Raw genomic sequence first — 57671 nt, 5'->3', positions numbered from 1 at the left:
CGGCAGCACGGCGGCCTCGATCTCGGCACGGCTTGCACCGGCCAGTTCGAGCGGCAGCGCGACGTTGTCGAACACCGTGCGCGACGACAGCAGGTTGAAGTGCTGGAAGATCATGCCGATCTCGCGGCGCGCCTCGCGCAGCGCGCCAGCCGGCAGCAGCGTGAGATCGCGCCCGCCGACGACGACATTGCCTTCGGTCGGCCGCGTGAGCAGGTTGATGGTGCGCACGAGCGTGCTCTTGCCGGCGCCGCTTCGGCCGATGATGCCGAACACCTCACCCTGCGGGATCGTCAGGTTGATGTTGCGCAGCGCCTCGACCCAGCCACCCGGCCCGGGAAATCGCTGCGAAAGATTGCGTAATTCGATCATGTAAACAAAACGGCGGCCCGGCTGGCGAGTTGGCCCGCCAGTCGGCCGCCGATGCATCTGGAGTAGCCGTCGATTTTACCGCAAACCCCTCATTCCCCTTAATAATCGATTTCGATCTTTTCATAACCACACGAAATTAGAGGAGCACCGCTGGCGCGCCGCGACGGTGCCGCGACTATGATCCGGAACACACATGCCAACCGACAGGGGACACGCCAGATGACCGCCACCACTACGCCGGCCGCCGCACCCGCCACCGCAGGACCGGGCCCTGCGTCGTCGCCCGCGCCGACCATGGGCCGCCTGCGTACCGCGGACGGGCTCGAACTGGCGTCGTACCGGTGGTCTGCCGGCAACGGCACCGCGCCGCCGCGCGCGACGATCGCGCTCGTTCACGGTCTTGCGGAACACGCGGGCCGCTACGCCGCACTCGCGGGCCGGCTGAATGCGGCCGGCATCGACGTGCTCGCGATCGACCTGCGCGGGCACGGCCAGTCACCCGGCAAGCGCGCGTGGGTCGAGCACTTCGACGGCTACCTGAACGATGCGGATGCGCTTGTCGCCGAAGCCGCGCGCGGCAATTCGCCGCTGTTCCTGATGGGGCACAGCATGGGCGGCGCGGTCGCGGCGCTCTACGCGATCGAACGCGCGCCGACGCGCGGCCACGCGCTGACCGGCCTCGTGCTGTCGAGCCCGGCGCTCGCGCCGGGGCGCGACGTGCCGCGCTGGATGCTCGCGGTGAGCCGCGTCATCAGCCGCGTCTGGCCGACCTTCCCTGCCATCAAGATCGATGCAGCACTGCTGTCGCGCGATCCGGCCATCGTCGCGGCCAATCGTGCCGACCCGCTCGTGCATCACGGCGCGGTGCCCGCACGCACCGGTGCGGAGATTCTCGACGCGATGGCGCGCATCGAGAGCGGCCGCGGTGGGCTTCGCGTTCCGGTGCTCGTCTACCACGGTACCGAGGACAAGCTGACCGAGCCCGACGGCAGCCGGGCGTTCGGTGCGCATGTCGGCTCGCCCGATCGCACGCTGACGCTATACGAAGGCGGCTTTCACGAAACGATGAACGATCTCGAACGCGACCGCGTGATCGACGCGCTGATCGCGTGGATTCACGCCCGCGCACCGGCGCGCTGAGCACGCACGACACAGCCCCGGTCAATCGATAATCAGATACCGGCCAGCACGCGCAGGTGCGCGACGACGCTGCGCCCGAGCGCAGACAGGTTGTAGCCGCCTTCGAGGCAGCTCACGATGCGGCCCTGCGCATGCCGGCGCGCCACGTCGACGATCTGCGCGGTCAGCCATTCGAAGTCGGCTTCGACGAGGCCGAGGTTGCCGATGTCGTCCTCGCGATGCGCATCGAAACCCGCCGACACGAACAGCATCTGCGGCTTGAACGCATCGAGGCGCGGCAGCCAGAACATGTCGACGGCCTCGCGGATCGCCATCCCGTTGCTGCGCGCGGGCATCGGCAGGTTGACCATGTTCGGCGCCTGGTGATCGACGCCCGAGAACGGGTACAGCGGATGCTGGAAGAAGCTGCACATCAGCACGCGCTCGTCATTCGCGAATGCGGCCTCGGTGCCGTTGCCGTGATGCACGTCGAAATCGATGATCGCCACGCGCTCCAGACCGTGTACGTCGAGCGCGTGCCGCGCGGCGATCGCGACGTTGTTGAAGAAGCAGAAACCCATCGCGCGCGCAGGTTCCGCATGGTGGCCAGGCGGGCGCACGCCGCAGAACGCATTCGCATAGCGGCCTTCGATCACCGCGTCGGTCGCCGCGATCGCGGCACCGGCCGCGCGCAGCGCCGCACGCCACGTATCGCGGTTCATCAGCGTATCGGGATCGATCTCGACATAGCCGTCGACCGGCGTCATGCTCCGGATGTAATCGATGTGCGCCTGCGTATGCACCCGGCCCAGCGCCACCTCGCTCGCGAACGGCGCGGTTTCATGCACGATCAGGTCGTCGATGCGGCTCGCGATCAGTTGATCCTGGATCGCCGACAGGCGCGCCGGGCATTCCGGATGCCATTCCCCCATCTCGTGCAGCATGCAGTCGGGGTGCGTATAGAAAGCGGTTGCCATAAGCTGTCATCCGCGGCGCGCGGTGCGCCGCAGGTCTCCATCAATGATGTCCATCGTCTGCCGCGAATTCGCCGCTAACTTACCACAACGGGGGGCCGCCACGCCCCGGCGCGCCGGATCCGTCGGGTATACTGCGCCGAACCCAATCGCCTTGTCCGCCCGCTTCGACATGAATCCCAGCAAGCCTGCCGCCCTTCTCTCCGCGCTGTTCCGTGCTCGCGCGCCGCTCGTTGCGGCCGCCGTGGTCGCGGCTCTCGGCACCACGCCTGCCGGCGCGCAGACGCAACCCGCGAAGTCGGCGGGCAAGCTCGTCGCACAGGCCCAGCCACAGCAGCCGACACCACAAGGCCAGACCTTCGAAGAGGAAATTGTTCCGCAGCGTTACGCGAACAACGCGAAGGTCGATGCATTCATCGACGAGATGGTAAGCCGCAACGGCTTCGACTCCACCAGCCTGCACGCGCTGTTCTCGCGCATCAGCTACTCGGCGACGGCCGTCAAGCTCGTGAAGCCGGCCCCGTCGCCGACGGTCAAGAACTGGCGCGTCTATCGCTCGCGCTTCATCGAACCGATCCGCATCAACGCGGGCGTGAAATTCTGGAAGGCGAACCAGGCAACGCTGCAGCGCGCATCCGAGCAGTTCGGCGTGCCGCCCGAGGTGATCGTCGGCATCATCGGCGTCGAGACGATCTACGGCCGCTACATGGGCAATTTCCGCGTGCTCGACGCGCTGACGACGCTCACGTTCGACTATCCGGACACACCGAATCGCGACAGCCGCCAGGCAACGTTCCGCAAGAACCTCGAGGATTTCCTGGTCTGGACGCGCGACAACCAGCTCGACCCGACCACCGTGCTCGGCTCGTATACGGGCGCGATCGGGATCCCGCAGTTCCTGCCGAGCAGCATTCGCGAATATGCGGTCGACTTCGACGGCACGGGCCATGTCGACCTGCGCAGCAGTCCTGTCGATGCGATCGGCAGCGTTGCGAACTACCTGAAGCAGCACGGCTGGGAAACCGACCGCCCGGTGGTCTGGCAGATCACGCCCGATACGGGCAGCCTGGGGATCGCCCAGGCCGCCGCCGACGGCCAGCCCGAGCCGCACTGGGCACTGTCGCAACTGCTGCGCGCGGGCATGACGCTGAACGAGCCGACGGTCAACATTACGACCGAAGGCGGCACCCCTGTGACGGTGGTCGACCTGCCGTCGCCGGGGCGTGCGACCGAGTACATGCTCGGTCTCAAGAATTTCTATGTGCTGACGCGCTACAACCGCAGCTTCTTCTACGCGCTCACCGTGTACCAGCTTGGCGAGGCGGTGAAGGCGCAGATGGAAGCGAGCGGCGCACTTCAGCCGGCCACCGCCGACACCGAGTCGCAATAAGCGCCAACCGCTCAAAGAAAAAGCGCCGCAGTAGCGGCGCTTTTTTATCGCACGCGCACGGCGCGCACCTGCCTGCGTTCAGGCGGGAAACACGCCCGTGGACAGGTAGCGGTCGCCGCGATCGCAGATGATGAAGACGATCGTCGCATTTTCGACCTGACGCGCGATGCGCATTGCGACGTCACATGCGCCGCCCGACGAAATGCCCGCGAAGATGCCTTCGACCGACGCGAGCCGGCGCGCCATCGTTTCCGCCGCGGCCTGGCTCACGCTCTCGACGCGGTCGACGCGGCTACGATCGAAGATGGTCGGCATGTACGCTTCGGGCCACTTGCGGATGCCCGGAATGCGCGAACCGTCTTCCGGCTGCGCACCCACGATCTCGATCGCCGGATTCTGTTCCTTCAGATAGTGCGACGTGCCCATGATCGTGCCCGTCGTGCCCATGGCCGACACGAAATGCGTGATGCGCCCCTCGGTATCGCGCCAGATTTCCGGGCCCGTCGCTTCGTAATGCGCAATCGGATTGTCGGGGTTCGCGAACTGGTCGAGGATCACACCCTTGCCTTCGCGCTGCATCTGGTCCGCGAGATCACGCGCCAGCTCCATCCCGCCCTTCACCGGGGTCAGGATGATTTCGGCCCCGTAGGCGGCCATGCTCTGGCGGCGCTCGACCGACAGGTCCTCCGGCATGATCAGCACCATCTTGTAGCCGCGGATCGCCGCGGCCATCGCAAGTGCGATACCCGTGTTGCCGCTCGTCGCCTCGATCAGCGTATCGCCCGGCTTGATGCGCCCGCGCGCCTCGGCCTTGCTGATCATCGACAGTGCCGGACGATCCTTCACGGAACCAGCCGGATTGTTGCCTTCGAGCTTCGCGAGCAGCACGTTGTTGCGCGCGCGAATTTCATCGTCCGGCAAGCGGACCAGTTGGACGAGCGGCGTATTGCCGATCGTATCTTCGATAGTTTTGTAAGCCATGGATATACCGTGAGTACGAGGCCAATCAATCGATCGATTGTAAACCAGCACCGCTGCTCGCGCCGGCAACCCCATTACGACGATGGAATACACGTGCCGTGCAACGCACGGTCGCCATATGCCGTGCCCACGCAAAAAACCCGCGGCATGCCGCGGGAAGCCGTCGCAACGACGGCGACTGAAGGAGCTCGTTGTCGGTCGCGCGCGACGCGTTACTTCTGTGCTGTGCGGGCGGGTGGTGCTGCTGCTGGCTTGCCGGGCGGTTTGCCCGGCGCCGGCGGCGTAGCACCCGTGCCGGCCGCGCCTATCGTCAGGCCTTCCTGCTGAAGCCGCTCGACGGTATGGCCGCCCATGCCTTTCACGCGCGCTGCGAGATCTTCCGCATTCTTGAACGGACCGCGTGCGCCGCGTTCGTCGAGAATCGCCTTCGCTCGTGCCGGGCCGATGCCCTTGATGCCGACGAGCGCATCCTCGTTCGCGGTGTTGACGTCAACGGCCGCCCAGGCCGACGCGATCGTGCCGAGCATTGCCGCTGCGGCCAACCATTTCCTGATCATGTGCTGGATCTCCGATGAAAAACGGCCGGCGGCTGCCGACCGTGAGACCCAGTCTATCGATGCAACGCTTCCGCTTAAACCTGGCCAGATAGCCAACGCACATAGCGGTCGACGCCTTCTTGCACGGTCAGGAACGGTGCGTCGTAACCGGCCGCACGCAGCTTCGTCTGATCGGCCTGCGTGAAGCACTGGTACTTGCCGCGCAGTGCATCGGGGAACGGCACGTATTCGATCAGCCCTTGCTCGACCTGCTGCGCGAGTGTCAGCGGCGGCTGGTTGTCGAGTGCACGCAGCGTATTCACGACCGTCGATGCGATATCGTTGAACGGCTGCGCACGGCCCGTGCCGAGGTTGAAGATGCCCGACTTCTCCGGATGATCGAAGAAGAACAGATTCACCTTCGTCACGTCCTCGACCGACACGAAGTCGCGCGTCTGCTCGCCCGGTGCATAGCCGTTGTACTCGCCGAACAGCTTCACCTTGCCTTCTGCACGGAACTGGTTGAAGTTGTGGAACGCGACCGACGCCATGCGCCCCTTGTGCGTCTCGCGCGGGCCGTACACGTTGAAATAGCGGAAGCCGGCGATCTGGCTCTTCGCGGTCGGCAGCACGCGACGGATCACCTGGTCGAACAGGAACTTCGAATAGCCGTAGATGTTCAGCGGCGCCTCCACCTCGCGCTCCTCGACGAAGCGCGTCGACCCGCCGTAGGTCGCGGCAGACGATGCGTACAGGAACTGCGTACCCTGCGCGAGGCAGGCGTCGAGCACCGCGCGGCTGTAGCGGAAGTTGTTGTCCATCATGTAGCGGCCGTCGGTTTCCATCGTGTCCGAACAGGCGCCTTCATGGAAAATCGCGCGTACCTTGCCGAAATCGCCGCGGGCGAAACGTTCGACGAATTCCGTCTTGTCCAGATAGTCGTCGATCTCGCAATCGACGAGATTCCGGAACTTGTCCGCGCGCGTCAGGTTGTCGACCGCGATGATGCGCGTTTCGCCGCGCTCGTTGAGCGCCTTGACGATGTTCGCGCCGATAAAACCGGCTGCGCCGGTGACGATGAGGGTCATGATCGTCCTGCCTGAAAAGTGCGAGCCATGCGTGCGGCGCGCTCGTCGCGCCACCGCATGCGCTCAGTGAAACAGTTCGTCGTAATCCACCGTGGCCGTGCCGAGCTTGCCGACCACGATGCCTGCCGCGCGATTCGCGAGCACGACGGCGTCGACGAGCGGCACGCCCGCGCCGAGCATCGTCGCGACCGTTGCAATCACGGTATCGCCCGCGCCCGACACGTCGAACACCTCGCGCGCGAGCGCCGGCGCGTGCAGTTCGCCGGTGGCGGAAAACAGCGTCATCCCTTCTTCCGAACGCGTGAGCAGCAGCGCGTCGATGCCGAGCTCCGCACGCAGCTTCGCGACGCGCGCGCGCAGATCGTCTTCCGACTTCCACTGCCCGACCACTTCGCGCAGTTCCGCACGATTCGGCGTAATCAGCGACGCGCCGCGATAGCGTGCCCAGTCGTCGCCCTTCGGGTCGACGAGGACGGACTTGCCGGCCGCACGCGCCTTCTCGATCATCGTCGTGACGTGCGTCAGGCCGCCTTTCGCGTAATCCGACATCAGCACGACGTCGTGCTGCGGCAGCAGCGCATCGAAGCGCGCAAGCCCCGCGAGCAGCACCTCGTGCGTCGGCATGGCCTCGAAGTCGACGCGCAGCAGTTGCTGCTGGCGCGCGAGCACGCGCAGCTTGATCGTGGTCGGCAGCGCCGGGTCGCGCTCGAGATGCGGCGTCACGCCGCTGCTGCCGAGCAGTTCGACGATCCGCTCGCCGGGTTCGTCGCAACCGACGACGCACAGCAATCCGGCCTGGCCGCCGAGCGTCACGGCGTTGCGCGCAACGTTGGCCGCACCGCCGAGGCGCTCTTCCTGACGCTGCACATGCACGACCGGCACCGGCGCTTCAGGCGAAATGCGATCGACGTTGCCGAACCAGTAACGGTCGAGCATCACGTCGCCGACGACAAGCACGCGCGAGCGCGCGAGCTGCTCGCGCGGCACCGGAACGACTTCGCGGAGAGTATTCATCGTGTGGTCAGCCACGGGTGGACGACTGGGGATCGACATACGGCCGGCCGATCGCGTAGTAGTCGATGCCCAGTTCGGCCATCGCATCCGGCTCATAGAGGTTGCGGCCGTCGAAGATCACCGGCGCCTTCAGTTCGGCCTTCAGGCGCGTGAAATCGGGACTCCGGAACTCCTTCCACTCGGTCACGATCACGAGCGCGTCCGCGCCCGTCACGGCGATGTCCTGCGTCTCGACGAGATGCAGCCGCGCCAGCGCGTCCGCATCGGCGCCGAAATCGAGCGCAAACACGCGCCGCGCCTCGTCGACCGCGACCGGATCGTACGCACGTACGGTCGCGCCGCGTTCGAGCAGCGCGGCGATCAGGCGGCGGCTCGGCGCCTCGCGCATGTCGTCGGTGTTCGGCTTGAACGCCAGGCCCCAGACCGCGAACTCGCGGCCGGTCAGGTCGGCGCCGAAGCGCTGCTCGATCTTGCTGATCAGCACGTCCTTCTGCGCATGATTGGCCGCCTCGACGGCCTCCAGGATGCGCAGCGGCTGGCCATTCTCACTGGCCGTGCGAATCAGCGCCTGGACGTCCTTCGGGAAGCACGAGCCGCCGTAGCCGACGCCGGCGTACAGGAAGTGGTAGCCGATGCGCGGATCGGAGCCGATCCCGCGGCGCACGGCCTCGATGTCGGCGCCGACCTTGTCGGCCAGATTCGACATCTCGTTCATGAACGAGATGCGCGTTGCGAGCATCGCGTTCGCCGCGTATTTCGCGAATTCGGCCGAACGCACGTCCATGTAGATCGTGCGCTCGTGGTTGCGATTGAACGGCGCGTAAAGCTTCTTCATCTTCTCGCGCGCGATCGTGCCCGTCTCGTCGCCGTCGACGCCGATGATGATCCGGTCCGGACGCATGAAGTCTTCGACCGCGGCGCCTTCCTTCAGGAACTCCGGATTCGACACGACCGAGAAGCGATGCGCGACGCTGCCTGCCAGACCGCGGGCGGCAAGCGCCTCGTCGACCACGCCGCGCACGCGCTGCGCGGTGCCGACCGGCACGGTCGACTTGTCGACGATCACCTTGAAGCTCGTCATGTGGCGGCCGATGTTGCGTGCGGCTTCGAGCACATACTGCAGGTCGGCCGAGCCGTCCTCGTCAGGCGGCGTGCCGACGGCGATGAACTGGATCTCGCCGTGCGCGACGCTCGCCTCGATATCGGTCGAGAAGCGCAGGCGCCCTGCCGCGCGGTTGCGCGCGATGATGTCCAGCAGCCCCGGTTCGTGAATCGGCATCCCGCCGTTGTTCAGGATGTCGATCTTGCGCTGATCGACGTCGAGACAGAAGACGTCGTGACCGATCTCCGCGAGGCAGGCGCCCGTGACGAGACCGACATAGCCGGTGCCGATGATGGTGATTTTCATAGATGTTCCGGTACTTCCCGGTAATTGACTAACTTGACCGCCGGGACGAGCCCGGCGGCAACCGCAGCGCGTTGGCTCCGCGTGCCGGGATCAGCCCGGCATCGCAGGTTCGACGCGGCGCGGCGCATAGGTTTCCCAACCGCTGCATCCTGGGCACTGCCAATAGAAGAGCCGTGCCCGGAAACCGCAATTCTGGCACGTATACCGTGGCAGATTCTTCGTGCGCTGCTTGATCAGCGCACGCATCATTTCAAGTTCCTTACGACGCAGTTCGTCGGCCGCCGCAATTTGCGCATCGAGCAGATGCAGCATCCCCGACAGGTTCGGCGACTTCTCCATCTGCGTGCGCGCGAGCGTGTGCGCCGCGTCCTGGCCGCGCAATCCCGCGATGTGCTGGTACGCGATGTCGAGCAGGTCGTTCGACGGATAGCGGTCGATATACCCCATCAGCAGCTCGGCGCCTTCGACATTCTTGCCGAGCGCGACATACGCCTTCATCAGCTTGTCGGCGACGAGCGGCAGATACGCCGGATTCTGCGCTTCGACGCGCTTCCAGTACTCGATCGCGGCCGCGTGGTTGCCCTCGGCTTCCGCCGCGTCGCCGGACAGCACCGTCGCGCGAACGTTCTGCGGGTTCACGGTCAGCGCCAGGCGCAGCTGTTCGGCGGCCGCTGCCGCGTTCTTGCGCTGCAGCGCGTCCTGTGCGAGTTCGCAGTGGAACTGGGCAATTTCGACGCCGAGCGGCTTGTCGCTCATCGACTCGATGCGCTTTGCCGTATCGATCGACTTGTTCCAGTCCTTCTCGATCTCGTAGATCGTCAGCAGCGCCCGCTGCGCACCGAGCGCGTAATCGCCGTCGGCGAGCTTGTGAAACGCCTCTTCGGCACGATCCAGCAACCCGGCCTTCAGGAAGTCCTGGCCGAGCTCGTACAGCGCGTGATCGCGCTCGTTGACCGGCAGGTCCGTGCGGCTCAGCAGGTTCTGGTGCACGCGGATCGCGCGATCGGTCTCGCCCCGGCGGCGAAACAGGTTGCCGAGCGCGAAGTGCAGCTCGACCGTCTCGGGATCGAGCTTGGCGACCTCGATGAACGCATCGATCGCCTTGTCGGGTTGTTCGTTCAACAGAAAATTCAGGCCGCGAAAATACGATCGCGGCAGGTTGGCACTCTCCGACAGGAGATTCTTCAGGTCATAGCGTGACGCCGCCCAACCAAGCGCGAACGCGACCGGAATCGCGAGCAACCACCAGAAATCCAGATCCATGCGAAATATCGAAGCAGAGACGAAAACCGCGCGATGATCGCGCGGCGTCCGTGTTAAATGACGGGCGGCATCGGCGGCTGGTCGATGACGGCCGGCGTTTCGCGCGCCGCACGCAGATCGCGCTTCAGGCGCCCGTTCTCGAGACGCAGGCGAAAGATCGAAGGCAGCGCGGACAGCAAGCCGGCCAGCAGCCCCACGGCGAAGAACGCCAGGCCGATCAGGATCAGCGGCGCTTGCCATGAATAGCCGGCAACGAAATTCAGCGTCGCGGTTTGCGTATTGGCCAGCGCAAGCACCAGCAGCAGTACGAACACCAATACCCGGATCAGCCAGACGATAAACTTCATGAAGCCCTCTCTTTGTTGAGGTTTGCCGCGGCGCGCGACTCCCCTTCGTCGCGCCGAATCGACCCGTATTGTAAAGGATGCGTTTCCGCGGCTGCGCAGATCCTGCGCCCACCCGTTGCGCGGCGATCGCCGGAAATGAAAAAAGCGCCCGCAAGGGGCGCTTTTCTTTTCAGCCTTCGCCGGATGGGTTCCGGGCAAACCGGATGACGCTTAACGCTCGTCGTCCGGATCATCAGCCTTCAGCGGCTCACCGGCGCGGCCGTCGACGCGTTCGCGCAATTCCTTGCCAGGCTTGAAGTGCGGCACGAACTTCTCGGGCACCTGCACTTTCTCTCCTGACTTCGGGTTGCGTCCGACGCGCGCCGGGCGACGGTTGAGGCCAAAGCTGCCGAAACCCCGAATTTCAATGCGATGCCCTTTCGCCAGGGCGTCAGACATCGCATCGAGCATCGTTTTCACCGCGAAATCCGCATCCTTGAGGACAAGTTGCGGAAATCGCGATGCCAGCTGCGCGACCAACTCGGATTTGGTCATACTTCAGCAGACCTCGTGAGGCTTACTGGTTCTGGCCGTCGAGCTTCGCCTTCAGCAGCGCGCCGAGGTTGGTCGTACCGGTCGCAGCAGCGCTGGAGTCCGACTGCAGGCCGCGGATCGCTTCCTGTTGTTCGGCCGAATCCTTCGCCTTGATCGACAGGTTGATGCCGCGCGACTTGCGATCGATGTTGATCACCATCGCGTTGACCTTGTCGCCTTCCTTCAGCACGTTGCGTGCGTCTTCGACGCGATCCTGCGAGATTTCCGATGCACGCAGGTAGCCTTCGATGTCGCCCGTCAGCGTAACGACCGCACCCTTCGCATCGACCGTCTTCACGACGCCGTCGACGATCGAGCCCTTGTCGTTCATTGCAACGTAGTTGCTGAACGGGTCGCCTTCGAGCTGCTTGATGCCGAGCGAAATACGTTCCTTCTCGACGTCGATACCGAGCACGATCGCTTCGACTTCGTCGCCCTTCTTGTACTTGCGAACAGCCTCTTCGCCAGCTTCGCTCCACGACAGGTCCGACAGGTGGACCAGGCCGTCGATGCCGCCCGGCAGACCGATGAACACGCCGAAGTCGGTGATCGACTTGATTGCGCCCGTGATCTTGTCGCCCTTCTTGAAGTTGCGGCTGAAGTCATCCCACGGATTCGGCTTGCACTGCTTCATACCGAGGCTGATACGACGGCGGTCTTCGTCGATCTCGAGGACCATGACTTCGACTTCGTCGCCCAGCTGGACAACCTTCGACGGAGCAACGTTCTTGTTGGTCCAGTCCATTTCCGACACGTGGACGAGGCCTTCGATGCCCGATTCCACTTCGACGAATGCGCCGTAGTCGGTGATGTTCGTGACCTTGCCGAACAGGCGCGTGCCCGACGGGTAACGGCGCGAGATGCCTTCCCACGGATCGTCGCCCAGTTGCTTGATGCCCAGCGAGACGCGGTTCTTCTCCTGGTCGAACTTGAGGATCTTCGCGGTGACTTCCTGGCCAACCGACAGGACTTCGCTCGGGTGACGCACACGACGCCATGCGATGTCGGTGATGTGCAGCAGGCCGTCGATGCCGCCGAGGTCGACGAACGCGCCGTAGTCGGTGATGTTCTTGACCACGCCGTTGACGATCGCGCCTTCCTTCAGCGTCTCGAGCAGCTTCGCGCGCTCTTCGCCTTGGGTTGCTTCGATCACTGCACGACGCGACAGCACGACGTTGTTACGCTTGCGATCGAGCTTGATCACGCGGAACTCGAGCGTCTTGCCTTCGTACGGGGTCGTGTCCTTGACCGGACGCGTGTCGACCAGCGAACCCGGCAGGAACGCGCGGATGCCGTTGACCATCACGGTCATGCCGCCCTTCACCTTGCCGGTGATCGTGCCGGTGACGAGCTCGTTGTTGTCGAGCGCCTTTTCCAGCGACAGCCACGATGCAAGGCGCTTCGCCTTGTCGCGCGACAGGATCGTGTCGCCGTAGCCGTTTTCGAGTGCGTCGATTGCGACGGACACGAAATCGCCCGACTGCACCTCAACCTCGCCCTGATCGTTCAGGAATTCCTCGATCGGAATGTAAGCCTCGGACTTCAGGCCTGCATTGACGACCACGAAGTTGTGGTCGACGCGCACGACTTCGGCGGAAATCACTTCGCCGGCGCGCATGTCTTGGCGGGTCAGCGACTCTTCGAACAGAGCCGCGAAAGATTCAGTATTCGGGGTAGAGGTTTGCAGGTCGGACATAAAAATCTGATTGTGCATGGATCGCTGTGCCACGCCGGCCGGAATGGCAGGCTGAAAGGGCCAGATCGAAGTCCACACGGGGTTAAGGGTTCGAAACACGCTTCGCACTTACGCGCGGAGCACCTACCGCTGCCCGCCTTCTCAGGCGGGCTGGCCGAGCGCCCGGTACCACTGCAGCACCTGGTCGACGGCTTCATCGACCGAAAGCGCCGACGTATCGAGCAGCTTGGCATCTGCCGCCGGCTTCAGCGGCGCGGCCGCGCGATTGCTGTCGCGCGCATCACGTTCACGAAGATCCCGGAGCAAGTCATCTATATTAGCAGAAAAACCTTTTTGCATCAATTGCTTATGCCGCCTGGTCGCGCGCGCCTCGGCGCTGGCCGTCAGGAACACCTTCAGCACGGCGTCCGGGAAGATCACGGTACCCATGTCGCGCCCGTCTGCAACGAGGCCCGGCGTCTTGCGGAACGCGCGCTGGCGCGCGACGAGCGCGGTGCGCACCGGCCCGTGCACGGCAATCGCCGATGCGCGGTTGCCGACCGCCTCGGCGCGGATGTCGTTCGACACATCGACGCCGTCGAGCTGCGCGCAGCCTTCGCGGAACGTGATGTGGAGATCGTCGATCAGCTTCACCAGCGCGTCGATGTCCTCCGCCTCGATGCCGTAGCGCACGCTCGCGAGCGCGGCGAGCCGGTACAGCGCGCCGCTGTCGAGCAAGTGGAAGCCAAGATGCGCGGCGACGAGCGCGGCGACGGTGCCCTTGCCGGAAGCAGTCGGGCCGTCGATCGTGATGACGGGGGTCGGGTGAAAGGGGCGGGTCGATTTCATCAGAACAGTGGGGTCAGGCTTTGGCGAGCGCGGCGAAGCGGTCGAAATAGTCGGGGAACGTCTTGCCGACGCACTTCGGATCGTTGATCCGCACGGGCACGCCGCCGAGGCTGACGAGCGAGAAGCACATCGCCATCCGGTGATCGTCGTAGGTGTCGATCGCCGCGTTCGGCGTGAGCTTTTCCGGCGGCGTGACGACGAGGTAGTCAGGGCCTTCCTCGATGATCGCGCCGACCTTGCGCAACTCGGTCGCCATCGCGGCGATGCGGTCGGTTTCCTTCACGCGCCAGCTCGCGATGTTGCGCAGCGTGCTCGTGCCGTTCGCGAACAACGCCGCGACCGCGATGGTCATCGCCGCATCGGGGATCAGGTTGAAGTCCATGTCGATCGGCTCGAGCTTGCCGTGGTCGTGGCCGATGCCGCGCACGTCGATCCAGTCGTCGCCCATCGTCACGTTCGCGCCCATCTGCATCAGCGCGTTCGCGAAGCCGACATCGCCCTGGATGCTCGCGCGCCCCACGCCTTCGACGCGCAGCGGGCCGCCGCCAAGCGCGCCGGCCGCGAGGAAGTACGATGCGGACGACGCATCACCCTCGACCATGATCCGGCCCGGCGAACGGTAGCGGACGCCGGCGGGCACGACGAAGCGCTGCCAGCCGTCGCGCTCGACGGTCACGCCGAAGCGCTCCATCAGCCGGATGGTGATGTCGATGTACGGCTTCGAGATCAGTTCGCCGTCGACCTCGACGACGATCTTGCCGTCCTTTGCCTTCACGAGCGGCAGCGTCATCAGCAGTGCCGTGAGGAACTGGCTCGACACGTCGCCACGCACGCGGATCGGCGCGTCGACGGAAATGTTCGCGGGCTTGATCCGCAGCGGCGGGTAGCCTTCGTTCAGCTCGTAGTCGATCTGCGCGCCGATTTGTCGCAAGCCGTCGACGAGATCGCCGATCGGCCGCTCGTGCATGCGCGGCACGCCGTGCACGCGATAATCGCCGCCGTTCACGGCGAGCGCGGCGGTCAGCGGCCGCACGGCCGTGCCCGCGTTGCCGAGGAACAGATCGGCCGTCTTCGCGGTGAATGCGCCGCGCGTGCCGGTGACCACGCAGGTGTCGCCGTCGCGCGCGAGCTTCACGCCGAGCTTGCCGAGTGCGTCGAGCATCACGCGCGTGTCGTCGGAGTCGAGCAGGTTGGTGATCGTCGTTTCGCCCTCGGCGAGCGCCGCGAGCAGCAGCACGCGGTTCGAAATGCTCTTCGAGCCGGGCAGGCGCACGGTGCCCGAAGCGCTGGAGTACGGGCCGAGATCGAGGTAGTCCATGGGAATCGTCCTGTTATTTCTTGACCGGTTCGGCAGCGGGCGCGCCGCCGCGCTCCTGCCATGCCTTGCGTGCGGCACGCGAGCGCGTGAACACCGCTTCGAGGGCCGCGCCGTCGCCGGCGTCGATCGCCGCACGCAGCCGCGTGAGCACTCGCGTGTAGCCATCGAGTTCATCGAGCAGCGCCGCGCGGTTCGCGACGCACACGTCGCGCCACATCTCCGGACTCGACGCCGCGATGCGCGTGAAATCGCGGAAGCCGCCCGCCGCATACGAAAATTTCAGCTCCGCGTCGGCCTCGCCGAGGATCTGCTCGACGAGCGCGAATGACAGCACGTGCGGCAGATGGCTGATCGACGCAAACACGCGATCGTGCTGCTCCGTGCTCATCGTGCGCACATCGGCGCCCGTTGCGCGCCACATCGCGTCGATCCGCGCGACCCATTCGGGTGCGTTCTCCGGCAGCGGGCACAACACGACGTTACGGCCGACGTACAGATCCGGTAACGCGGCCTCGACGCCGCTCGACTCGCGACCGGCGATCGGGTGCCCCGGCACGAACTGCGCGATCCGTGCACCGAGCGCTGCGCGCGCGGCCGCGACGACATCGGACTTGGTACTGCCCGCATCGGTGACGATTGTCGTCGCTTCAAGCCACGGCGCGATGCGCGCGAGCAACGGGCCCGTTTGCGCGACGGGTGCGGCCAGCAGCACCAGATCGGCGCCAGCCAGTGCGTCGCGCAATTGCGCATCGTCGTCGAGCGCCGCCGCGCGGTCGATCACGCCGAGTGCGAGCGCACGCTCGACCGAAGTACGGGAACGCCCCACGCCGACAACCTCGCCCGCGCCGCCCGGCGCGCGCTCGCGCAGCGCGCGGGCCAGCGATCCGCCGATCAGGCCGACGCCGAAGATGACCAGTTTGTTGAATGCAAAGCCTGACACGACAAGAGCCAAGTTACGCGCACAGGACGACGCCCCGCACGCGGAATTCCAGATTCCGGGCAACGGGCCCGCAGCCGGCGCAACCTGCGCCGGATGCCGCCCGAACCCGCCTTCGGCAGCGCCGATCGGCCTGCCCTGCCCGCCCGGCCAACGCCTGCGCGAACAGGCGACGGGCCGCCACGCATCAGCGTGCGCGCGGATACGAACCGAGTATCTTCAGGAACGCGGCCTTCTGGCCGAGTTCCGCGAGCGCGGCCGCAACCGACGCATCGTCCCGGTGCCCTTCGATGTCGATGTAGAAGTAGTACTCCCACGTGCCGACGCGCGCCGGACGCGACTCGAAGCGCGTCATCGACACGCCATGCCGCGCGAGCGGCTCGAGCAGCTTGAACACGGCGCCCGGCTCGTTCTTCACCGACACGATCAGCGACGTCTGGTCGTGACCGCTCTGCCCCGCGGGCTGCTTGCCGATGATCACGAAGCGCGTGCGGTTGTGCGGATCGTCCTGGATCAGCGAGAACGCGATCTGCAAGCCGTAGTGTGCGGCTGCGCGGTCGCCCGCGATCGCCGCGACGGTCGGATCGGCCGCCGCGAGACGCGCGGCCTCCGCGTTGCTCGCCACCGCCTGCCGCTCGAGCTGCGGCGCATTCGCCGCAAGCCACTGCTGGCATTGCGCCAGCGCCTGCGCGTGTGCACAGACGCGTTTCACGCCGTCGAGCGTGCCGCTCTGCGTCAACAGGTTGTGATGGATCGGCAGCGCGAGTTCGCCGCTGATCAGCAGTTGCGTCTGCAGCAGCAGATCGAGCGTGCGCGAGACGGCACCTTCGGTCGAATTCTCGACCGGCGCGATACCGAACGCGGATGCGCCGGCCTCGACCGAGCGGAACACCTCGTCGATCGACGGGCACGGCAGCCCCTCGATCGACTGGCCGAAATACTCGAGCATCGCCTGCTCGCTATACGTGCCGACCGGCCCGAGGAACGCGACGTGGATCGTCTGCTCGAGCGCGCGGCTCGCGGCCATGATCTCGCGCCAGATGGCGCTGATGTGCTCGCTCTCGAGTGGCCCCGCGCTCATGTCCTGCAGCCGCGCGATCACTTGCAGTTCGCGCTCCGGCCGGAACACCGGCGCGTTGAAATGCTTCTTGACCTCGCCCACCTCCAGCGCCACCGCGGCGCGCTGGTTCAGGAGCGCGATCAGCTGCGCGTCGATCGCATCGATGCGATCGCGCAGCGGTTTCAGGCGGGAATTCAGTTCGTCGTCCATGCGTTTTGCCGTGCTGTTTGAACAGCGCCGCCGTCAGGCGCCGCGCTGCTCGAAGTCCTTCATGTACTCGACGAGCGCTTTCACGCCCTCGAGCGGCACCGCGTTGTAGATCGACGCCCGCATGCCGCCGACGGACTTGTGGCCCTTCAGCTGCAGCAGCCCGCGCGCCTTTGCGCCGGCAAGGAAGTCTTCGTTGCGCGTTTCGTCGGCCAGGAAAAACGGCACGTTCATCCGCGAACGTGCTGCCGGCTCGACCTTGTTCAGATAGAAACTGCTCGCATCGATCGTGTCGTAGAGCAGCTTCGCTTTTTCGATATTGCGGGCCTCGATCGCTTCGAGGCCACCCTGCCGCTTCAGCCACTGGAACACCAGGCCCGCGATATAGATCGCGTAGGTGGGCGGCGTGTTGTACAGCGAGTTGTTCGCCGCGATGGTCTTCCACTCGAACGCGGACGGGCAGATCGACAGCGCGCGGTCGAGCAGATCCTCGCGCACGATCACGAGCGTCACGCCGGCCATCCCGATGTTCTTCTGTGCGCCGCCGAACAGCACGCCGTACTTCGCGACGTCCATCGGACGCGACAGGATGTGCGACGAGACATCAGCAACCAGCGGTACGTCGCCGAGATCGGGAATCTCGAACGTCTCGACGCCGTCGATCGTCTCGTTGGTACACAGATGCACGTAGGCCGGATCGTCCGACAGCTGCCATTCGGCGCGCGCGGGCGCACGCGTGAAGCCGTCTTCCGTCTTGCCGGTTGCGGCGAGATGGGGCGTGCCGTATTTCTTCGCCTCGTTGAACGATTTCTGCGACCACGAGCCCGTGACGACGAAGTCGGCCGTCGTGCGCGACCCGAGCAGGTTCATCGGTACGATCGCGTTTTCCGCGATGCCGCCGCCCTGCAGGAACAGGATCCGGTGACTGGCCGGCACGCCGAGCAGGTCGCGCAGGTCGGTCAGCGCGGCCTCGTGGATCGACATGAATTCCTTGCCGCGATGGCTCATCTCCATCACGCTCATGCCGCTGCCGTGCCAGTCGAGCATTTCGTCGGCCGCTTGTCGCAGCACTTCCTCGGGCATCGCCGCGGGGCCGGCGGAGAAATTAAAGACGCGCATCGTGAAAACCTCGGAGGGACGCGACCGGCTCGCCGCCGGCAGAACGCGCCAGAAAAGAAATGGCCGCTTGCGCTCGCGCGCAAACGGCCATTATCGCACTGTCGTCAGGCTCCCGCCAAACCCGGCCGAACGGCCGGGGGCGTACCCGGACGGCTTTACTTGCCCGGCTTGACTGCTGCGACTTCCTTGTCAGCCTGCGTGCGCGTTGCCTGGATAGCTTGCGGCATGTACTTCTGCATCAGGCCGTTGACCACGTCGCGACCGACCTGATCCTGAACCTGGATGAACTTGCGGCCCGTCGGGCTCTTGTAGAACGTCGTCAGATCCTTGATCTCCGACGTGCTGTAGTACTTCGCGTACGCGTCGTACTGAGCCGACATCGCGTCGCTCTGGAACTGCTGCGTGCCGAACACCTTGCCCGCGCCGTCAACCAGCTTCGGCACCGCGTTCTTCTGCAGCGTCGGAACGGCAGCCTGCTTCTGCTTGTCGTTCAGCGTCTTGTTTTCCGACAGTGCGTCCGACAGGATCGCCGGGACGAGTTGCTTGGCCTGCATTTCGGCGCTGTTGCCGATTGCCGACACGAGCTTCGGCGCGTCGATCGCGTCGAGCAGATCCTTGATCGCCGCCTTCTTGTCGGCGTCGATCGGCGCAGCTGCCGCCGGAGCTGCCGGTGCGGAATTCGACAGCGCTTGCGCCATCGCGAACGTCGGCACCAGTGCAGCCAGCAGAACCAGTTGCTTGAATTGCTTTTGCATCATCACTCCCTTTTGGAAATATGAATGGTTGCTCGCCGGCCGCGGCGCTTTTCGCCCGCGGCGGCCAGAGTCTCATCCGTTCTTCAGGCTTCGCCGTCCGACGCCTCGTCGGCTTCGCCCTCTCCCTCTTCGGCCTCGGCGATCTGCTGCAGGCCAGAGAGCTTCGTACCCTCATCGAGACTGATGAGTGTAACACCTTGCGTGGCGCGCCCCATCTCGCGAATCTCGGAAACACGGGTGCGAATCAACACGCCGGCCGTCGTGATCAGCATGATCTGATCCTCGGCATCGACGAGCGTGGCAGCCACGACCTTGCCGTTGCGCTCGGACGTCTGGATCGCGATCATACCCTTCGTGCCGCGACCGTGACGCGTGTACTCGGTGATCGGCGTGCGCTTGCCGTAACCGTTCTCGGTCGCGGTGAGCACCGTCTGCTCCTCGCTGCCGGCAACCAGCATCGCGATGACCTGCTGCCCGTCTTCCAGCTGCATGCCGCGCACGCCGCGCGCCTCGCGCCCCATCGGACGCACGTCGTTCTCGTCGAAGCGCACGGCCTTGCCGGAGTCCGAGAACAGCATCACGTCGTGCGCGCCGTCGGTGATCGACGCACCGATCAGGTAGTCGCCTTCGTCGAGGCCGACCGCGATGATGCCCTTCTTCATCGGACGGCTGAATGCCTCGAGCGGCGTCTTCTTCACGGTGCCGAGCGACGTTGCCATGAAGATGAACTTGTCGGCCGAGAATTCCTTGACCGGCAGCACGACGTTGATCTTCTCGCCTTCCTGCAGCGGGAACATGTTGACGATCGGGCGGCCGCGCGAGTTGCGCGAGCCCTGCGGCACTTCATAGACCTTGACCCAGTACACGCGGCCGCGGTTCGAGAAGCACAGGATGTAGTCGTGCGTGTTCGCGATGAACAGCGTCTCGATCCAGTCGTCTTCCTTCATCTGCGTCGCCTGCTTGCCGCGACCGCCGCGCTTCTGCGCTCGGTACTCGGACAGCGGCTGCGACTTCACGTAGCCCGCATGCGACATCGTGACGACCATGTCCTGCGGCGTGATCAGATCCTCGGTGTTCAGCTCGGTCGCGTTCAGCTCGATCTTCGAGCGGCGCGCATCGCCGAACTCGGCCTTCACCGAGGTCAGTTCCTCGCCGATCATCGTCGTGATCCGCTCGGGGCGCGCGAGGATGTCCAGCAGGTCGGCGATCTGTGCCATCACTTCGCGGTACTCGCCGATGATCTTGTCCTGCTCGAGGCCGGTCAGGCGCTGCAGACGCATCTGCAGGATTTCCTGGGCCTGCGTGTCGGACAGGCGGTACAGCCCGTCGGCCTGCATGCCGAACGCCGGGTTCAGGCCTTCCGGGCGGTACGCGGAGCGGCCGCCGGCCGCCGCGTTCTCGCTCTCGGCACGCGTGAGCATCTCGCGCACGAGCGACGAATCCCACGGCTTCGCCATCAACTCCGCCTTCGCGATCGGCGGCGTCGGCGCGGCCTTGATGATCGCGATGAACTCGTCGATGTTCGCGAGCGCCACCGCGAGACCTTCGAGCACGTGGCCGCGTTCGCGGGCCTTGCGCAGTTCGTAGATCGTGCGGCGCGTCAGCACTTCGCGTCGATGCGACAGGAAGCACTGCAGGATTTCCTTCAGGTTCAGCAGCTTCGGCTGGCCGTCGACGAGCGCGACCATGTTCATGCCGAACGTATCCTGCAGCTGCGTCGCCTTGTACAGGTTGTTCAGCACCACTTCCGGCACTTCACCGCGCTTGAGCTCGATCACGACACGCATGCCGCTCTTGTCCGACTCGTCGCGGATGTCGGAGATGCCTTCGAGCTTCTTCTCGTTGACGAGCTCGGCGATCCGCTCGAGCAGCGAGCGCTTGTTCACCTGGTACGGCAGCTCGTCGACGATGATCGCCATCCGCTGGCCGCGGTCGATCTCCTCGAAGTGCGTGGCCGCGCGCATCACGACGCGGCCGCGCCCGGTGCGATAGCCGTCGCGCACGCCGGCGACGCCGTAGATGATGCCGGCCGTCGGGAAATCCGGCGCCGGGATGATCTCGATCAGCTCGTCGATCGTCGCTTCCGGGTTGCCGAGCAGATGCTGGCACGCGTCGACGACTTCGTTCAGGTTGTGCGGCGGGATGTTGGTCGCCATGCCGACCGCAATACCCGACGAGCCGTTGATCAGCAGGTTCGGGATGCGCGACGGCAGGACCGACGGCTGCATTTCGTTGCCGTCGTAGTTCGGCTCGAAATCGACCGTTTCCTTGTCGATGTCGGCGAGCAGCTCGTGGCCGATCTTCGCCATGCGAATTTCGGTGTAACGCATCGCCGCGGCATTGTCGCCGTCGATCGAGCCGAAGTTGCCCTGCCCGTCGATCAGCATGTAGCGCAGCGAGAAGTCCTGCGCCATCCGCACGATCGTGTCGTAGACCGCCGTGTCGCCGTGAGGGTGATATTTACCGATCACGTCACCGACGATACGCGCCGACTTCTTGTACGCGCGGTTCCAGTCGTTGTTCAGTTCGTGCATCGCGAACAACACGCGCCGATGCACGGGTTTCAGGCCATCGCGGACATCCGGGAGGGCACGTCCGACGATCACGCTCATCGCGTAATCGAGATACGAACGGCGCATTTCCTCCTCTAGGGAGGTGGGCAGGGTCTCTTTGGCGAATTGATCCATGTATCCGTATCGTTTCGGAGCGAAGACGGCGAACGCCTTTCGCGTGGGCGCTGCATGCGCAACGCAACGCGAGATTCTAACATGCGCCCATCAGCCGCCAATCCGCCTCCCCCTCTATATGTAAACAGCAAAAATCGCGGCCACGACGAATCGGCGAAATCATCGGCTGAAATCGCGCGCGACCCGACGTCGCAGGCAATCGCATCCGCCGCGTTTCATGCGCACAAGTAAACAACTGCACGCAATCGCGCAATTTCGCCGCCACACTCTTGACAATCTCTGAAAGTTACGGCAGGTCGGTGTTGCGCATGCACCACAAAGTTGAAGCGATCTTGGGGTGGGGAGGATTTTTTTTCGTAGGAAGGGAACGATATGGCAAAATGCCAACGCACTGAAAGTTAGACGCTGCTCGAAGTCTACACAGAGCGGTGCCGCGTTTTTTGTGCCGCACCAATGTTATACTTCGAGCAATGTATGACTTGTCACCGTCAACAGGCTCGCAGTAAACCTGCGGTAATCTCAATTTCGAGAGGAGAAATATGAATAAACTTTCAAAGCTCGCGTTCATTGCAGCTACCGCAGTTATGGCTGCATCCGCTTCGGCACAGTCGGTGCCGGCGTCGCGTCAAGCCGTCAATGACAACTGGGTGAACGGCACGGGCGAATGGGTGTGGATGAACGGCACGAACGAGCTCTGCTGGCGCGATGCGTTCTGGACGCCGGCCACCGCCAACGCGAAGTGCGATGGCGCACTGGTCGCCCAGGCACCGGCACCGGCTCCGGTCGCTCCGGTCGCTCCGGCAATCACGAGCCAGAAGATCACGTATCAAGCTGACGCACTGTTCGACTTCGACAAGGCAACGCTCAAGCCGCTGGGCAAGCAAAAGCTGGACGAACTGTCGTCGAAGATCCAGGGCATGAACACGGAAGTGGTCGTCGCAACGGGCTACACGGACCGCATCGGTTCGGACAAGTACAACGACCGTCTGTCGCTGCGCCGTGCGCAAGCCGTGAAGTCGTACCTGGTCAGCAAGGGTGTGCCGGCCAACAAGATCTACACGGAAGGCAAGGGCAAGCGCAACCCGGTTACGACTGGCTGCAACCAGAAGAACCGCAAGCAACTCATCGCCTGCCTCGCACCGGACCGCCGCGTGGAAGTCGAAGTGGTCGGTACGCAAGAAGTCCAGAAGACGACCGTTCCGGCAAACTAAGCCGCGGTTTTCGACTGCTTCAAAGCCCCGCTCCGGCGGGGCTTTTTCATTGACGCCCGTCCAGGCGCTCGCCGCTTCGCCGCTCGTCCGCTTCTTATATACTCGGGGCTGACGAATCGCAGCACCGCCCTCCTCCCGTAGCCCGTTTGCCGACATGACCAACGCCGATCCGCACGAACTCCAGAAATTCAGCGACCTCGCCCATCGGTGGTGGGATCCGAATGCCGAATTCAAGCCGCTGCACGACCTGAACCCGGTCCGGCTCGGCTGGATCGATGCGCATGCGCACCTCGCCGGCAAGCGCGCACTCGACATCGGCTGCGGCGGCGGCATCCTGTCCGAATCGATGGCCGGACTCGGCGCGCAGGTGAAAGGCATCGACCTGTCGACCGAAGCACTCGGCGTCGCCGACCTGCACAGTCTCGAAAGCGGCATCTCGGTCGATTACGAGGCCATCGCAGCCGAAGCGATCGCCGCGCGCGAACCGGGCACCTACGATGTCGTCACGTGCATGGAGATGCTCGAGCACGTGCCGTCGCCCGGCGATATCGTCGCCGCCTGCGCGACGCTCGTGAAGCCGGGTGGCTGGGTGTTCTTCTCGACGCTGAACCGCAACCTGAAGGCTTACCTGTTCGCCGTGATCGGCGCGGAATACATCGCGCAAATGCTGCCGAAGGGCACGCACGACTACGCGCGCTTCATCCGTCCGTCGGAACTGGCCAGCTTCGTGCGGGCAACGGATCTGCACATCGTGGAGATCAAGGGCATCACGTATCACCCGATCGGCAAGCGCTTCGCGCTGTCGAACGACGCCGACATCAACTACCTCGTCGCGTGCCGTCGCGGCGCGTGACCCTCCAACCGGCATGACGACTCCCCTCTCGACCGCGCGGGCTGCATTCGACGAACCGCGCCTGCTGCACTGCGATGCCGTGCTGTTCGACCTGGACGGCACGCTCGCCGACACGGCCCCCGATCTCGCGGCTGCCGTCAACAAGATGCAACGCATGCGCGACCTGCCAGAAACACCGCTCGACGTGCTGCGGCCGCTGGCCTCGGCCGGCGCGCGCGGCCTGCTCGGCGGCGCGTTCGGCATCGATCCGCACTCGCCCGGTTACGAAGCGATGCGCGACGAGTTCCTGGCCAACTACGCGACGGATCTGTGCGTGCATACGACGCTGTTCCCCGGCATCGGCGACGTGCTCGACGAACTCGACGCACGTGGCGTACGCTGGGGCATCGTCACGAACAAGGCAATGCGGCTCACCGCGCCGCTCGTCGACCTGCTTGGCCTCGCGCCGCGCGCCGCCTGCGTCGTCGGGGGCGACACAACGCCGCACTCGAAGCCGCACCCGGCCCCGCTGCTGCATGCGGCGGACCAGCTGACGCTCGCACCTGCGCGCATCGTCTACGTCGGCGACGACCTGCGCGACATCCAAGCCGGCAGCGCCGCCGGCATGGCGACGGTCGCGGCGGCGTACGGCTATTGCGGCGATGGCGCCGCACCGGCCGACTGGCAAGCGCAGCATCTCGTCGACACGACGCAGCAACTGCGCGAACTGCTGCGCGATGTTGGGCTATAATGATTGATCTTATCCGCGGGGGCGACCTGGTTTCGACAGGGGTTGTGAAGCGGCTAGGGCATGTCGAGGACCCGTCACCTCGTTAATCAATGGGAAAATCGTAACTGCAAACGACGATACGTTCGCACTGGCAGCCTAACGGCCGCCGTCCTCTGCCTAGTTCACTGACGGGCTAGTGTCGCAAGACCGGTAGCAATACCGCCAGAGGTCATTTACGTCAGTTAAGCCCTGTCGACGTCGCGACGCCAGGGTCGAAAACCTAGCGAATCGCCGTAGTGCAGCGTGTTCGTCCGCGTCGCTGCGGTTAAATCAAATGACTGAACTAAACATGTAGAACTAGTCGTGGAGCGCTTCTGGACGCGGGTTCGATTCCCGCCGCCTCCACCAAATTCCGCGCTCGCCGCACGAACCCCGCATGACGCAAGTCTGCGGGGTTTTTTGTTGCCGGCAAAACGCACTCACCCCCTCCTTTCGAAAAAGCGCCCGGCCACGGGCGGGCCGGGCGGAATGCCACCGGACTTCCGGCGACAGGAGGTGACGGATATCCTGCCTTGCCCGCGCACGCATCGATCGCGCCGGGCAGCGGCCGGCCCGGGTGCTGCGCCGCCAGGCGCGACGCGTCGTCGCACCCGGCATTCACGCATACCGGGCGATACGCGGTTCAGCTGCCGCGATACAGCGACTTCATTTCTTCAGCGGTGGCCGGACGCACGCCCATTGCACGCGAACCCGCTGCCGATGCGCCCTGCGCCTGTGCGCCATAACCGCTGGCATCGGCGCCTTGCGCTTGCGCCAGCGCGGCACGCTGCTGCTCTGCAACACGAGCCGTGGCAGCCTGGATCGCTTCCGGATAATGCGGATCTTCGCCGCGAGCGGAGTTGTAACCTGCCTGCTGCAGCTGGACCAGTTCGGCGCGAACCTGCGCGCGGGTGATCGTCGAGCCCGACTGGGCGAACGACACGACCGGGGCAACGAGAGCGGCAGCAACGACAACAGCTTGAACGAGCGACTTCATGATGACCTACCTCCAGATTTGTCTGTGTTCGCGGTGAACACCTTGTTCATCGCTGACAACCCGAAGTTTATGTAGGTGGATGCTTAAGAATAAGGCAGGTTTCTGGAAGTCATCCTTGCTGATTTACGGGTTAACCCTAAATCACCCATCAGGCCGGCGATACGCATATCCCTGCGTCGCCCGGCATCGAATTGCACGACGACTCACCGGAAAGCAAAAGCCCCGCGAAGCGGCAACGCTTCGCGGGGCTCGGACAAAATCGGAATCGCACGGTAGTCCGGCTGCCGCCGGTCAGCCAGGTCGGCGTGCGAGCGCAACACCCGCCAGTCGAACCCGTGCCGCAGGCCCCTCGTGCGAACGCGCCCGTCGCCAGGTTACCGGCTATCCATCGGACACTTCAGGTTGCAGCCGTTGGGATCGCCTAGGTCGCCCTTGCGGCGCAAGGCCGATTTGTTGCCGCTCTGGTATTTCTGCGACGGCGCAGACGCCGCGAACGGCATCTGCGGATGCTCGTTCAGGCGAAACTGTTCGCTCAGGATACCGCCGGGCACCCCGGGCGAATTCTGCGCGAGCGCAAACGGCGAAACAGCGACCAGCAGCCCCGCGGCCAACACTGCCGCGGTGAGGGAAACGGAAAATTTCATGGCGGGATGACGCTTGAACGGCGTGCTTGTTGGAACGTTGGTCAAGCGGCAAGCGTAGCGCAAATCCCCTGCTGCTGCATCGCGGTTAGATTGCGTCCGCGTTACCGGGAATTGCCCTCCGGCACGCTCGCGCCGTCGCCGCCGGCGAGCCCCGACGCGATGCTCGTCAGCGTTCCGCACGCAGCCGGATCGTAGCCGTCGAGATGCGCGACGCGCTCGACAAAGCGCGCATCGCGCAGCAGCGCCAACACACCGGCAAGCGGCCGCGCGTCGAGCCGCGCGCGTTCGCATGCAAAGTAATAGTCTTCGTCGACGACCGGGATGAAATCGAGCCCGAAATGACGGGCGGCCGGCTCGACGCCGAAGCCGAGATCGGCCATCCCGCTCGCGACGAACGCCGCGATCGCCGAGTGCGTGAGCTCGGCCGACGCATAGCCGTCGATGCGCTCTGGATCGATGCCGATCGCGCGCAGCGCGAGATCCAGCAGCATGCGCGTTCCCGACCCCGGCTGGCGGTTGACGAAGCGGATGTCATTGCGCGCGAGATCCGCGAGCCCGCGAACCTGCTTCGGGTTGCCGCGCGGAATGAACAACCCCTGCTGGCGTCGTGTCAGGTGGATCAGCACATGGCGCGTATCGTCGAGCCACGGCCGGTAGATCTGCGCGCACCGCGCGCGAAACGCGCCGCGCGGCAGATGGAAGCCGGCCAGGTCGCACTCGCCGCGGCCAAGCGCCTGCACGGCCTCGACACTCTCGCGATACTTGATGTCGACGGCCGCCTGCGCATCGACGAGCGCGGAGACGAGCGTCGCGACCGCATAGCCGTGCGACGCATGGATGCGCACGGCGCCGTCGCGCTGCGCGAGCCGCCGGTTCAGGTCGCTCGCCACTTCGGCCGCCAGCGTGCGCAGGTTCCCGTCGAGACGGCTGCGCGCGAGGCGCTGCGCATCGACGACGGCCTGCCCGAGCGCCGACAACGTCGAGCCCTTGCCGCGCGCGGTTTCGATCAGTTCCCCGCCGATGCACGCCTCCAGCGCGCGGAGCATGCCCCATGCGTGCCGGTAGGACAGCCCTTTCGCTTGCGCGGCCTGCGCAATGCTGCCCGTGTCGGCCACGAGTTCGAGCAACGGCGCGACATCCGACAGGCTGGCCGCACGACCTTCCGTGTCGCGTACGGTCAGATACGCGTCGCATTCGATGCGAATCATTTATGCACTCTGATTTCCTATTGCGACCGCCAGATCTTCCGCTTATCGTTGCTCAAAATCAATCAGAACGAAGTTTCAATGTGCACTATATGAATCACGAGCACATATGAGATTTTGGAGGAGCACAGCTGATGTCCCCGAATTCCCAAGCGCCCGACGCACTTGTCGAGCGCCATGCACGCGCCGGCCGGTCGATCGTGGCGATCCTGCACGCGATCCAGGACGACGCGGGCTACGTGCCGCCAGGCTGCGTCGCGCCGCTCGCCCGCGCACTCAACCTGTCGCGCGCGGAAGTGCACGGCGTCCTGACTTACTACCACCACTTCCGCACCGCACCGCCCGCCCGCGTGACGATCCAGATGTGTCGCGCCGAAGCGTGTCGCAGCATGGGCTGCGAAGCGCTGGCCGCGCATGCGGAAGCCCGCACGGGTTGCCGGTTCGACGCAGCGCACGGCGATGCCGCCGATGCGCATGCGCCCGGTGACGTCGCGCTTGAATCGGTCTACTGCCTCGGACTGTGTGCGCAGTCGCCGTCGATGACGGTCAATGGCGTGCTGCACGCGAAGGTCACGCCTGAGAAATTCGACGCCCTGCTCGCCGACGCGGCCGCGCACACCCCGGAGGCCGCATGACGACCCGCATCTACGTTCCGCGCGATTCGTCCGCGCTGGCACTCGGCGCCGACGCGCTCGCCGCCGCGATCGAGGCGGAAGCCGAACGCCGCGGCATCGCCATCGAACTGGTCCGCAACGGTTCGCGCGGGCTGCTGTGGCTCGAGCCGCTCGTCGAGGTCGGCACAGCCGCCGGCCGCGTCGGCTATGCGAATCTGTCGGCCGCCGACGTGCCGGCCCTGTTCGACGCGAACTGGCTCGAAGGCGGCACGCATCCGAGCGCTGTCGGGCTCGTCGATGCACTGCCCTATCTCGCGCGCCAGCAACGCCTCACGTTCGCACGCATCGGCCTGACGGATCCGCTGTCGATCGACGACTACCTGCGATACGAAGGGCTCGCCGGCCTGAAGAACGCGCTCGCGCTCGACGGCGATGCCGCGTGCGAAACGCTGATCGAGTCGGGGCTGCGCGGCCGCGGTGGTGCAGCGTTCCCGGCCGGCATCAAATGGCGCACGGTCCGGCAGGCCCGCGCCGCGCAGAAATACATCGTCTGCAATGCAGACGAAGGCGATTCGGGCACGTTCTCCGACCGCCTGATCATGGAATGCGATCCGTACTGCCTGATCGAAGGGATGATCATCGCGGGCGTCGCGACCGGCGCGACCGTCGGCTACATCTACGTGCGCAGCGAATACCCGCACGCGATCGCCACGCTCGAAGCCGCGATCGTCCGCGCACGTGAAGCCGGCTGGCTCGGCGAGCACGTGCTCGGCTCCGCGCACGCGTTCGAGCTGCACGTCGCGAAAGGCGCGGGCTCTTACGTGTGCGGCGAGGAAACGGCGCTGCTCGAATCGCTCGAAGGCAAGCGCGGCGTCGTGCGTGCGAAACCGCCGCTGCCCGCACTCGCCGGCCTGTACGGCCAGCCGACCGTCATCAACAACGTGATCACGCTCGCAACGGCGCCCGTGATCTTCGCGCGCGGCGCGGCGTTCTATCGCGACTACGGGATGGGCCGCTCGCGCGGCACGCTGCCGTTCCAGCTCGCCGGCAACATCCGCCACGGCGGCCTCGTCGAACTCGCGTTCGGCGTCACGCTGCGCGAGCTGCTGTTCGACTTCGGCGGCGGCACGGCCAGCGGCCGGCCCGCACGTGCCGCGCAGGTGGGCGGCCCGCTCGGCACCTACCTGCCCGACCACCAGTGGGACGTGCCGCTCGACTACGAAGCGTATACGGCGATCGGCGCGGTGGTCGGCCACGGCGGCATCGTGCTGCACGACGACACGTCGAACCTCGCCGAGCTCGCCGAATACGCGATGAAGTTCTGTGCAATCGAGTCGTGCGGCAAGTGCACGCCGTGCCGGATCGGTTCGACGCGCGGCGTCGAGACGATCGCGCGCATCCGCCAGGGCGATACGTCGGAGCGGCAGGTCACGCTGCTGCGCGACCTGTGCGACACGATGCTCGCCGGTTCGCTGTGCGCGATGGGCGGCATGACACCCTACCCGGTGCTGTCCGCACTCGACCATTTCCCCGAAGATTTCGGGCTCGCTGCCGGCAAACATGCCGCGTCGGGTCCGGTCAAGGCTGCGGCCTGACCCAGAAGGAGCCCTGCATGTCCCTCGACACGAACAACGTCCGCCAAGGCGGCTGCGGCTCGGCCCAATGCGCGTGCAAGAGCGCTGCGCAGGCGCGTGCACTCGATCCGTTCGACGATACCGACTACGGCACGCCGCGACGGCATGCCGATACCGACGTCACGCTCGAAATCGACGGCCAGCCGGTCACGGTGCCGGCCGGCACGTCGGTGATGCGTGCGGCGATCGAAGCCGGCGTCAACGTCCCGAAGCTCTGCGCGACCGATTCGCTCGAGCCGTTCGGCTCGTGCCGGCTGTGCCTCGTCGAGATCGAAGGCCGCCGCGGCTATCCGGCGTCGTGCACGACACCCGCCGAAGCGGGCATGAAGGTGCGCACGCAGTCGGACCGGCTGCAGTCGCTGCGTCGCAACGTGATGGAGCTGTACATCTCCGACCATCCGCTCGACTGCCTCACCTGCCCCGCCAACGGCGATTGCGAGCTGCAGGACATGGCGGGCGTGGTCGGCCTGCGCGAAGTGCGCTACGGCTTCGACGGCGCGAATCACCTGAAGGACACGAAGGACGAATCGAACCCGTACTTCACGTACGACCCGTCGAAGTGCATCGTCTGCAACCGCTGCGTGCGCGCCTGCGAGGAAACGCAAGGCACGTTCGCGCTGACGATCGCCGCACGCGGCTTCGAATCGCGCGTCGCCGCCGGCGAAAGCGAATCGTTCATGGCATCGGAGTGCGTGTCGTGCGGCGCGTGCGTCGCCGCGTGCCCGACCGCCACGCTGCAGGAAAAATCGGTCGTGCAACTCGGGCAGGCCGAACACTCGGTCGTCACGACCTGCGCATACTGCGGCGTCGGCTGCTCGTTCAAGGCCGAGATGAAGGGCACCCAGGTCGTGCGCATGACGCCGCACAAGAACGGCCTCGCGAACGAGGGCCACGCGTGCGTGAAGGGCCGCTTCGCGTGGGGCTATGCGACGCACAAGGACCGCATCACGAAGCCGATGATCCGCGAGAAGATCACCGACCCGTGGCGCGAAGTCAGCTGGGACGAAGCGCTCACCTACGCGGCAACGCAATTCCGCAAGCTGCAGGACAAGTACGGCCGCGATTCCATCGGCGGCATCACGTCGTCGCGCTGCACGAACGAGGAAACCTACCTCGTGCAGAAGCTGGTGCGCGCCGCGTTCGGCAACAACAACGTCGACACCTGCGCACGCGTGTGCCACTCGCCGACGGGCTATGGCCTCAAGACGACGCTCGGCGAATCGGCCGGCACGCAGACGTTCGCGTCGGTCGGCCAGGCCGACGTGATCGTCGTGATGGGCGCGAACCCGACCGACGGCCACCCCGTGTTCGGCTCGCGGCTGAAGCGGCGTGTACGTGAAGGCGCGAAGCTGATCGTGATCGACCCGCGCCGCATCGACGTCGTCGACGGACCGCACGTAAAGGCGACCCACCACCTGCAGTTGCGGCCCGGCACCAACGTCGCGATCGTCAACGCGCTCGCGCACGTGATCGTCACCGAAGGGCTCGTCGCCGACGCATTCGTCGCCGAGCGCTGCGAGACGCGCGCATTCGAGCAATGGCGCGACTTCGTCTCGCGACCCGACAACTCGCCCGAGGCGACCGCCGCCGTGACGGGCGTGCCGGCCGAGCTGGTACGCGAAGCCGCGCGCCTCTATGCGACGGGCGGCAATGCCGCGATCTATTACGGACTGGGCGTGACCGAACACGCGCAGGGCTCGACGACGGTGATGGGCATCGCGAACCTCGCCATGGCAACCGGCAACATCGGCCGCGAAGGTGTCGGTGTCAATCCGCTGCGCGGCCAGAACAACGTGCAGGGCTCGTGCGACATGGGCTCGTTCCCGCACGAACTGCCCGGCTACCGGCACATCGGCGACGAGGTCGTGCGCACGCAGTTCGAAGCGGCGTGGTCGGCGAAGCTGCAACCGGAACCGGGGCTGCGCATCCCGAACATGTTCGAAGCGGCGCTCGACGGCAGCTTCAAGGGGCTTTACTGCCAGGGCGAGGACATCGTCCAGTCGGACCCGAATACGCAGCACGTCGCGGCCGCGCTGTCGGCAATGGAATGCATCGTCGTGCAGGACATCTTCCTGAACGAGACCGCGAAATACGCGCACGTGCTGCTGCCCGGCTCGTCGTTCCTCGAGAAGGACGGCACGTTCACGAATGCGGAACGCCGCATCTCGCGCGTGCGCAAGGTGATGCCGCCGCTCGCGGGCTACGCGGACTGGGAAGTCACGCTGATGCTGTCGCGCGCGCTCGGCTACGAGATGGACTATGCGCATCCGTCGGAAATCATGGACGAGATCGCGCGGCTCACGCCGACCTTTTCGGGTGTGTCCTACGCGAAGCTCGATACGCTCGGCAGCATTCAGTGGCCGTGCAACGAGCACGCACCGGAAGGCACGCCGACGATGCACATCGACGCATTCGTGCGCGGCAAGGGCAAGTTCGTGATCACGCAGTTCATCGCGTCGCCGGAGAAGGTCACGCAGCGCTATCCGCTGATCCTGACGACGGGCCGCATCCTGTCGCAGTACAACGTCGGCGCGCAGACCCGCCGCACCGAGAACGTGCGGTGGCACGAAGAGGATCGCCTCGAGATCCATCCGCACGACGCGCAGGATCGCGGTATCCGCAGCGGCGACTGGGTGGGCATTGAATCGCGTGCGGGGCAGACGGTGCTGCGCGCGCTCGTGACCGAACGCATGCAGCCGGGTGTCGTTTATACGACGTTCCACTTCCCCGAATCGGGCGCGAACGTGATCACGACGGACAGCTCGGACTGGGCGACGAACTGCCCCGAGTACAAGGTGACGGCCGTGCAGGTGCTGCCCGTCGCGCAGCCTTCCGACTGGCAGCAAGCGTATGCGCGCTTCAACGCGGAGCAGCTCGACCTGCTCGAGCGCCGCGCCGCCGCGACCGCGACCGCCGGCGTGACGACGGGCAAGTGAGGAAGCGATGGACAACGGACACCTGATCGACATGGCCAACCAGATCGGCGCATTCTTCGAATCGATGCCCGATCGAGACGAAGCGTTGACCGGCATCGCCGACCATATCCGGCGCTTCTGGGAGCCGCGGATGCGTCGCGCGTTGCTCGCGGCGCTCGACGATCCGTCAAGCGAGGCCGGGCAACGTGCGGCACCGATCGTGCGCGACGCGATCGCCGCGCACCGCGCGTCGCTCGTACCCGCCGCGGCGAGCGCCTGACCGCACCGCTACGCGGACCGCGACATGCCAGCGAACCAGCTTTCGCAGTGGCGCAGCAGCGCGTTCGCGTCGGTCGCCGTGCGCCCGCGCGCAGCGACGTAACCATCCGGCCGCAGCAGGTAAAACGACGGCCGCGAGCGGCCGTATTCCTGCGCGAGGCCGGCATCGCCGCCTTCGGCATCGGTGACGCGCCAGACGCGCACCGCGTCCGGCATGATCCGTTCGAGCCCCTGCACGAGCGCCTGCGCATCGGTCGGCATCGGCGGCACTGCGCCGGTATCGGCGTTCACCGGCTCTTCCAGCAGCAGCAACGTGAAGCTCGCCGGATCGTGCAGGTCGTATAGCCGCGCCGTTCCGGGCGCCTGACCGAGCGGCCCGTCGAGCACCCGCACGCGCGCGTCGGGTGCCCGCTCGCCTGCGCGAGGCCCGCCATCGAGCACGCGCTCGAGCGTCAGCGGACTCTTCCGGTACTGCACGCCGAGTTCGCTGACCGTGCGCCGCACTGCGTCGCGCATCGGCCCGAACGACGCCAGCACCGGCACGACGTGATCGCGCAGCAGCTTCATCGCGCCGCGCTCGGCTTCGACGATTTGCGTGACGAACCCGGTTTGCCGCAACACGTCGCGCTCGATCGGGTGACGCTCCGCGTGATACGTGTCGAGCAGCCGCTCGGGCGTGCCCGCGCCGAGCACGCGCGCGAGCTTCCAGCCGAGATTGAACGCCTCCTGGATGCCCGTGTTCATGCCCTGCGCGCCGGCCGGACTATGGACGTGCGCGGCGTCGCCCGCGAAGAACACGCGGCCGTGACGCAGCCGGTCGACCATCCGGCTGTGCAGATGAAAATACGACGACCAGGCGAGATCGCTCGGCGAGATCGACGCGCCGGCGCGGGCACGCACGATCGCGTCGCATTCCGCGAGCGACGGGGTCGGTGCATCGGGCGATGCGTCGCTCCCGGGCGGCCGGTCGGCCACGAGCCGGTAACGGCCGCCACCCATCGGAAACAGGCCGGCGATGCCTTCGGCTGTCGTGAACAGGTGGATCTCTTCGTCCGGCCAGTCGGGTATTGCCGCGAAATCGGCGAGCAGGAAGGTCTGCTCGAACGCATGCCCGGTGAAACCCAGGCCGAGCAGATGCCTGACCGTGCTGTGCGCGCCGTCGGCGGCGATCAGGTACGACGGCGCGAACGATTCGTCGCGGCCGTCCGCGCAGCGGATCGACACGTCGAGCGACGCACCGCCCGCATCGCATGCGGTCAGCGTCGCGCCGCGCTCGACCGTCACGCCGAGCCGGGCCAGATGGTCGGCAAGCAGGCGCTCGGTGATGGTCTGGTCGAGAAACAGCAGGTACGGATAGCGCGTTTGCAGCGGATCGAAATCGAGCCGCGCGATCACGCGGCCGTCGGCATGCAGCGCGGCCGCATGGGCACGATGGCCGAGCGCGAGAAACGGTTCGACCGCGCGATGCTGCTCCAGCAGTTCGAGCGTGCGCGCCTGGATACCGATCGCGCGCGAATGCGGCGCCGGTGCAGCGAGCCGATCGATGATGCGCACCGGCACGCGGGCCCGCGCGAGGCTCATCGCCGCGGCAAGGCCGGTCGGCCCCGCGCCGACGATCAGCACGGGCTGGATATCGGGCAGTGTGTCAGCCATGAGAACCTCGATGACACGCGACCCTGCAAGTCTACGCCGCTCCGCGTGACGGGGCCATATGCCGATCGGCCGACGCGCGGCACCCCCGCGCGGTGTGGGAAAATACGCGCTTTCCGTCAGTTTTCGCGTTATGGATTCCGCATTCGACCGGGCGTATGCCGCACACCGCGCGGGCCGCCTCGCCGAGGCCGAGCACGGCTATCGCAACGCGCTCGCCTCCAATCCCGCCGACGCCGACGCGCTGCATCTGTTCGGCGTGCTGCGGCACCAGCAGGGCCAGCACGCCGAGGCGGCCGATCTCGTCGGCCGCGCCGTCGCGCTGCGGCCGGGCGATGCCGCGCTGCAGCTCAATCTCGGCAACGCGCTGAAGGCACTCGGCCGGCTCGACGAAGCAGTCGACCGCTTTCGCAACGCGCTGACGCTCGCGCCCGAATTTCCGCTCGCGCACTACAACCTCGGCAACGCGTATGCGGCGATGCAGCGCCACGACGATGCGATCGACGCGTTCGGCCGCGCGCTGCGGCTCACGCCCGACGATGCATCGATCCACAACAATCTCGGCAACGCGCTGAACGCGCTCGGCCGCCACGACGACGCGCTCGCCGCGTTCCATCGCGCGCTCGAGCTGCGGCCCGGACATGCGGGGGCGCACAACAACCTCGCGATGGCACTGAACGCGATGGGCCGCGCCGACGACGCGATCGCGCACTTCCAGGCCGCGATCGCCGCGCAGCCGGGCTTCGTCGCCGCCCATTTCAATCTCGGCAACACGTTCGACGCGGTCGGCCGGCATGCGGAGGCGGCCGCCGCGTTCGAAGCCGCGCTCGCGCTGCATCCGTCGTTTCCGCTCGCGCTGTTCGGGCTCGCGAACGCACTGGGCGCGCAGGGCCGCCACCGCGACGCGCTGCCCTACTACGAGCGTGCCGTCGGGCTCGATCCGTCGTTCAGCCTCGCCTGGCTGAATCTCGGCAACGCACATCACGCGCTCGGTGCGCACGAGATGGCGCTGCGCGCCTTCGACCAGGCACTGCGCGTCGCGCCGGATCTCACGCTGGCACGGCTGCACCGCGCGGTCACGCTGCTGACGCTCGGCGACTTCACGCGCGGCCTGCCCGCCTACGAAGCGCGCCACGACACGCCGGGCGCGACGCCGCTCGGCACGCTGCCGCGCTGGCAAGGCGAGCCGATTGCGTCGCGCACGCTGCTGATCCGCGCGGAACAGGGCTTCGGCGACACGCTGCAGTTCGTCCGTTTCGTGCCGCTCGCCCGCGCACGCTGCGCGCGCGTCGTGCTCGAAGTCCAGCCGGAACTCGTTCCGCTGCTGGCGCCGGCCGCGGCACGCTGGCGCGTGACGCTCGTCGCCCTGGGCGCGGCAAAACCGCCTACCGCGGATGTCGCGTGCACGCTGATGAGCCTACCGTTCCTGCTCGGGCTTCAGACGCAAGAGGACATCGTCGCGGGCGCGCGCTACCTCGACGTCCCCGACGGCGCCGGCCGGCGCTTTCGCGGCTCGCTCGGCGGGCGATCGAAGCGCAAGTTCGGCCTTGCGTGGTCGGGGCGCCGGCAGGCGCAGGAAAATCGCTCGATGCCGTTCGACGCACTCGCTCCGCTGCTCGCGCTACCGGACATCGACTGGATCGTGCTGCAACCCGCACTCGACGACGACGAGCGAGCGCGCGTCGACGCACATCCGCGCGTGCATCGGCTCGATGGCCGGCTGAACGACTTTGCCGACACGGCCGCGCTGATCGATCGGCTCGACGGCGTCGTCACGATCGATACGGCGGTCGCGCACCTCGCCGGCGCGCTCGGCAAACCGCTGTGGGTGATGCTGCCGTTCGCGCCGGACTGGCGCTGGTTCACCGGCGACGACTGCCCGTGGTATCCGCAGGCCAGGCTCGCCCGCCAGCCCGCGCCGGGCGAATGGCACGACGTGGCGGCCGCGGTCGCCGGCATGCTGCGCGAAGCCTGAACGCAGACGAAAAAAGGGAGCGCGCCGCGCTCCCTTTTCAGTACATCGCGTGCGGCCGGCGCCGCGCGTGATACGTGTGCCGGTCAGGCCGCCTTGTACTGGTTGCGCGCCTCGGACGTGCGATACAGCACGAGTGTCGCGATCAGCCCGCAAATCGCGGCAACGCTCAGCCACAAACCCGGCGCCGCCTTGTTCCCGGTCTGATGAATCAGCAGCGTCGAGATTGCGGGCGTGAAGCCGCCGATCGTCGTCGCCAGGCTGTATGCCAGCGAGAAACCGGCCGTGCGCACGTCGGCCGGCATCACTTCGGTCAGCGCGACGACCATCGCCCCGTTATACGACGCGTACAGGAATGACAGCCAAAGCTCGACCGCGAGCAGCCGCAGGAACGACGGATCGCCGACGAGCCACAGCACGGCCGGGTAAGCCGTCAACAGCGTCAGCACCGTGAACGCGATCAGCACCGGGCGGCGGCCGATGCGGTCGGACAACGCGCCGGACAGCGGCAGCCACACGAGATTGGAGATCCCCACGCAGACGGTCACGACGAGCGCATCGAGCGACGACAGGTGCAGCACTTCCTTGCCGAACGTCGGCGTATAGGCGGTGATCATGTAGAACGACACCGTCGTCATGATCACCATCCCCATGCCCGCCACCACAATGCCCCAGTTGTCGAGCATCGAACGCATGATCTCGCCCATCGTCGGACGATGACGCTTCGCGAGGAACTCGTCGGTCTCCTTCAGCGAGCGACGGATCAGGAACAGGAACGGCACGATCAGGCAGCCGATCAGGAACGGAATGCGCCAGCCCCACGCGGTCATCTCCTCGACCGGCAGTGCGCGGTTCAGCAGCACGCCGACGAATGCGGCGAACACGACGGCCACCTGCTGGCTGCCCGACTGCCACGACGTATAGAACCCCTTGTGCCCCTTCGTCGCAATCTCCGACAGGTAGACCGACACGCCGCCGAGTTCGACGCCCGCCGAAAATCCCTGCAGCAGCCGGCCGAGCAGCACGAGCGCCGGCGCGAGCACGCCGATCGTCGCATAGCCGGGTATCGCGGCCACCGTGAGCGTGCCGAGCGCCATCAGGCCGAGCGTCAGGATCAGCCCCTTGCGCCGGCCGTGATGGTCGATGTACGCGCCGAGCACGATTGCGCCGACCGGCCGCATCAGGAAGCCCGCACCGAACACCGACAGCGACAGCATCAGCGACGCGAATGCGTTGCCGCTCGGAAAATAGGTTTTCGCGATGGCCGACGCGTAATAGCCGTAGACCATGAAATCGTACATTTCCAGGAAGTTGCCGCTGACGACGCGGAATACGGTGCGGAATTTCGATTCCTGCGCGATGGCGTGTGACGCTGTGGACATGTTTTCTCGCTCAGCTCGGATGGCGCGAATCCGCGCCGCATGGATCCGACGACGCACGCGGCGCCGGGCCGGCGCGCACGGGCATCGCTGCCCGCCGGCGACGCGCCGCGCAACGACGCGCGCACCGGCATGGTTCGCGCATCATGCCATGCCAACCCGACATTTGCCTTGTGCCGCCCCTGCCGCTGAGGTCGCGGCGCTCTCCTCGTACTAGTCGTCCCGAAACGGAAGCAAAAATCAGATTGATCTGATCGACCGGCCTTCGCCGGCTGACGACAATGTCTCGATTTGCGACGACATATCCGCGCCGCACCGGCACGGATGTCCGTGCCGCATGGCGCACCGCCCTCATGACTCCATCGCACCTCGTCCCCGTTGCCGGCGCGCTTGCCCGCCCTCGCATCGCTCCGCTCGATCAGGTCCCGTCGTTCGGCCAAGACTGGATCTTTCGCGGCGCACCCGGTGCGCGCGCCGGCAAGCACTGCCTCGCGACACTGGCAACGTCCTGCATCGACGTCGACCGGCCGCACCGCACGTGCCACTGGAAGCCGCTGCCGACGATCGCGCCTGCACCGATTTCCACCAGGCCGCCGGTTGCGATTCCGGCCGCCGCCGGCCGGCGCCCCCACCGTATCGCCGGTGGCGCTCGCGACCGGCGTGCGAAGTACGCGCTCTGCTGGAGCATCGGCGCGCTCGGCATCATTGGCTGGCTGATCGCCGCGCACGAGCCCATGACGGAATTCTGGCCCACCTACGCGATTCGAACGGCCGATGGCGCGCCCGATCACGCCACGTCGTCGTCCGGCACGGTGCAGGTCGCGATGGCTCGGCCGCACACGTCGACGAACGCCATGCCGCAGCACGAGACGGCTGCCCCCGTCGCGACGACGGCCGGATCACCGCCGGCCGCGCACCCGGTCACGCGTCGTCCGGCGTCGCGTCGTCCGCCGGCTACGTCCGACACGCCGCGCACCGCCACGGCCTCGTCGCTCCATTCGAACGGCAAGCGCACGACAGCGGCACCGGCCGGGCGCCCGACCGTGCAGCGGCTGGCTGCGCGCCCGCCGGTCCGGAACAACCCGATCGACACCCGGGCACGCGATCGGCTCGCCACCGCGCCGCACACAATCGCCAATTCACACGATGCGCTCGACGATCCGCTCACGCTGATCGCCATGGCAGGCGCGCTGCGCGCGACGCAGCCAGCCCGCGCAACGCACGCTCCCCCCGTCAATTTCGACTGGACGGCACAACTGTCCCACCGCCGCTTGACCGACACGCCGAACGCGTTCGCGCGCTGACGGCACGGCCGTAAAAAAACCCGGCGAAGCTCGCTTCGCCGGGTTTTGCTCGTCTCTGTGTCGGTCTGACGATCCGTTACTTGTGCGTGGGCAGCCCCGTCTCGGTCTGCTTCTCGAGCTGTCGCACCTGCTCCTGCAGATCGCGCAGCTGCAACTGCGCAGCCCGCTTCTCGACCTGCAGCGCCTGTGCCTGCTCCTGCGCCGAGCGCTGCCGCTGCGCGACTTCGGCCTGCTGGCTGCGTGCAACGCTCAGGTCGGCCTGCAACTGCTGCGCACGATTCGCCTGCAGCGCGATCACGCGCTCGAGAAACGCCTTCTGCGCCTCCAGCTCGGTACGGCGGATCTCGATGTCGGCAAGTTGTACGGTCTGCTGAACGAAGTTTGCATACACCATCTCCGCGCGGCTCTTTTCCTGCGACCGGATCACACGCCACAGATGCTTGTCCTGGAACAGCGCGACGTAGTACGTCATCTCGCGCGGGTCGAACATCAGGCTCGCACCGTAGCTGCCGTTGTAGGTCGTACGCATCTCGACGATCCGGCCATCGCGCAGCATCTGCGTCAACTCGGCGACGTTGCCTTGCGCGGACGCATCGGTCGCAGCCGGATTGGAAGCCGCCGCGTCGCCGCGCAAGCTCGTGACCGCCGGACGCGTTCCGGCGGCGGGCGCGGTCGTGTCGGCAGACCAGGCCGCACCCGCTTGCGTGCAGGCAACCAGCGCAACGATCCACGTTGCGCACCGTGCAGGGGAAAAATTTCGGAAAGCCAACGTCAGACTCCGGCGAACGAATCGGAACTCGCGATTATCGTTCAAAACGAAACGGCCGCATCTCGAATTTATCGGACTGCGGCCGGTCGTCGTGCGACGCGAAGCATCCAGCTTGCTACAGGCGGGTTTCGCGCGCCGCGCGCAGGAATGCATCGAGCAACGGCGTGCAGTCGAGCAGTTCCGAACCGCCGGCCCGATGGAACTCCGGGTGCCACTGCACGCCGACGACGAACGGCGAACGGCGATGACGAATGCCCTCGATGATCCCGTCACCGGCCGACACGGCTTCGATGTTCAGATCGCGGCCGAGATCCCGGATCGCCTGGTGGTGGATCGAGTTGACGATCGCTTCGCTGCGCCCGGGGAACATGCTCGCGAGCGTCGACGAATCCGGGAAGCGGATCGCGTGTCGATGCTGGTCGTAATGCTCGCTCACGTGCGCATTCGCGGTCGGCACGTCGGTGGCGATGTCCTGGTACAGCGAGCCACCGAACGCGACGTTGATCAGCTGGCAGCCGCGGCATACGCCGAGCACGGGTTTGCCGGATTCGACGAACTCGTGCAGCAGCTCGAGCTCGTACATGTCGCGCACGCGATCGCCCGGCCATTCGGGGCGGGCGTCCGATGCGGCGTAGGTTTGCGGCGATACGTCTGCGCCACCCTGCAGCAGCAGGCCGTCGAGATGCTTCGCGTAGTCGCGCAGGCGGATGTTGCTCGGGTGAATCATGCCCTGGTGGCCGACGGTCGGAATCATGAACACGAGCACGTCGCGCGACATGACCCAGTGCGCGATCGATTCCTCGAGATACTGGAGCGTCTTGCCCCGCAGCCCCTTCGCACCCGGCTCCGGATGGAAGATCCGCGCCGACACGCCGATGCGCAGCGTGCGCTGCGTGATGCGCTGGCCTGCACGGTCGAACAGCCTGCGCGCGCGCGCGGCCACGATCCGGCCGAATACCGACCACGGCGTGTCGCTCTGCTTCAGGTAGGCCGGCGGCGCATTCTGCGCGCTCGCAGGCGGCGGGCGCGGCGTGTCGAAATCAGGCGGCGCGCCGAAACCGGGTGGCGGCGTTCCAGCCTTCGGCGGCACGGCGGCAGCAGCACCATCGATGGCGGCGCCGGTCGCACCGGGCGCGCCCGGCTCGGACGCGGCCGTAACCGGTGACGCGCCGTCGGCAGCGACGTTCTGCGCGGCGGCCTGGGCAGCCGGCGCATCGGGCGCTTTCGCCGGATCGGAACGGGGGGAATCGGAAGAAACGGAGGAGGTGCCGGGCAGACCGGCCGGGGAAGGCGTGTTTTCGCTCATGACGATGGTCTGGTACGTCGCTCACGCGTATGGATAAACGAGGATTCATTATGCTTCAGCGCACGATCGAGCGGCAAACCTGCAACATCCTGTCGATATTGTTGCAAGTCGGCGGCAAACTGCGTCGGGGAGCGTCCCCGCCCACGCGCCGGCGAGGCTGTTACAGCGCCTCCGGCACTGGACACCAGTGATATATCACAATAATATCCACGCATCGTCCACTTTCCCGCCAGCCTGCGCCATGATCGCGCCCCGCCCGGCCACCGCGCCGCACCCCGCATGAATGCCCTGACCGACGTCACGCGCGAGCCCCCGGCCGCACCGACGGCCAGCCTCGCCGACCGCGCGTATGCGCTGATCCAGCGCGACATCATCACGATGCGCCTGAAGCCCGGCGCCGCCCTCAACGAAGCCGACCTCGTCGCCCGCACCAGCATCGGCCGCACGCCGGTGCACCAGGCCGTGCATCGGCTCGTGCTCGAAGGGCTGCTGTCCGTGATGCCGCGCAAGGGATTGATGGTTCAGCCGCTGTCGCTCGACGACATCGTCGCGGTGATCGACGTGCGGCGCATCAACGAAGCGCACTGCGCGGAACTCGCCGCACGCCACGCAACGCCTGACGATCTCGCGCGCCTGGCCGCGCTGCTCGACGGCGGGCAGGCCTGTGTCGACACGCACGACGTCGAAGGCATGATGGAACTCGACCGCGCATTCCACCAGGCGATCGCCGCGGCCGCGCGCAATGCGGTCCTCGCCGACATCCTGCGCGGGCTGCATGAGCGCTCGCTGCGCTTCTGGTTCGTCACGCTGTCCGAACCTCACCATCTCGCCGACGTCCAGCACGAGCATCGCGAACTGTTCGACCGGCTAGCCGCGCGTGACGCCGCCGGCGCACGCGCGGCCGTCGAAAATCATATCGATTCGTTCCGCTCCACGCTTCTTCAACATCTTCGCCCCTGAGCCGCCCATGACCACTTTCACGCCCTTCCCCCCGCTCGCCCAGCTCGCCGCCGACCTCGCCGCCGGCCGGACCACGAGCCGCGCGCTCGTCGACACCGCGCTCGACCGGATCGCCGATCCGTCGGGCCAGGGCGCAGTCGTCTTCACGGAAGTCGATGCCGACAACGCGCGCGCGGCCGCCGACGCGCACGACCGGCTGCGCGCCGCGGGCACCGTACTGTCGCCGCTCGCGGGCATTCCGGTGTCGGTCAAGGACCTGTTCGACGTCGCGGGGCAGGTGACGCGTGCGGGTTCGCGCGTGCTCGACGGCGCGCCGCCCGCCCGCACCGATGCGGTCGCGGTCGCGCGGCTCAAGCGCGCGGGCGCGGTGCTGGTCGGCCGCACCAACATGAGCGAATTCGCGTTCTCGGGGCTCGGGCTGAATCCGCACTTCGGCCATCCGCGCTCGCCGTACCACCGCGACGTGCCGGGCGACGCACGGATTTCCGGCGGCTCGTCGTCCGGCGCCGCCGCATCCGTCGCCGACGGGATGGCGGCCGTCGCGCTCGGCACCGACACCGGCGGCTCGATCCGCATTCCGGCCGCGCTGTGCGGGCTGACGGGCTTCAAGCCGACCGCGAGCCGGATTCCGACGCAAGGCGGCGTGCCGCTGTCGACGACGCTCGACTCGTTCGGCCCGATCGGCCTGACGGTTGCGTGCTGTGCGCTCGTCGACCGGATGCTCGCGGGACTCGAACCGCACGTGCCGGCCGCCCGGCCGCTCGAAGGCGTGCGGCTCGGCGTGCTGACGAACTACGTGACGGACGGTGTCGATGCCGACGTCGCGGCCGCGCTCGACGCCGCGCTCAAGCATCTCGAAGCCGCCGGCGCGATCGTCACGGAAGTGCGCTTCCCCGCGCTCGACCGGCTGCCGGACGTCAACCGCTTCGGCTTCTCGCCAATCGAGGCCTACGCGTGGCATCGCCCGCTGCTCGCCAAGCACCGCGACCAGTACGACCCGCGCGTGCTCACGCGGATCCTGAAGGGCGAACCCGCGACCGCAGCCGACTATCTCGACCTGCTCGCCGCACGCACGGCGATGCTCGACGAAGCCGCCCACACGGTCTGGTCGCGTTTCGATGCACTCGTCGCGCCGACGGTGCCGGTCGTGCCGCCGCGCATCGCCGAACTCGAAGCGGACGACGCCGCGTTCACACGCACCAACGCGCTGATCCTGCGCAATCCGAGCGCGTTCAACTTCCTCGACGCGTGCGCGTTGTCGCTGCCCTGCCATCCGCGCGACGCGGCGCCGGTCGGGCTGATGCTCGCGGCCGCCCCGCACCGCGACGACGCGCTGCTCGCGATCGGCCAGGCGGTCGAGGCCGTGCTGAACACGATCCGCTGAGCGCAGCCGTCCAAACGCCGGCGGACACGACGCGCGATGCGGCAGGTTGCCGCACGCGCGCTGTCAGTTTCGTGCCAGACCATTCGCGCTAAAATCGCGCGATTGTTTTCCGGACCGACCCACGAGGAACCCCGCCGACATGAACGACTACACGCTCGCACTCCGCCGCGAACGCCGCCTGCTGATGCTGCTCGGTTGGGTGTGCATCGCCCTGCTGGCCGGTGCGCTGTACCTGCAGTACGTGAAGAACGAAGATCCGTGCCCGCTGTGCATCATCCAGCGCTACTTCTTCTGCGCGATCGGGATCTTCGCGTTCCTGGCCGCAGGGATCCGCAACTGGCGCGGCGTCTGGGTGCTCGAGCTGCTGATCGCGATCGCCGCGGCCGGCGGCGTCGGCACGGCCGCCCGGCACCTGTCGATCCAGATGAATCCGGGCTTCAGCTGCGGTTTCGACACGCTGCAGCCGATCGTCGACAGCCTGCCGCCCGCGCAGTGGTTCCCCGGGATGTTCAAGGTCGCCGGGCTGTGCGAGACGGTCTACCCGCCGATCTTCGGCATCCTGCTGCCCGGCTGGGCGCTGATCGGCTTCGCGGTGATCCTGATCGCCGTGGTCGCGAGCCTCTGGCGCCATCGCCGCAAGCTCGCGGCCTGACCGGCCGGTTTCGACCGGCCTGCGCGCGGCCGGCTCGCCCCGGGCCGCACACTGCCGCCGGCCGGTAGCCGCCCGGCTCCGGCGCACCCGCCGGCCCAGCCTGGCGAGCCGCATCCGGCCCGTCAAGCGTAAACACCTACCCCGCCGCCGCCCGGCTCTCCGGGCGAACGCGCATCGCGCGACTTCCGCGCCCAGCCCCGCCACGCCTGCGTTTCGGCCCGATGTGCACGCATCGGCGCCCCGATCCCGCGCGGCGGGCCTATGATCGACATGATCGCCTCCTGATAGCGCGGATCACCGCCTGGCAATGTTCCCGTCGCCTTGCGGTGCTATCTTCGTAACTGGATGGCGATCTACGTGCGCGAGGCCAGGCGGTCTCACCACCCCTGCGTAACGCGCGCCCGATCCGCAATGTCGACTGGATTCATCATGACAACGCAAACCATCCGCATCCGTCATCCTCATGGCGTCCGCGCATCCGGCGGTGCCGACCGCGCGCGCCGTTCGCGCGCTGCCGCCGCACTGCATCGGCCGTGCGGCCGGCCCGCCTCGCTCCCGTCCGCCATCGTTGCCGCCGCGCCCGCCAGCCCGCGCCGCGTGTCGTGCCGCGTCGCCCCGAACGGAGCGTGCTGATGGAAGCCTGGCTCGGCGATCTGCAGCAACTGCTCGCACATGGCGAAGCGGCCGTGCTCGTGACGGTCGCGCACACCGACGGCTCCGCGCCGCGCGAAGCCGGCACCAAGATGCTCGTCACGCGCGACATGGCCCGCCATACGATCGGCGGCGGTCATCTGGAATGGAAGGCGATCGAGATCGCGCGGCATCTGCTCAAGGATGGCGCGCACGTGCCGCACGCGCGCCGGCTCGAACGGCTCGCGCTCGGCCCGAGTCTCGGCCAATGCTGCGGCGGCGCCGTGGTGCTCGCGTTCGAGCGGCTCGATGTGGGCGATCTCGGCTGGATCATGTCGCTCGCGAAGCGTGTCGCGGCCGGCGCCGCGACCGTGCGTAGCGTATCATTCGGCCCCTCACCGGGCGCGCCGCTGTTGAGCGAGCCCGAATCGGAAGCCGCGCGTGCCGACTGCCTGCTGTGGGAAACCGGCGGCGTGTCGCTGATGACCGAAACGATCGCGCCGTATGCGTTCCCCGTCGTGCTGTTCGGCGCCGGGCACATCGGCACCGCGCTCGTGAAGGTACTGGCGACGCTGCCGTGCCACGTGCGCTGGATCGACGGGCCCGATGCGGTGTTCCCGCCGGCCGACGCGCTCGCCGGCATCGGCAACCTCGCGATCGAAGCGGCCGCTGCCCCGGTCGACGCGGTCGACGCCGCACCGCCGCAGTCATACTTCGTCGTGATGACGCACGACCACGCACTCGATTTCGTGCTGGCCGAGCGTATTCTGCGGCGCGGCGACTACGCGTACTTCGGGATGACCGGCTCGCACACGAAACGCGTGCAGTTCGATCATCGCCTCGCCGCGATCGGCATCGACCCGGCCCAGGTGGCACGGATGCGCTGCCCGATCGGTGTCGAAGGCATCATCGACAAGGCGCCCGAAGTGATCGCGATCTCGGTGGCTGCGCAATTGCTGCAGGCCGTCGAGGCCAACGCGAATGCGAACGCGTCCACGCAGGCTTCCCCTACCTACTGACCGACCAAGAACGACGCCATGACCCCGACATTCAAGGACAAGATTGCCCGCGCGCCGAAAGCGGAGCTGCACATCCATATCGAAGGCTCGCTCGAGCCCGAACTGATTTTCGCGCTGGCGCAGCGCAACGGCGTGAAGCTCGCGTACGACTCGATCGACGCGCTGCGCGCCGCGTACGCGTTCACCGACCTGCAGTCGTTCCTCGACATCTATTACGCCGGCGCGAGCGTGCTGCTGACCGAGCAGGATTTCTACGACATGACGGCCGCGTATTGCGAACGCGCGCTCGCCGACAACGTCGTCCACACCGAGCTGTTCTTCGATCCGCAAACGCACACCGAGCGCGGCGTATCGATCGAGACGGTGGTCGCGGGTATCGAGCGGGCACTCGCCGATGCCGAACAACGCGGGCTGTCGAGCAAGCTGATCCTGTGCTTCCTGCGTCATCTGTCCGAAGAGGACGCGCTCGCGACGTTCGAATCCGCGCTGCCGCTGTTCGAGCGCTATCGCCATCGCCTGATCGGCGTCGGCCTCGACTCGTCCGAGCTCGGCCATCCGCCGACGAAGTTCGCACGCGTGTTCGAGAAGGCGCGCGCGCTCGGGCTGAAGCTCGTCGCGCACGCGGGCGAGGAAGGCCCGCCCGCTTACATCTACGAAGCGCTCGACGTGCTGAAGGTCGACCGGATCGACCACGGCGTGCGCAGCATCGAGGACGCGGCGCTCGTCGAGCGCCTCGCGAAAACGCGCACGGCGCTCACCGTCTGCCCGCTGTCGAACCTGAAGCTGTGCGTGTTCGACGACATGGCGAAGCACACGCTGAAAGCGCTGCTCGATCGCGGCGTCGCGGTGACGATCAACTCCGACGATCCGGCCTATTTCGGCGGCTACGTCAATGAAAACTACTTCGCGACGGCCGAAGGGCTGCAACTCACGGATGCCGAAGTCCATGCGGTGATCCGCAACGGCTTCGAGGCATCGTTCATCGAACCGGCGCAGCGCGACGCACTGTACGCGCGCCTAGACGCGTACTGGCAGGCCGCGTGACGGCCGGCATCGAGGAACGCTGGACAGATGAAACACGGCAACGGCATCCGCTTCGCGACCACCGGCCCGGCCTTGCGCCGGGACGATCGCGTGCGTGAGCGCGCGGCGACGGCGCCGTTCGTCGTCGCTCGCGCGTGCCTGCCGTCGCGATTTGCCGTTTCGCTCAAGGCTTCATCGGTCGTGAGCGCAACGGCTGCGAGGCCCGCCGGCAACCACTCGCGGGCGGCTTCGGCCGCCACGTTCGCCCGCGCAATCGCATCCGGTCGTGCCGCACGCAGCGTGCCGCACCCGCTCGCCAGGCGCCGTCTTGCCGCCGTGCGGCGTCGCCCGTTTTCTTCTGTTCGCCTTACCTTGATGCAGGATCATTCGTCATGACGCAAACCGCTTTCCGTTCTCAGTTGCTGACCTTCAACGGCGACCCGGCGCAATCGAGCCAGGCCGCGAACTACGAGACCGACGGCCTCCTGATCGTCGACGACGGCAAGGTCGTCGCGGCCGGCCCGTACGCGCAGCTCGCCGCGACGCTCGCGCGCGATGCGATCGTCCATGAGCTGCGCGACAAGCTGATCGTGCCCGGCTTCATCGACACGCACATTCACTATCCGCAGACGGACATGATCGCGTCGCCGGCACCGGGCCTGCTGCCGTGGCTGGACAAGTACACGTTCCCGACCGAGCGCCAGTTCGGCGACCCCGAGCATGCGCGCGAAGTCGCCGACTTCTTCGTCGACGAACTGCTCGCCTGCGGCACGACGAGCGCGCTCGTCTACTGCACGGTGCACAAGCAGTCGGCCGATGCGCTGTTCGCGGCGAGCGACGCGCGCGACCTGCGGATGATCGCGGGCAAGGTGCTGATGGACCGCAACTGCCCCGAGTTCCTGCGCGATACCGCGCAATCAGGCTATGACGACAGCGCCGAGCTGATCGACCGCTGGCACGGCAAGGGGCGCCAGATGTACGCGCTCACGCCGCGCTTCGCGCCGACGTCGACCGAGGCGCAGCTCGAGGCGTGCGGCGAACTCGCGCGGCGCCATCCGGACGTGTTCGTGCAGAGCCACGTCGCAGAAAACGTCGACGAGGTGAAATGGGTGGCCGAGCTGTTCCCCGGCCATCGCAGCTATCTCGACATCTACGACCGCTACGGGCTGCTGCGCCCGCGCGCGGTGTACGGCCACTGCATCCACCTCGACGACGAGGACCGCCGCCGGATGGCCGAGACGCGAACCGTCGTCGCGCACTGCCCGACGTCGAACTTCTTCCTCGGCAGCGGGCTGTTCGATTTCGACAAGGCCGGCGAATACGACGTGCCCGTCACGCTCGCGACCGACGTCGGCGGCGGCACGTCGTTCTCGATGCTGCAGACGATGAACGAAGCGCACAAGGTCGCGCGACTGTCGGGCCACCACCTGACCGCGACGCGGATGTTCTGGCTCGCAACGGCCGGCGCCGCGCAGGCGCTCGACCTCGCCGACACGGTCGGCACGCTCGCCCCGCGTACCGAAGCCGACTTCGTCGTGCTCGATCCGCAAGCCACGCCGCTGCTCGCACGCCGCACGAAGCGTGCGGATTCGCTCGAGGAACTGCTGTTCGCGTTCGCGCTGCTCGGCGACGACCGCGCGGTGTACCGCACCTATGCGGCAGGCCAACTCGTCCACGAGCGCGGCGCGGCACGCCGCCCCGCCGCGTAACGACCCGCCGGGGTGCGCCCCGGCACGCGCGGGCATCCACCGCCGCGCGCGCCGGGCCGCCGAGCTTGCCATGCGCCGATCCCGCCCCGACTCGGGGCGCAGCGCCCGCCAACCGCTTTCCCGCGCGTAACGCGCCGTGCTAGAATTCGCCGCTCATTGGGGAGTAGCCGCTCCGCTCGATGTCCCGCGCCCCCGGCGCGCATCGTGACGGAGGCGTCCGTCAACAGACTTGGCCGTACGGCCATGGCGGACGCAGCCACCTAGGCCTGGCGAGACCGATGGTTCACAGCGCGCCGCATCAGGGCCCGGCGCGCGGTGGATCGTCGCTCGCACGCACAACATCGGCCCGTGGAACCCCATACGTGTCCCAAGCCTTCCTGATCTCCACCGGCGCCGTCGCCCTCGCTGAAATCGGCGACAAGACCCAACTGCTTTCCCTCGTACTGGCCGCGCGCTATCGCAAGCCGGTGCCGATCATTCTCGGCGTGCTCGTCGCGACACTCGTGAACCACGGGTTCGCCGGCGCGCTCGGCGAATGGCTCGGCGCGCTCGTCACGCCGTCGATCATGCGCTGGGCGCTCGCGTTCTCCTTCATCGCGATGGGGTTGTGGATCCTCGTGCCGGACAAGCTCGATGCCGACGAAGCCAATGCCAACCGCTCGCGGCTCGGCGTGTTCGGTGCGACCCTCGTCGCATTCTTCCTCGCGGAAATGGGCGACAAGACGCAGATCGCGACCGTCGCGCTCGCCGCGCGCTTCCAGGACTACATCGGTGTCGTGGCCGGCACGACGTTCGGGATGATGCTCGCGAACGTGCCCGCGATCCTGCTCGGCGACCGCTTCGCGCACCGCCTGCCGACGAAGCTCGTGCACGCGATCGCGGCCGTGCTGTTCGTCGTGCTCGGCGCGCTGGCGCTGCTGGGTATCGGGGTCTGACGGAAGGGCATGGCCGGCGCGGCCGGACGGCCGCGCCGAGAGGGATACCGCGTTACTTCGCGGCGGCGGCACCCGAGGCGGGCGCCACCGGCACCGCGCGCTCGTTGGCAGCCGGCGCCGCCGGGCCGCCGCGCTTGTCGACCGGCAGCCGGACCGAGCGAACCGCGCCGTTGGACAGCGGGAAATCGGCGAGCGCGCTGCGCGCGAGGAACGGCATCGCGTACAGCAGCGTACCGTTGTCGCCGGTCGTGCGCGCGGACACGTTGTACACCTCCTTGCCCGTCGCGCGCTCGGTGATGCGGATGCCGAGCGTGTAGTCGAACACCTGGTATGTCTGCGCGACGTAGCCGGCCGGCATCGGCCCCCAGGGACCCCACGGGCCCCACGGCCCGCGCCGCCAGTACGGCCCGGGCGCGAACCACGGATCGTAATAGACCGGCTGCGGTACCGTCACGAGATCGCTGCCGACCGCATAGGTCAGCCCGACGAGGTACCGCGCTTGCGCCTGCGGCACCTGCCGGAACGCATACGTCGACAGCTCGTTCGCGACGATCGGCTCGTAGGTCGACTGCTCGATGCTGTTCTTCTGCGCGTCGGTGCGCGTGAACGCATAGGTGCGTGTCGCGTCGCTGCCGCTCCAGTCGGAGAAGGCCGTGACCTGGGTCGTCACGTAGCTGGTACAGCCGGTCAGCAGCGCCACGCACAGCGCCGCCGCCCAGCCCGCACCGCGTTGAATCCATTCGCGTTTCATGTTGATCCTCTTCGATCCGTCACCCGTTCGTCGCACCGCGCGAACCGTAACGGGATGCCGATAATACGCGGACTCCCGGAACCGGTAAAAAGTTCGGCCGGCACGCGGCCGCCAGCCTTTGTACAATGGCCCGGTTCGCCCGGCCCGTGCCACGGGCCCGTCCCCTACTCCACCGATCTCGACGACCATGTCCGACAACGCCTCTTCCACCGTGATCCGCCGCGCCGACTACACGCCGCCGGCCTTCCTCATCGATTCCGTCGCGCTCGAATTCGATCTCGCGCCGGCCCGCACGATCGTCAGGAACACGATGCGCGTGCGCCGCAATCCGGACGCCGCGCCCGCGCCGCACCTGGAGCTGATGGGCGAAGCGCTCGAATTCCTCGGCGCGCACCTGGACGGCGCGCCGCATGGCGCCGTGCGCGCGCACGAGCACGGGCTGACCGTCGAGAATGTTCCCGAGGCCTTCGAGCTGACGCTCGAAAGCGCATGCGCACCCGACCAGAATACGACGCTGTCGGGCCTTTATGTGTCGAGCGGCAACTTCTTCACGCAGTGCGAAGCCGAAGGTTTCCGCCGCATCACCTACTTCCTCGACCGCCCGGACGTGATGGCGTCGTACACGGTGACGCTGCGCGCCGACAAGGCCGGGTACCCGGTGCTGCTGTCGAACGGCAACCTCGTCGATTCCGGCGACCTGCCCGACGGCCGCCACTTCGCGAAATGGGAAGACCCGTTCCGCAAGCCGAGCTACCTGTTCGCGCTGGTCGCGGGCAAGCTCGTCGCGATCGAGGAAACGATCACGACCGGCTCGGGCAAGGAAAAGCTGCTGCAGGTGTGGGTCGAGCCGGCCGACCTCGACAAGACGCGTCATGCGATGGATTCGCTGATCCACTCGATCCGCTGGGACGAGCAGCGCTTCGGCCTCGAACTCGATCTCGACCGCTTCATGATCGTCGCGGTGGGCGACTTCAACATGGGCGCGATGGAGAACAAGGGGCTCAACATCTTCAACACGAAGTACGTGCTGGCGAACCCCGAGACCGCGACCGACACCGACTTCGCGAACATCGAATCGGTGGTCGGACACGAGTACTTCCACAACTGGACCGGCAACCGCGTGACCTGCCGCGACTGGTTCCAGCTGAGCCTGAAGGAAGGCCTGACGGTGTTCCGCGACCAGGAATTCTCGGCCGACATGGCCGCGGGCGACGACGTCGAATCGGCGGCCCGCGCGGTCAAGCGCATCGAGGACGTGCGCGTGCTGCGCCAGTTGCAGTTCGCCGAGGATGCGGGCCCGATGGCGCACCCGGTGCGCCCGGAGAGCTACGTCGAGATCAACAACTTCTACACGATGACCGTCTACGAGAAAGGCTCGGAAGTCGTGCGGATGTATCAGACGCTGTTCGGCCGCGACGGCTTCCGCAAGGGGATGGATCTGTACTTCAAGCGCCACGACGGGCACGCCGTGACCTGCGACGACTTCCGTCACGCAATGGCCGACGCGAACGGGCGCGACCTCGCGCAGTTCGAGCGCTGGTACAGCCAGGCCGGCACGCCGCGCGTGTCGGTGCGCACCGCGTACGACGCGGCTGCGCGCCGCTATACGGTGACGCTTGCGCAGGGCTACGGCGACGGGTCGCCGGCCGCGCGCGAAACGCAGCAGGGGCCGCTACTGATTCCGTTCGCGATCGGCCTGATCGGCCGCGACGGCCGCGACCTGCCGCTGCGTCTCGACGGCGAAGCCGCCGCCGCAGGCACGACGCGCGTGCTCGATTTCACCGACACCGAGCAGACCTTTACGTTCGTCGACGTGCCGGAACACCCGCTGCCGTCGCTGCTGCGCAACTTCTCGTCGCCGGTGATCGTCGAGTACGACTACAGCGACGACGACCTCGCGTTCCTGCTCGCGCACGACAGCGATCCGTTCAACCGCTGGGAGGCCGGCCAGCGCCTCGCGACGCGCGCGCTGCTGACACTCGCCGCGCGTGCGGCCGCGAACGAGCCGCTCACGCTCGGCGAGAACTTCGTCGCCGCGTTCCGCCGCGTGCTGACCGACGCGACGCTGTCGCCGGCGTTCCGCGAACTCGCGCTGACGCTGCCGTCGGAAACCTACCTCGCCGACCAGATGGCGGAAGCCGATCCGGCCGCCGTGCATCGCGCGCGCCAGTTCGTGCGCCGCCGGCTCGCCACCGCGCTGCGCGCGGAATGGCTCGCCGCCTACGAGCAGCACCAGACGCCCGGCGCCTACGAACCGACGCCGGAGGCCTCCGGCCGCCGCGCGCTGAAGAACCTCGCGCTCGCGTATCTCGCCGAGCTCGAGGATCCGGCCGATGCGGTGCGCCTCGCGACCGCGCAATACGACGCGGCGAACAACATGACCGATCGCGCGGCCGCGCTCGGCGCGCTGCTGTCCGCCGCGGCCGCCGGCGCGACCGAACCGGCCGAGCACGCGCTCGACGATTTCTACCGCCGCTTCGAGAAGGAAGCGCTGGTGATCGACAAGTGGTTCGCGATGCAGGCCGCGCAACGCGGTACGCCTACGCAGCCGACGCTTGAGAAGGTTCGCAAGCTGCTCGCGCACCCGGCGTTCAACCTGAAGAATCCGAACCGCGCCCGTTCGCTGATCTTCAGCTTCTGCGCGGCCAACCCCGCGCAATTCCACGCGGCGGACGGCTCCGGTTACGCGTTCTGGGCCGAACAGGTGCTCGCGCTCGACGCGATCAACCCGCAGGTTGCCGCGCGCCTCGCGCGCTCGCTGGAACTGTGGCGCCGCTTCACGCCGGCACTGCGCGACCGGATGCGCGAAGCGCTCGAGCAGGTTGCCGCCGGTGCGAAATCGCGGGACGTGCGCGAGATCGTCGAGAAGGCACTCGCGTAACGCGATCGCCCGCATCGCGCCTGCGCGATACAGCCGGTGCCGCCCGTCGCGGCACCGGCTTTTTTATTGTGTGAAGACTCCCGGAACCGCGCGCAATCGCAGGGTCCGATCACACCGCCTGCCGTTGCCGCGAAGCGTGTCGCGCCGGTTTCCCCCACCGGAAAGCGGGCCGGTCCGGCTGCCCAGCCGTGTAACCGGACGAAAAAACCCGGCGGCACGGAAGGCGCGACGGGTAAAATTGCGGCCATTCAAGGATTCTTTGGCCTTCTGGAGTCTGTCATGTCCATTGCCCGCCGCACCACGCTGTCGAAGTTCCTGATCGAACAGCAACGTGAGACCAACAACCTCCCCGCCGACCTGCGCCTGCTGATCGAAGTCGTCGCACGCGCGTGCAAGGCGATCAGCTACAACGTGTCGAAGGGCGCGCTCGGCGAAGCGCTCGGCACCGCCGGCAGCGAGAACGTCCAGGGCGAAGTGCAGAAGAAGCTCGACATCCTGTCGAACGAAATCCTGCTCGACGCGAACGAATGGGGCGGCAACCTCGCCGCGATGGCATCGGAAGAAATGGAAACGTTCTTCCCGATCCCCGCGAACTATCCGCGCGGCGAGTACCTGCTCGTGTTCGATCCGCTCGACGGCTCGTCGAACATCGACGTGAACGTGTCGATCGGCACAATCTTCTCGGTGCTGCGCTGCCCGGACGGCAAGCAGGCCACCGAGGAATCGTTCCTGCAGCCCGGCACGCAGCAGGTTGCGGCCGGTTACGCCGTGTACGGCCCGCAGACGGTGTTCGTGCTGACGACCGGCAACGGCGTGAACTGCTTCACGCTCGACCGCGAAGTCGGCTCGTGGGTGCTCACGCAGAGCAACATGCAGATCCCGGCCGACACGCGCGAATACGCGATCAACGCATCGAACGCGCGCCACTGGTACGACCCGGTCAAGCGCTATATCGACGAACTGAACGCCGGCAAGGACGGCCCGCGCGGCGACAACTTCAACATGCGCTGGATCGCATCGATGGTGGCCGACGTGCACCGGATCCTGAACCGCGGCGGCATCTTCATGTACCCGGCCGACAAGCGCACGCCCGACCGTCCGGGCAAGCTGCGCCTGATGTACGAAGCGAACCCGATGTCGTTCATCGTCGAACAGGCGGGCGGCGCCGCGACGACCGGCACGCAGCGCATCATGGAAGTGCAGCCGACGGGCCTGCATCAGCGCGTCCCGGTGTTCCTCGGTTCGAAGAACGAAGTCGAGCGCGTGACGGGCTACCACCAGGAAAAGCAATAAATTTGCACTGCAGCACTAGACAGTATCGCGCGACGTACGTAGAATCGCGGCTCTCGATGTGACCCCAACGGGTCGCATCGCAGTGAAACGAAGCGGGAAGTTTGCCGAGTCGATGAGTTTCGCGAAACAGCAGCAGCAAGCTGAAAAAAATTCGCAAAACCTATTGCCAAGGTCTCAGATTTCACCTTATAATTTCGTTTCTCTGATGCCGGTGTAGCTCAGTTGGTAGAGCAGCGCATTCGTAATGCGAAGGTCGTAGGTTCGACTCCTATCTCCGGCACCAAGTTATAAAGGGCTGACAAGCAATGCTTGTCAGCCCTTTTCTCATTCCGGGCGCCAAATCGTGCGCTGCCCTTCTTCTCTCTGCGTCCGCTCCGCTTGCGGGCATCACCCGACTCCCGCGCCGCACGCCGCCGATTACAATCGCCGGACCACTCCGCCCTTTCCGAGCATCATGCGCACCTGGCGTCTCGAGCGACCGAACCTCACCGGGCAACTGGACGTATTACGTGCGACGCGCCTTGTCGCCGCGATCGGCGGCAACGAGCCCAACGCATTCGCAGCCGAAGTGCTGAAGCTGTTCGACGATGCGCTGTCGGTCACGCAATGCACGATCTTCGCGTACGAGTTCGGCAACCGCCCGCGCACGCTATCCGTCGCCGACCATCGCGGCGGCCGCTACCTGCGTGACGTCGCCGACATCTACGCACGACACTTCTACACGCTCGACGGCAACCAGAAGATCGTATCGAGCGCGCCTCGCGGCGCGCGCCGCCACGACCTGCTGCTGCACCAGCAGGCCGGCGACGAGATCGATCACGAAGCGTATCGAGCGGCCTGCTACCGCGGCCCCGACGTGTCCGACCGGCTGTCGTTGCTGATGCAGCCCAACGATGCGAGCTGGCTGTCGATCAACCTGTACCGCGCGCATCGCAGCGGCGCGTTCCAGCCGCGCGAGATCGCGGAGATCGAAGCGCTCGCCCCGCTGATCGCGCAGGCCGCGAAGCATCACTACGCACTCGCCGGTGCCGCGCAGATCGGCATCCCGCAACGGATGCTCGCGCGGTTACGCAGCGCCTGCCCGGCGCTGTCCAAGCGCGAACTCGACGTGCTGCGCGGTGTGCTCGAAGGCCAGACCGCGCACGAGATCGGCGAGACGATCGGCGTGAAGGCGTCGAGCGTCGTCACATACCAGAAGCGCGCTTACCGGCGCCTGGGCATCTCGAGCCAGCGACAGTTGTTCGCACTCTGCCTGCAGCCCTGAACCGAATCGGACTGCGATGACGGAATCGGGGTAAATCCCGGTCGGCTTGCTGTACCCCGAATGGGGACAGCGGATTCCCGCACGGCTTCCATACTGCTTCGACTGCCTGCACGCGGCCCCGGCGCGCGTGCACGTCGAACCGCCCTCCTCTGGAAGCCAACGATGGATATCGACTTCAAACCCTACCCGTTCGTCGCCGAGCGCCATCCCGCGCATCTGCCGGCCTGCGACGACGGTATCGACACGCACCGGCATCGCGTGGCGATCGTCGGGGGCGGCCCTGTCGGCCTCGCCGTTGCGCTCGGTCTCGCGAACCACGGCATCCGGAGTGTGCTGATCGAGGCCGACGACGCCGTCTGTCACGGCAGCCGGGCGATCTGCATCTCGCGGCGCAGCCTCGAGATCATCGAACGGCTCGGCGCGCTCGACGACTTCCTGCGCACGGGACTGCCGTGGACCGGCGGACGCAGCTTCTACCGTCGCGACGAAGTGCTGCATTTCACGATGCCGCAGGACGAAAACCAGAAACTGCCGCCGATGATCAATCTCGCGCAGTACCACATCGAGCAGTTCCTGCTCGACGCCGCACTGCGCCGCCCCGAACTCATCGAGATCCGCTGGCAGGCGAAAGTCACCGGCGTCTCCCTGCACCCGGACGGCGTGCGCCTCGACGTCGACACGCCGCTCGGCGGCTACGCACTCGACGCCGACTGGGTCGTGGCGTGCGACGGCGGACGCAGCACGATGCGTGAAGCGCTCGGCCTGTCGCTGCAAGGCACGAGCTACGAGGGCCGCTACGTGATCGTCGACATCGCGCTCGACAGTGACCGGCCAACAGAACGGCTCGCGTACTTCGACCCGTCGTCGAACCCGGGCTCAACGGTGCTCGTCCACAAGCAGCCCGACAATGTGTGGCGGATCGACTACCAGTTACGCGACGATGAGGATCCCGAAGCGGCCATCAAGCCAGAAAACGTGATCCCGCGCGTGCAGAACCTGCTCGACATGATGGGCGAGCGCGGCGACTGGTCGCCGATCTGGATCACGGTCTACAAGGCGAATGCGCTGACGCTCGAACGCTATCGGCACGGCCGCGTGCTGTTCTGTGGCGACGCCGCGCATCTCGTGCCGATCTTCGGCGTGCGCGGCGCGAATTCGGGCATCGACGATGCCGACAACCTCGCATGGAAACTCGCGTACGTGATTCGCGGCCTTGCATCGGACACGCTGCTCGACAGCTACTCGGACGAACGCGTGTTCGCGACGCACGAGAATCTTCGCTACGGCACGAAGAGCACCGAGTTCATGGCACCGCCGTCGTTTGCTTTCGAACTGATGCGCAAGGCCGTGCTGTCGCTCGCGGTCCGGCATCCGGCGCTGCGTTCGCTGATCAATCCGCGCCAGACGACGGCCATCGCCTATGCGACGTCGTCGCTCAACGCAGTCGAACGCGATACGTTTTCAGCCGGCCCCGCGCCCGGCACGGTGCTCGCCGAATGTCCGCTGATGCTGTACGCGCCGCACGGCAGCGCCATGCGGCGCGGCCACCTGACCGATCTCGTCGCCCCGCGCTTCACCGCGGTCTGCTTCACGTCCGACGGCGTGCCCGATCCGACGCTCGCTGGCCTTGAACAGCGCCTGCAGGCTGCGCGGATACCGTTCGCGCTCGTGGCGCTCACGCGATCTGCGGCGCCGCGGCAACCGACCTGCGGCGGCCATGACGAAGACGGCCGGCTGTTCGACATGTACGGCGCCCGCGACGGCACCGTCTATCTCGTACGTCCGGACGGCCACGTACTCGGCCGCTGGCACGACGCTCGCGCGAGCGACGTGATCGCCGCGCTCGAACGCGCACTTCGTCCGTGCGCATCAACCGATCCTCAGGAGACCGCATGATGACGGATACCGAACGCGACATCCTCTACACCGACCTGTGCCACACGATGACACGGATCGGTGAAGCCGATGCATCGCTCTTTCTCGCCCGCTTCGCACTGCTGTCGATCGAGGCGATCGGCGAA

At 66.7% G+C, this 57671-nt stretch carries 49 protein-coding genes, 1 tRNA gene, 1 other RNA gene and 1 riboswitch (2 of these 52 running past the window's edge); of the genes, 25 read left to right on the top strand and 26 right to left on the bottom strand.

Features of this window, described 5'->3' with window-relative positions; translation table 11 throughout:
• Positions 1 to 369 carry the 5' portion of a methionine ABC transporter ATP-binding protein gene (locus FFS49_RS09855; protein WP_046545198.1) on the bottom strand. It extends 666 nt beyond the left edge of the window, so only the first 369 of its 1035 coding nucleotides appear in the window; it begins with the start codon at positions 367 to 369; its stop codon lies off the left edge, out of view.
• A 219-nt stretch (positions 370 to 588) separates the two neighbouring features.
• Here FFS49_RS09855 and FFS49_RS09850 point away from each other — a divergent pair, with 219 nt between their 5' ends.
• A complete protein-coding gene (locus FFS49_RS09850; protein WP_105817531.1) occupies positions 589 to 1509 on the top strand; it encodes an alpha/beta hydrolase in 921 nt (306 codons plus the stop codon).
• A 32-nt stretch (positions 1510 to 1541) separates the two neighbouring features.
• Here the strand turns inward: FFS49_RS09850 and FFS49_RS09845 are convergent, their stop codons facing one another.
• Positions 1542 to 2465 (bottom strand): histone deacetylase family protein, encoded by a 924-nt coding sequence (locus FFS49_RS09845; RefSeq protein WP_011351344.1) that lies wholly within the window; start codon positions 2463 to 2465, stop codon positions 1542 to 1544.
• A 43-nt stretch (positions 2466 to 2508) separates the two neighbouring features.
• Between FFS49_RS09845 and mltB the strand changes: the two genes are divergently transcribed.
• Positions 2509 to 3852 (top strand): lytic murein transglycosylase B, encoded by a 1344-nt coding sequence (mltB, locus tag FFS49_RS09840; RefSeq protein ID WP_105817532.1) that lies wholly within the window; start codon positions 2509 to 2511, stop codon positions 3850 to 3852.
• A 78-nt stretch (positions 3853 to 3930) separates the two neighbouring features.
• On the opposite strand, the gene cysM is transcribed toward mltB, so the two are convergent.
• From cysM to gyrA, 16 genes are all read right to left on the bottom strand, one after another.
• A complete protein-coding gene (cysM, locus tag FFS49_RS09835; RefSeq protein WP_039343255.1) occupies positions 3931 to 4833 on the bottom strand; it encodes a cysteine synthase CysM in 903 nt (300 codons plus the stop codon).
• 212 nt (positions 4834 to 5045) lie between these two features.
• A complete protein-coding gene (locus tag FFS49_RS09830; protein WP_105817533.1) occupies positions 5046 to 5390 on the bottom strand; it encodes a helix-hairpin-helix domain-containing protein in 345 nt (114 codons plus the stop codon).
• Positions 5391 to 5464: 74 nt separating this feature from the next.
• Positions 5465 to 6457 (bottom strand): ADP-glyceromanno-heptose 6-epimerase, encoded by a 993-nt coding sequence (rfaD, locus tag FFS49_RS09825; protein WP_039343257.1) that lies wholly within the window; start codon positions 6455 to 6457, stop codon positions 5465 to 5467.
• Between the two features lie 63 nt (positions 6458 to 6520).
• A complete protein-coding gene (gene rfaE1, locus FFS49_RS09820) occupies positions 6521 to 7471 on the bottom strand; it encodes a D-glycero-beta-D-manno-heptose-7-phosphate kinase (protein ID WP_011351339.1) in 951 nt (316 codons plus the stop codon).
• 7 nt (positions 7472 to 7478) lie between these two features.
• Entirely contained in the window at positions 7479 to 8879 is a 1401-nt protein-coding gene (locus tag FFS49_RS09815; RefSeq protein WP_105817534.1) for a UDP-glucose/GDP-mannose dehydrogenase family protein, read from the bottom strand.
• A gap of 90 nt (positions 8880 to 8969) precedes the next feature.
• Entirely contained in the window at positions 8970 to 10142 is a 1173-nt protein-coding gene (lapB, locus tag FFS49_RS09810; RefSeq protein WP_105817535.1) for a lipopolysaccharide assembly protein LapB, read from the bottom strand.
• A gap of 53 nt (positions 10143 to 10195) precedes the next feature.
• Complete coding sequence (locus FFS49_RS09805) at positions 10196 to 10489, bottom strand: LapA family protein (protein ID WP_021157458.1); 294 nt, start codon at positions 10487 to 10489, stop codon at positions 10196 to 10198.
• Positions 10490 to 10699: 210 nt separating this feature from the next.
• Entirely contained in the window at positions 10700 to 11023 is a 324-nt protein-coding gene (locus FFS49_RS09800) for an integration host factor subunit beta (protein WP_006486894.1), read from the bottom strand.
• A 22-nt stretch (positions 11024 to 11045) separates the two neighbouring features.
• Positions 11046 to 12776 (bottom strand): 30S ribosomal protein S1, encoded by a 1731-nt coding sequence (gene rpsA, locus FFS49_RS09795; protein WP_011694214.1) that lies wholly within the window; start codon positions 12774 to 12776, stop codon positions 11046 to 11048.
• A 123-nt stretch (positions 12777 to 12899) separates the two neighbouring features.
• Positions 12900 to 13586, bottom strand: coding sequence for a (d)CMP kinase (gene cmk / locus FFS49_RS09790; RefSeq protein WP_039343267.1), 687 nt, complete (start codon positions 13584 to 13586; stop codon positions 12900 to 12902).
• Between the two features lie 13 nt (positions 13587 to 13599).
• On the bottom strand, positions 13600 to 14904 hold the full coding sequence (gene aroA / locus FFS49_RS09785) for a 3-phosphoshikimate 1-carboxyvinyltransferase (protein ID WP_071334120.1): 1305 nt from the start codon (positions 14902 to 14904) through the stop codon (positions 13600 to 13602).
• A 13-nt stretch (positions 14905 to 14917) separates the two neighbouring features.
• Entirely contained in the window at positions 14918 to 15844 is a 927-nt protein-coding gene (locus FFS49_RS09780; protein WP_039343273.1) for a prephenate dehydrogenase/arogenate dehydrogenase family protein, read from the bottom strand.
• Between the two features lie 184 nt (positions 15845 to 16028).
• The gene (gene pheA, locus FFS49_RS09775; RefSeq protein ID WP_039343277.1) at positions 16029 to 17111 is read right to left on the bottom strand and encodes a prephenate dehydratase; all 1083 of its coding nucleotides are present in this window, start codon (positions 17109 to 17111) and stop codon (positions 16029 to 16031) included.
• Between the two features lie 33 nt (positions 17112 to 17144).
• Positions 17145 to 18227, bottom strand: coding sequence for a 3-phosphoserine/phosphohydroxythreonine transaminase (serC, locus tag FFS49_RS09770; RefSeq protein ID WP_046545189.1), 1083 nt, complete (start codon positions 18225 to 18227; stop codon positions 17145 to 17147).
• Positions 18228 to 18382: 155 nt separating this feature from the next.
• Entirely contained in the window at positions 18383 to 18982 is a 600-nt protein-coding gene (locus tag FFS49_RS09765; RefSeq protein ID WP_006486966.1) for a DUF2059 domain-containing protein, read from the bottom strand.
• 83 nt (positions 18983 to 19065) lie between these two features.
• Positions 19066 to 21669, bottom strand: a complete 2604-nt coding sequence (gene gyrA, locus FFS49_RS09760; protein WP_039343282.1) for a DNA gyrase subunit A — start codon at positions 21667 to 21669, stop codon at positions 19066 to 19068.
• A gap of 539 nt (positions 21670 to 22208) precedes the next feature.
• On the opposite strand from gyrA, the gene ompA reads away from it, so the two are divergent.
• From ompA to ssrA, 4 genes are all read left to right on the top strand, one after another.
• On the top strand, positions 22209 to 22880 hold the full coding sequence (gene ompA / locus FFS49_RS09755; protein ID WP_039343284.1) for an outer membrane protein OmpA: 672 nt from the start codon (positions 22209 to 22211) through the stop codon (positions 22878 to 22880).
• Positions 22881 to 23034: 154 nt separating this feature from the next.
• Positions 23035 to 23733 carry a bifunctional 2-polyprenyl-6-hydroxyphenol methylase/3-demethylubiquinol 3-O-methyltransferase UbiG gene (ubiG, locus tag FFS49_RS09750; RefSeq protein ID WP_089424797.1) on the top strand — a complete coding sequence of 233 codons (699 nt, stop codon included), beginning with the start codon at positions 23035 to 23037 and terminating at the stop codon, positions 23731 to 23733.
• A gap of 13 nt (positions 23734 to 23746) precedes the next feature.
• Positions 23747 to 24463, top strand: coding sequence for a phosphoglycolate phosphatase (gph, locus tag FFS49_RS09745; protein WP_105817537.1), 717 nt, complete (start codon positions 23747 to 23749; stop codon positions 24461 to 24463).
• A gap of 17 nt (positions 24464 to 24480) precedes the next feature.
• Positions 24481 to 24850: a transfer-messenger RNA gene (gene ssrA / locus FFS49_RS09740) on the top strand.
• Positions 24851 to 25124: 274 nt separating this feature from the next.
• On the opposite strand, the gene FFS49_RS09735 is transcribed toward ssrA, so the two are convergent.
• From FFS49_RS09735 to FFS49_RS09725, 3 genes are all read right to left on the bottom strand, one after another.
• Positions 25125 to 25478, bottom strand: coding sequence for a DUF4148 domain-containing protein (locus FFS49_RS09735; RefSeq protein WP_039343289.1), 354 nt, complete (start codon positions 25476 to 25478; stop codon positions 25125 to 25127).
• Between the two features lie 374 nt (positions 25479 to 25852).
• On the bottom strand, positions 25853 to 26122 hold the full coding sequence (locus FFS49_RS09730) for a hypothetical protein (protein WP_039343291.1): 270 nt from the start codon (positions 26120 to 26122) through the stop codon (positions 25853 to 25855).
• 101 nt (positions 26123 to 26223) lie between these two features.
• Complete coding sequence (locus FFS49_RS09725) at positions 26224 to 27330, bottom strand: substrate-binding domain-containing protein (protein WP_105817538.1); 1107 nt, start codon at positions 27328 to 27330, stop codon at positions 26224 to 26226.
• A gap of 131 nt (positions 27331 to 27461) precedes the next feature.
• Here FFS49_RS09725 and FFS49_RS09720 point away from each other — a divergent pair, with 131 nt between their 5' ends.
• The 4 genes from FFS49_RS09720 to FFS49_RS09705 are packed head-to-tail and all read left to right on the top strand — an operon-like array spanning position 27462 to position 32770.
• Positions 27462 to 27962, top strand: a complete 501-nt coding sequence (locus tag FFS49_RS09720; RefSeq protein ID WP_105817539.1) for an NAD(P)H-dependent oxidoreductase subunit E — start codon at positions 27462 to 27464, stop codon at positions 27960 to 27962.
• Entirely contained in the window at positions 27959 to 29536 is a 1578-nt protein-coding gene (locus FFS49_RS09715; protein WP_105817540.1) for a formate dehydrogenase beta subunit, read from the top strand. Before FFS49_RS09720 ends, FFS49_RS09715 begins: the two co-directional genes overlap by 4 nt.
• A 17-nt stretch (positions 29537 to 29553) precedes the next feature.
• Positions 29554 to 32511 (top strand): formate dehydrogenase subunit alpha, encoded by a 2958-nt coding sequence (gene fdhF, locus FFS49_RS09710; protein ID WP_105817541.1) that lies wholly within the window; start codon positions 29554 to 29556, stop codon positions 32509 to 32511.
• A gap of 7 nt (positions 32512 to 32518) precedes the next feature.
• Positions 32519 to 32770: a formate dehydrogenase subunit delta gene (locus tag FFS49_RS09705; protein ID WP_069256072.1), complete on the top strand. Its 252-nt coding sequence runs from the start codon at positions 32519 to 32521 to the stop codon at positions 32768 to 32770.
• An 8-nt stretch (positions 32771 to 32778) separates the two neighbouring features.
• Here FFS49_RS09705 and FFS49_RS09700 read toward each other — a convergent pair whose 3' ends face one another.
• Positions 32779 to 34422 carry an FAD-dependent monooxygenase gene (locus tag FFS49_RS09700; protein WP_039343305.1) on the bottom strand — a complete coding sequence of 548 codons (1644 nt, stop codon included), beginning with the start codon at positions 34420 to 34422 and terminating at the stop codon, positions 32779 to 32781.
• A 58-nt stretch (positions 34423 to 34480) separates the two neighbouring features.
• Here FFS49_RS09700 and FFS49_RS09695 point away from each other — a divergent pair, with 58 nt between their 5' ends.
• A complete protein-coding gene (locus tag FFS49_RS09695; RefSeq protein WP_105817542.1) occupies positions 34481 to 36394 on the top strand; it encodes a tetratricopeptide repeat protein in 1914 nt (637 codons plus the stop codon).
• 83 nt (positions 36395 to 36477) lie between these two features.
• Here the strand turns inward: FFS49_RS09695 and FFS49_RS09690 are convergent, their stop codons facing one another.
• The gene (locus tag FFS49_RS09690; RefSeq protein ID WP_071334113.1) at positions 36478 to 37773 is read right to left on the bottom strand and encodes an MFS transporter; all 1296 of its coding nucleotides are present in this window, start codon (positions 37771 to 37773) and stop codon (positions 36478 to 36480) included.
• Positions 37774 to 38123: 350 nt separating this feature from the next.
• Between FFS49_RS09690 and FFS49_RS09685 the strand changes: the two genes are divergently transcribed.
• Positions 38124 to 39074, top strand: a complete 951-nt coding sequence (locus tag FFS49_RS09685) for a hypothetical protein (RefSeq protein ID WP_105817543.1) — start codon at positions 38124 to 38126, stop codon at positions 39072 to 39074.
• A 76-nt stretch (positions 39075 to 39150) separates the two neighbouring features.
• Here FFS49_RS09685 and FFS49_RS09680 read toward each other — a convergent pair whose 3' ends face one another.
• Together FFS49_RS09680 and FFS49_RS09675 are read right to left on the bottom strand one after the other, a co-directional pair.
• Entirely contained in the window at positions 39151 to 39843 is a 693-nt protein-coding gene (locus FFS49_RS09680; RefSeq protein WP_039343315.1) for a DUF2968 domain-containing protein, read from the bottom strand.
• A gap of 115 nt (positions 39844 to 39958) precedes the next feature.
• Positions 39959 to 41149, bottom strand: coding sequence for a type 1 glutamine amidotransferase (locus FFS49_RS09675; protein ID WP_039343319.1), 1191 nt, complete (start codon positions 41147 to 41149; stop codon positions 39959 to 39961).
• A gap of 279 nt (positions 41150 to 41428) precedes the next feature.
• Here FFS49_RS09675 and FFS49_RS09665 point away from each other — a divergent pair, with 279 nt between their 5' ends.
• The 7 genes from FFS49_RS09665 (at position 41429) to FFS49_RS09620 (ending at position 49461) form a co-directional block, all read left to right on the top strand.
• Positions 41429 to 42109: a GntR family transcriptional regulator gene (locus FFS49_RS09665; RefSeq protein WP_105817544.1), complete on the top strand. Its 681-nt coding sequence runs from the start codon at positions 41429 to 41431 to the stop codon at positions 42107 to 42109.
• A gap of 7 nt (positions 42110 to 42116) precedes the next feature.
• Positions 42117 to 43493, top strand: coding sequence for an amidase (locus tag FFS49_RS09660; protein ID WP_039343325.1), 1377 nt, complete (start codon positions 42117 to 42119; stop codon positions 43491 to 43493).
• Between the two features lie 139 nt (positions 43494 to 43632).
• Positions 43633 to 44145, top strand: coding sequence for a disulfide bond formation protein B (locus FFS49_RS09655; RefSeq protein WP_039343326.1), 513 nt, complete (start codon positions 43633 to 43635; stop codon positions 44143 to 44145).
• 632 nt (positions 44146 to 44777) lie between these two features.
• Positions 44778 to 45794 carry a xanthine dehydrogenase accessory protein XdhC gene (xdhC, locus tag FFS49_RS09645; protein WP_105817545.1) on the top strand — a complete coding sequence of 339 codons (1017 nt, stop codon included), beginning with the start codon at positions 44778 to 44780 and terminating at the stop codon, positions 45792 to 45794.
• Between the two features lie 18 nt (positions 45795 to 45812).
• Positions 45813 to 46838 carry an adenosine deaminase gene (locus FFS49_RS09640; protein WP_105817546.1) on the top strand — a complete coding sequence of 342 codons (1026 nt, stop codon included), beginning with the start codon at positions 45813 to 45815 and terminating at the stop codon, positions 46836 to 46838.
• Positions 46839 to 47209: 371 nt separating this feature from the next.
• Positions 47210 to 48526: a guanine deaminase gene (gene guaD, locus FFS49_RS09630; protein WP_105817548.1), complete on the top strand. Its 1317-nt coding sequence runs from the start codon at positions 47210 to 47212 to the stop codon at positions 48524 to 48526.
• 146 nt (positions 48527 to 48672) lie between these two features.
• A riboswitch (yybP-ykoY riboswitch) is annotated at positions 48673 to 48810 on the top strand.
• A gap of 78 nt (positions 48811 to 48888) precedes the next feature.
• Positions 48889 to 49461: a TMEM165/GDT1 family protein gene (locus tag FFS49_RS09620; RefSeq protein ID WP_039343340.1), complete on the top strand. Its 573-nt coding sequence runs from the start codon at positions 48889 to 48891 to the stop codon at positions 49459 to 49461.
• 52 nt (positions 49462 to 49513) lie between these two features.
• Here FFS49_RS09620 and FFS49_RS09615 read toward each other — a convergent pair whose 3' ends face one another.
• Positions 49514 to 50212, bottom strand: a complete 699-nt coding sequence (locus FFS49_RS09615; RefSeq protein ID WP_046545164.1) for a DUF4136 domain-containing protein — start codon at positions 50210 to 50212, stop codon at positions 49514 to 49516.
• 187 nt (positions 50213 to 50399) lie between these two features.
• On the opposite strand from FFS49_RS09615, the gene pepN reads away from it, so the two are divergent.
• The 6 genes from pepN to FFS49_RS09585 form a co-directional block, all read left to right on the top strand.
• Positions 50400 to 53093 (top strand): aminopeptidase N, encoded by a 2694-nt coding sequence (gene pepN / locus FFS49_RS09610; RefSeq protein ID WP_105817549.1) that lies wholly within the window; start codon positions 50400 to 50402, stop codon positions 53091 to 53093.
• A gap of 279 nt (positions 53094 to 53372) precedes the next feature.
• Entirely contained in the window at positions 53373 to 54386 is a 1014-nt protein-coding gene (locus tag FFS49_RS09605; protein WP_071334105.1) for a class 1 fructose-bisphosphatase, read from the top strand.
• A gap of 207 nt (positions 54387 to 54593) precedes the next feature.
• Positions 54594 to 54669: transfer RNA gene (locus FFS49_RS09600), tRNA-Thr, on the top strand.
• 171 nt (positions 54670 to 54840) lie between these two features.
• Positions 54841 to 55650, top strand: coding sequence for a LuxR C-terminal-related transcriptional regulator (locus tag FFS49_RS09595; RefSeq protein ID WP_105817550.1), 810 nt, complete (start codon positions 54841 to 54843; stop codon positions 55648 to 55650).
• 162 nt (positions 55651 to 55812) lie between these two features.
• Positions 55813 to 57546, top strand: a complete 1734-nt coding sequence (locus FFS49_RS09590; protein WP_137909825.1) for an FAD-dependent oxidoreductase — start codon at positions 55813 to 55815, stop codon at positions 57544 to 57546.
• Positions 57543 to 57671 carry the 5' portion of a hypothetical protein gene (locus FFS49_RS09585; protein ID WP_105817552.1) on the top strand. 84 nt of this gene lie beyond the right edge of the window, so 129 of the gene's 213 nt are visible here — the first part of the coding sequence; its start codon is at positions 57543 to 57545; its stop codon lies off the right edge, out of view. The genes FFS49_RS09590 and FFS49_RS09585 overlap by 4 nt, the downstream gene beginning before the upstream one ends.

The organism is Burkholderia sp. 4NA327C6 (assembly GCF_005502655.1).
Lineage (GTDB): Bacteria > Pseudomonadota > Gammaproteobacteria > Burkholderiales > Burkholderiaceae > Burkholderia > Burkholderia contaminans.
This window is presented reverse-complemented; position numbering and strand designations above follow the sequence as displayed.

Coding starts and splice junctions, on each gene's coding strand:
- FFS49_RS09850 (WP_105817531.1), top strand. CDS start 589: ATGACCGCCACCACTACGCCGGCCGCCGCACCCGCCACCGCAGGACCG.
- FFS49_RS09845 (WP_011351344.1), bottom strand. CDS start 2,465: ATGGCAACCGCTTTCTATACGCACCCCGACTGCATGCTGCACGAGATG.
- mltB (WP_105817532.1), top strand. CDS start 2,509: ATGATGTCCATCGTCTGCCGCGAATTCGCCGCTAACTTACCACAACGG.
- cysM (WP_039343255.1), bottom strand. CDS start 4,833: ATGGCTTACAAAACTATCGAAGATACGATCGGCAATACGCCGCTCGTC.
- FFS49_RS09830 (WP_105817533.1), bottom strand. CDS start 5,390: ATGATCAGGAAATGGTTGGCCGCAGCGGCAATGCTCGGCACGATCGCG.
- rfaD (WP_039343257.1), bottom strand. CDS start 6,457: ATGACCCTCATCGTCACCGGCGCAGCCGGTTTTATCGGCGCGAACATC.
- rfaE1 (WP_011351339.1), bottom strand. CDS start 7,471: ATGAATACTCTCCGCGAAGTCGTTCCGGTGCCGCGCGAGCAGCTCGCG.
- FFS49_RS09815 (WP_105817534.1), bottom strand. CDS start 8,879: ATGAAAATCACCATCATCGGCACCGGCTATGTCGGTCTCGTCACGGGC.
- lapB (WP_105817535.1), bottom strand. CDS start 10,142: ATGGATCTGGATTTCTGGTGGTTGCTCGCGATTCCGGTCGCGTTCGCG.
- FFS49_RS09805 (WP_021157458.1), bottom strand. CDS start 10,489: ATGAAGTTTATCGTCTGGCTGATCCGGGTATTGGTGTTCGTACTGCTG.
- FFS49_RS09800 (WP_006486894.1), bottom strand. CDS start 11,023: ATGACCAAATCCGAGTTGGTCGCGCAGCTGGCATCGCGATTTCCGCAA.
- rpsA (WP_011694214.1), bottom strand. CDS start 12,776: ATGCACAATCAGATTTTTATGTCCGACCTGCAAACCTCTACCCCGAAT.
- cmk (WP_039343267.1), bottom strand. CDS start 13,586: ATGAAATCGACCCGCCCCTTTCACCCGACCCCCGTCATCACGATCGAC.
- aroA (WP_071334120.1), bottom strand. CDS start 14,904: ATGGACTACCTCGATCTCGGCCCGTACTCCAGCGCTTCGGGCACCGTG.
- pheA (WP_039343277.1), bottom strand. CDS start 17,111: ATGGACGACGAACTGAATTCCCGCCTGAAACCGCTGCGCGATCGCATC.
- serC (WP_046545189.1), bottom strand. CDS start 18,227: ATGCGCGTCTTTAATTTCTCCGCCGGCCCCGCGGCGATGCCCGAGGAA.
- FFS49_RS09765 (WP_006486966.1), bottom strand. CDS start 18,982: ATGCAAAAGCAATTCAAGCAACTGGTTCTGCTGGCTGCACTGGTGCCG.
- gyrA (WP_039343282.1), bottom strand. CDS start 21,669: ATGGATCAATTCGCCAAAGAGACCCTGCCCACCTCCCTAGAGGAGGAA.
- ompA (WP_039343284.1), top strand. CDS start 22,209: ATGAATAAACTTTCAAAGCTCGCGTTCATTGCAGCTACCGCAGTTATG.
- ubiG (WP_089424797.1), top strand. CDS start 23,035: ATGACCAACGCCGATCCGCACGAACTCCAGAAATTCAGCGACCTCGCC.
- gph (WP_105817537.1), top strand. CDS start 23,747: ATGACGACTCCCCTCTCGACCGCGCGGGCTGCATTCGACGAACCGCGC.
- FFS49_RS09735 (WP_039343289.1), bottom strand. CDS start 25,478: ATGAAGTCGCTCGTTCAAGCTGTTGTCGTTGCTGCCGCTCTCGTTGCC.
- FFS49_RS09730 (WP_039343291.1), bottom strand. CDS start 26,122: ATGAAATTTTCCGTTTCCCTCACCGCGGCAGTGTTGGCCGCGGGGCTG.
- FFS49_RS09725 (WP_105817538.1), bottom strand. CDS start 27,330: ATGATTCGCATCGAATGCGACGCGTATCTGACCGTACGCGACACGGAA.
- FFS49_RS09720 (WP_105817539.1), top strand. CDS start 27,462: ATGTCCCCGAATTCCCAAGCGCCCGACGCACTTGTCGAGCGCCATGCA.
- FFS49_RS09715 (WP_105817540.1), top strand. CDS start 27,959: ATGACGACCCGCATCTACGTTCCGCGCGATTCGTCCGCGCTGGCACTC.
- fdhF (WP_105817541.1), top strand. CDS start 29,554: ATGTCCCTCGACACGAACAACGTCCGCCAAGGCGGCTGCGGCTCGGCC.
- FFS49_RS09705 (WP_069256072.1), top strand. CDS start 32,519: ATGGACAACGGACACCTGATCGACATGGCCAACCAGATCGGCGCATTC.
- FFS49_RS09700 (WP_039343305.1), bottom strand. CDS start 34,422: ATGGCTGACACACTGCCCGATATCCAGCCCGTGCTGATCGTCGGCGCG.
- FFS49_RS09695 (WP_105817542.1), top strand. CDS start 34,481: ATGCCGATCGGCCGACGCGCGGCACCCCCGCGCGGTGTGGGAAAATAC.
- FFS49_RS09690 (WP_071334113.1), bottom strand. CDS start 37,773: ATGTCCACAGCGTCACACGCCATCGCGCAGGAATCGAAATTCCGCACC.
- FFS49_RS09685 (WP_105817543.1), top strand. CDS start 38,124: ATGACTCCATCGCACCTCGTCCCCGTTGCCGGCGCGCTTGCCCGCCCT.
- FFS49_RS09675 (WP_039343319.1), bottom strand. CDS start 41,149: ATGAGCGAAAACACGCCTTCCCCGGCCGGTCTGCCCGGCACCTCCTCC.
- FFS49_RS09665 (WP_105817544.1), top strand. CDS start 41,429: ATGAATGCCCTGACCGACGTCACGCGCGAGCCCCCGGCCGCACCGACG.
- FFS49_RS09660 (WP_039343325.1), top strand. CDS start 42,117: ATGACCACTTTCACGCCCTTCCCCCCGCTCGCCCAGCTCGCCGCCGAC.
- FFS49_RS09655 (WP_039343326.1), top strand. CDS start 43,633: ATGAACGACTACACGCTCGCACTCCGCCGCGAACGCCGCCTGCTGATG.
- xdhC (WP_105817545.1), top strand. CDS start 44,778: ATGGAAGCCTGGCTCGGCGATCTGCAGCAACTGCTCGCACATGGCGAA.
- FFS49_RS09640 (WP_105817546.1), top strand. CDS start 45,813: ATGACCCCGACATTCAAGGACAAGATTGCCCGCGCGCCGAAAGCGGAG.
- guaD (WP_105817548.1), top strand. CDS start 47,210: ATGACGCAAACCGCTTTCCGTTCTCAGTTGCTGACCTTCAACGGCGAC.
- FFS49_RS09615 (WP_046545164.1), bottom strand. CDS start 50,212: ATGAAACGCGAATGGATTCAACGCGGTGCGGGCTGGGCGGCGGCGCTG.
- pepN (WP_105817549.1), top strand. CDS start 50,400: ATGTCCGACAACGCCTCTTCCACCGTGATCCGCCGCGCCGACTACACG.
- FFS49_RS09605 (WP_071334105.1), top strand. CDS start 53,373: ATGTCCATTGCCCGCCGCACCACGCTGTCGAAGTTCCTGATCGAACAG.
- FFS49_RS09595 (WP_105817550.1), top strand. CDS start 54,841: ATGCGCACCTGGCGTCTCGAGCGACCGAACCTCACCGGGCAACTGGAC.
- FFS49_RS09590 (WP_137909825.1), top strand. CDS start 55,813: ATGGATATCGACTTCAAACCCTACCCGTTCGTCGCCGAGCGCCATCCC.